The 57,671-nt window shown below is 70.2% G+C and carries 48 protein-coding genes and 2 tRNA genes (2 of these 50 only partly in view); 18 read left to right on the top strand and 32 right to left on the bottom strand.

Annotation, left to right across the window (positions count from 1 at the left end; translation table 11 throughout):
• From M6G08_RS08250 to M6G08_RS08220, 7 genes are all read right to left on the bottom strand, one after another.
• Window positions 1–1,037 carry the 5' portion of a methylaspartate mutase gene (locus M6G08_RS08250; protein WP_272586515.1) on the bottom strand. The gene continues 445 nt to the left of window position 1, outside the view, so 1,037 of the gene's 1,482 nt are visible here — the first part of the coding sequence; the start codon lies at window positions 1,035–1,037; the stop codon falls past the left edge of the window.
• Window positions 1,034–1,495 (bottom strand): cobalamin-dependent protein, encoded by a 462-nt coding sequence (locus tag M6G08_RS08245; RefSeq protein WP_272586514.1) that lies wholly within the window; start codon window positions 1,493–1,495, stop codon window positions 1,034–1,036. Before M6G08_RS08245 ends, M6G08_RS08250 begins: the two co-directional genes overlap by 4 nt.
• Before the next feature lie 52 nt (window positions 1,496–1,547).
• The gene (locus M6G08_RS08240; RefSeq protein WP_272586513.1) at window positions 1,548–2,759 is read right to left on the bottom strand and encodes a fatty acid desaturase; all 1,212 of its coding nucleotides are present in this window, start codon (window positions 2,757–2,759) and stop codon (window positions 1,548–1,550) included.
• An 8-nt stretch (window positions 2,760–2,767) separates the two neighbouring features.
• Window positions 2,768–3,025, bottom strand: a complete 258-nt coding sequence (locus M6G08_RS08235; protein WP_272586512.1) for a hypothetical protein — start codon at window positions 3,023–3,025, stop codon at window positions 2,768–2,770.
• A gap of 52 nt (window positions 3,026–3,077) precedes the next feature.
• Window positions 3,078–3,350: a 2Fe-2S iron-sulfur cluster-binding protein gene (locus tag M6G08_RS08230; RefSeq protein ID WP_256356397.1), complete on the bottom strand. Its 273-nt coding sequence runs from the start codon at window positions 3,348–3,350 to the stop codon at window positions 3,078–3,080.
• Between the two features lie 98 nt (window positions 3,351–3,448).
• Window positions 3,449–4,495: an NAD(P)/FAD-dependent oxidoreductase gene (locus M6G08_RS08225; protein ID WP_272586511.1), complete on the bottom strand. Its 1,047-nt coding sequence runs from the start codon at window positions 4,493–4,495 to the stop codon at window positions 3,449–3,451.
• Between the two features lie 97 nt (window positions 4,496–4,592).
• A complete protein-coding gene (locus M6G08_RS08220; protein ID WP_272586510.1) occupies window positions 4,593–5,324 on the bottom strand; it encodes a sulfotransferase-like domain-containing protein in 732 nt (243 codons plus the stop codon).
• A gap of 248 nt (window positions 5,325–5,572) precedes the next feature.
• Between M6G08_RS08220 and lysX the strand changes: the two genes are divergently transcribed.
• The 5 genes from lysX to M6G08_RS08195 are packed head-to-tail and all read left to right on the top strand — an operon-like array spanning window position 5,573 to window position 13,894.
• Window positions 5,573–6,451 carry a lysine biosynthesis protein LysX gene (gene lysX, locus M6G08_RS08215; RefSeq protein WP_272586509.1) on the top strand — a complete coding sequence of 293 codons (879 nt, stop codon included), beginning with the start codon at window positions 5,573–5,575 and terminating at the stop codon, window positions 6,449–6,451.
• A complete protein-coding gene (locus M6G08_RS08210) occupies window positions 6,448–7,572 on the top strand; it encodes a M20/M25/M40 family metallo-hydrolase (protein WP_272586508.1) in 1,125 nt (374 codons plus the stop codon). Before lysX ends, M6G08_RS08210 begins: the two co-directional genes overlap by 4 nt.
• Before the next feature lie 5 nt (window positions 7,573–7,577).
• Window positions 7,578–11,654: a non-ribosomal peptide synthetase gene (locus tag M6G08_RS08205; protein ID WP_272591287.1), complete on the top strand. Its 4,077-nt coding sequence runs from the start codon at window positions 7,578–7,580 to the stop codon at window positions 11,652–11,654.
• A gap of 10 nt (window positions 11,655–11,664) precedes the next feature.
• The gene (locus tag M6G08_RS08200) at window positions 11,665–12,819 is read left to right on the top strand and encodes an acyl-CoA dehydrogenase family protein (protein WP_272586507.1); all 1,155 of its coding nucleotides are present in this window, start codon (window positions 11,665–11,667) and stop codon (window positions 12,817–12,819) included.
• Window position 12,820: 1 nt separating this feature from the next.
• Complete coding sequence (locus M6G08_RS08195) at window positions 12,821–13,894, top strand: acyl-CoA dehydrogenase family protein (protein ID WP_272586506.1); 1,074 nt, start codon at window positions 12,821–12,823, stop codon at window positions 13,892–13,894.
• A gap of 4 nt (window positions 13,895–13,898) precedes the next feature.
• Here M6G08_RS08195 and M6G08_RS08190 read toward each other — a convergent pair whose 3' ends face one another.
• The 4 genes from M6G08_RS08190 to M6G08_RS08175 all read right to left on the bottom strand — a co-directional run bounded on the left by M6G08_RS08190 (window position 13,899) and on the right by M6G08_RS08175 (window position 19,311).
• A complete protein-coding gene (locus M6G08_RS08190; protein ID WP_272586505.1) occupies window positions 13,899–14,705 on the bottom strand; it encodes a response regulator in 807 nt (268 codons plus the stop codon).
• A gap of 156 nt (window positions 14,706–14,861) precedes the next feature.
• Window positions 14,862–15,038, bottom strand: a complete 177-nt coding sequence (locus M6G08_RS08185) for a hypothetical protein (RefSeq protein WP_272586504.1) — start codon at window positions 15,036–15,038, stop codon at window positions 14,862–14,864.
• Window positions 15,039–15,162: 124 nt separating this feature from the next.
• The gene (locus M6G08_RS08180) at window positions 15,163–18,192 is read right to left on the bottom strand and encodes an AfsR/SARP family transcriptional regulator (protein ID WP_272591286.1); all 3,030 of its coding nucleotides are present in this window, start codon (window positions 18,190–18,192) and stop codon (window positions 15,163–15,165) included.
• 150 nt (window positions 18,193–18,342) lie between these two features.
• Window positions 18,343–19,311: a phosphoribosylglycinamide synthetase gene (locus tag M6G08_RS08175; protein ID WP_272591285.1), complete on the bottom strand. Its 969-nt coding sequence runs from the start codon at window positions 19,309–19,311 to the stop codon at window positions 18,343–18,345.
• Between the two features lie 308 nt (window positions 19,312–19,619).
• Here M6G08_RS08175 and M6G08_RS08170 point away from each other — a divergent pair, with 308 nt between their 5' ends.
• Window positions 19,620–20,168, top strand: a complete 549-nt coding sequence (locus tag M6G08_RS08170; RefSeq protein ID WP_272586503.1) for a DUF1062 domain-containing protein — start codon at window positions 19,620–19,622, stop codon at window positions 20,166–20,168.
• A gap of 73 nt (window positions 20,169–20,241) precedes the next feature.
• Window positions 20,242–20,982 carry a VOC family protein gene (locus M6G08_RS08165; protein WP_272586502.1) on the top strand — a complete coding sequence of 247 codons (741 nt, stop codon included), beginning with the start codon at window positions 20,242–20,244 and terminating at the stop codon, window positions 20,980–20,982.
• Window positions 20,983–21,079: 97 nt separating this feature from the next.
• Here M6G08_RS08165 and M6G08_RS08160 read toward each other — a convergent pair whose 3' ends face one another.
• The 12 genes from M6G08_RS08160 to M6G08_RS08105 all read right to left on the bottom strand — a co-directional run bounded on the left by M6G08_RS08160 (window position 21,080) and on the right by M6G08_RS08105 (window position 37,874).
• On the bottom strand, window positions 21,080–21,433 hold the full coding sequence (locus tag M6G08_RS08160; protein ID WP_272591284.1) for a VOC family protein: 354 nt from the start codon (window positions 21,431–21,433) through the stop codon (window positions 21,080–21,082).
• 115 nt (window positions 21,434–21,548) lie between these two features.
• The gene (locus tag M6G08_RS08155) at window positions 21,549–24,047 is read right to left on the bottom strand and encodes an amino acid adenylation domain-containing protein (RefSeq protein ID WP_272586501.1); all 2,499 of its coding nucleotides are present in this window, start codon (window positions 24,045–24,047) and stop codon (window positions 21,549–21,551) included.
• Complete coding sequence (locus M6G08_RS08150) at window positions 24,044–24,784, bottom strand: hypothetical protein (RefSeq protein ID WP_272586500.1); 741 nt, start codon at window positions 24,782–24,784, stop codon at window positions 24,044–24,046. Before M6G08_RS08150 ends, M6G08_RS08155 begins: the two co-directional genes overlap by 4 nt.
• Window positions 24,777–25,514 (bottom strand): thioesterase II family protein, encoded by a 738-nt coding sequence (locus M6G08_RS08145; protein ID WP_272586499.1) that lies wholly within the window; start codon window positions 25,512–25,514, stop codon window positions 24,777–24,779. The genes M6G08_RS08150 and M6G08_RS08145 overlap by 8 nt, the downstream gene beginning before the upstream one ends.
• Window positions 25,511–26,752, bottom strand: coding sequence for a cytochrome P450 (locus tag M6G08_RS08140; protein ID WP_272586498.1), 1,242 nt, complete (start codon window positions 26,750–26,752; stop codon window positions 25,511–25,513). Before M6G08_RS08140 ends, M6G08_RS08145 begins: the two co-directional genes overlap by 4 nt.
• Window positions 26,749–28,506, bottom strand: coding sequence for a non-ribosomal peptide synthetase (locus M6G08_RS08135; protein ID WP_272586497.1), 1,758 nt, complete (start codon window positions 28,504–28,506; stop codon window positions 26,749–26,751). Before M6G08_RS08135 ends, M6G08_RS08140 begins: the two co-directional genes overlap by 4 nt.
• 1 nt (window position 28,507) lies before the next feature.
• The gene (locus M6G08_RS08130; protein ID WP_272586496.1) at window positions 28,508–28,714 is read right to left on the bottom strand and encodes an MbtH family protein; all 207 of its coding nucleotides are present in this window, start codon (window positions 28,712–28,714) and stop codon (window positions 28,508–28,510) included.
• A 37-nt stretch (window positions 28,715–28,751) separates the two neighbouring features.
• Entirely contained in the window at window positions 28,752–29,960 is a 1,209-nt protein-coding gene (locus M6G08_RS08125; RefSeq protein ID WP_272586495.1) for an MFS transporter, read from the bottom strand.
• 16 nt (window positions 29,961–29,976) lie between these two features.
• On the bottom strand, window positions 29,977–34,797 hold the full coding sequence (locus tag M6G08_RS08120; protein ID WP_272586494.1) for a non-ribosomal peptide synthetase: 4,821 nt from the start codon (window positions 34,795–34,797) through the stop codon (window positions 29,977–29,979).
• A gap of 105 nt (window positions 34,798–34,902) precedes the next feature.
• On the bottom strand, window positions 34,903–36,114 hold the full coding sequence (locus M6G08_RS08115; protein ID WP_272586493.1) for a cytochrome P450: 1,212 nt from the start codon (window positions 36,112–36,114) through the stop codon (window positions 34,903–34,905).
• A 4-nt stretch (window positions 36,115–36,118) separates the two neighbouring features.
• Window positions 36,119–36,814 (bottom strand): iron-containing redox enzyme family protein, encoded by a 696-nt coding sequence (locus M6G08_RS08110; protein ID WP_272586492.1) that lies wholly within the window; start codon window positions 36,812–36,814, stop codon window positions 36,119–36,121.
• 973 nt (window positions 36,815–37,787) lie between these two features.
• Window positions 37,788–37,874, bottom strand: a tRNA-Leu gene (locus M6G08_RS08105).
• Between the two features lie 484 nt (window positions 37,875–38,358).
• Between M6G08_RS08105 and fhaA the strand changes: the two genes are divergently transcribed.
• From fhaA to M6G08_RS08070, 7 genes are all read left to right on the top strand, one after another.
• On the top strand, window positions 38,359–39,237 hold the full coding sequence (fhaA, locus tag M6G08_RS08100; RefSeq protein ID WP_272586491.1) for an antibiotic biosynthesis regulator FhaA: 879 nt from the start codon (window positions 38,359–38,361) through the stop codon (window positions 39,235–39,237).
• 10 nt (window positions 39,238–39,247) lie between these two features.
• Entirely contained in the window at window positions 39,248–39,766 is a 519-nt protein-coding gene (gene fhaB, locus M6G08_RS08095) for an antibiotic biosynthesis regulator FhaB (RefSeq protein ID WP_272586490.1), read from the top strand.
• Between the two features lie 144 nt (window positions 39,767–39,910).
• The gene (locus tag M6G08_RS08090) at window positions 39,911–41,485 is read left to right on the top strand and encodes a Stp1/IreP family PP2C-type Ser/Thr phosphatase (protein ID WP_272591283.1); all 1,575 of its coding nucleotides are present in this window, start codon (window positions 39,911–39,913) and stop codon (window positions 41,483–41,485) included.
• Between the two features lie 27 nt (window positions 41,486–41,512).
• On the top strand, window positions 41,513–42,949 hold the full coding sequence (locus M6G08_RS08085; RefSeq protein ID WP_272586489.1) for an FtsW/RodA/SpoVE family cell cycle protein: 1,437 nt from the start codon (window positions 41,513–41,515) through the stop codon (window positions 42,947–42,949).
• Window positions 42,946–44,418, top strand: a complete 1,473-nt coding sequence (locus tag M6G08_RS08080) for a peptidoglycan D,D-transpeptidase FtsI family protein (RefSeq protein WP_272586488.1) — start codon at window positions 42,946–42,948, stop codon at window positions 44,416–44,418. Before M6G08_RS08085 ends, M6G08_RS08080 begins: the two co-directional genes overlap by 4 nt.
• Window positions 44,419–44,607: 189 nt before the next feature.
• On the top strand, window positions 44,608–46,617 hold the full coding sequence (pknB, locus tag M6G08_RS08075; protein WP_272586487.1) for a Stk1 family PASTA domain-containing Ser/Thr kinase: 2,010 nt from the start codon (window positions 44,608–44,610) through the stop codon (window positions 46,615–46,617).
• A 127-nt stretch (window positions 46,618–46,744) separates the two neighbouring features.
• Window positions 46,745–47,764, top strand: coding sequence for a restriction endonuclease (locus tag M6G08_RS08070; RefSeq protein ID WP_272586486.1), 1,020 nt, complete (start codon window positions 46,745–46,747; stop codon window positions 47,762–47,764).
• A gap of 101 nt (window positions 47,765–47,865) precedes the next feature.
• On the opposite strand, the gene M6G08_RS08065 is transcribed toward M6G08_RS08070, so the two are convergent.
• From M6G08_RS08065 to M6G08_RS08045, 5 genes are all read right to left on the bottom strand, one after another.
• Window positions 47,866–48,636, bottom strand: a complete 771-nt coding sequence (locus tag M6G08_RS08065) for a class E sortase (protein WP_272586485.1) — start codon at window positions 48,634–48,636, stop codon at window positions 47,866–47,868.
• Window positions 48,637–48,649: 13 nt separating this feature from the next.
• Window positions 48,650–49,696, bottom strand: coding sequence for a class E sortase (locus tag M6G08_RS08060; RefSeq protein WP_272586484.1), 1,047 nt, complete (start codon window positions 49,694–49,696; stop codon window positions 48,650–48,652).
• On the bottom strand, window positions 49,693–50,331 hold the full coding sequence (locus tag M6G08_RS08055; RefSeq protein WP_272586483.1) for an aminodeoxychorismate/anthranilate synthase component II: 639 nt from the start codon (window positions 50,329–50,331) through the stop codon (window positions 49,693–49,695). Before M6G08_RS08055 ends, M6G08_RS08060 begins: the two co-directional genes overlap by 4 nt.
• The gene (locus M6G08_RS08050) at window positions 50,328–50,489 is read right to left on the bottom strand and encodes a hypothetical protein (RefSeq protein WP_163015848.1); all 162 of its coding nucleotides are present in this window, start codon (window positions 50,487–50,489) and stop codon (window positions 50,328–50,330) included. Before M6G08_RS08050 ends, M6G08_RS08055 begins: the two co-directional genes overlap by 4 nt.
• Window positions 50,490–50,570: 81 nt before the next feature.
• Window positions 50,571–51,350 (bottom strand): DUF881 domain-containing protein, encoded by a 780-nt coding sequence (locus tag M6G08_RS08045; RefSeq protein ID WP_272586482.1) that lies wholly within the window; start codon window positions 51,348–51,350, stop codon window positions 50,571–50,573.
• Between the two features lie 121 nt (window positions 51,351–51,471).
• Here M6G08_RS08045 and crgA point away from each other — a divergent pair, with 121 nt between their 5' ends.
• Window positions 51,472–51,726 carry a cell division protein CrgA gene (gene crgA / locus M6G08_RS08040; protein ID WP_073726149.1) on the top strand — a complete coding sequence of 85 codons (255 nt, stop codon included), beginning with the start codon at window positions 51,472–51,474 and terminating at the stop codon, window positions 51,724–51,726.
• Window positions 51,727–51,994: 268 nt separating this feature from the next.
• Here crgA and M6G08_RS08035 read toward each other — a convergent pair whose 3' ends face one another.
• A complete protein-coding gene (locus tag M6G08_RS08035) occupies window positions 51,995–52,885 on the bottom strand; it encodes a rhomboid family intramembrane serine protease (protein ID WP_272586481.1) in 891 nt (296 codons plus the stop codon).
• A gap of 113 nt (window positions 52,886–52,998) precedes the next feature.
• A complete protein-coding gene (locus M6G08_RS08030; RefSeq protein ID WP_272586480.1) occupies window positions 52,999–53,532 on the bottom strand; it encodes a peptidylprolyl isomerase in 534 nt (177 codons plus the stop codon).
• A 385-nt stretch (window positions 53,533–53,917) separates the two neighbouring features.
• On the opposite strand from M6G08_RS08030, the gene M6G08_RS08025 reads away from it, so the two are divergent.
• The gene (locus tag M6G08_RS08025) at window positions 53,918–54,619 is read left to right on the top strand and encodes a DUF5324 family protein (RefSeq protein WP_272586479.1); all 702 of its coding nucleotides are present in this window, start codon (window positions 53,918–53,920) and stop codon (window positions 54,617–54,619) included.
• Between the two features lie 110 nt (window positions 54,620–54,729).
• Here M6G08_RS08025 and M6G08_RS08020 read toward each other — a convergent pair whose 3' ends face one another.
• Window positions 54,730–55,506 (bottom strand): isoprenyl transferase, encoded by a 777-nt coding sequence (locus M6G08_RS08020; protein ID WP_272586478.1) that lies wholly within the window; start codon window positions 55,504–55,506, stop codon window positions 54,730–54,732.
• 296 nt (window positions 55,507–55,802) lie between these two features.
• Window positions 55,803–55,875: transfer RNA gene (locus M6G08_RS08015), tRNA-Ala, on the bottom strand.
• Window positions 55,876–56,054: 179 nt separating this feature from the next.
• Between M6G08_RS08015 and M6G08_RS08010 the strand changes: the two genes are divergently transcribed.
• Complete coding sequence (locus M6G08_RS08010; protein WP_073726140.1) at window positions 56,055–56,603, top strand: helix-turn-helix domain-containing protein; 549 nt, start codon at window positions 56,055–56,057, stop codon at window positions 56,601–56,603.
• Window positions 56,604–56,694: 91 nt separating this feature from the next.
• Window positions 56,695–57,671, top strand: partial view of a serine/threonine-protein kinase gene (locus tag M6G08_RS08005; protein ID WP_272586477.1) — the 5' portion only. Its footprint extends 595 nt past the window's final position; only the first 977 of its 1,572 coding nucleotides appear in the window; it begins with the start codon at window positions 56,695–56,697; its stop codon lies off the right edge, out of view.

Here is a 57,671-nt window from a genome sequence, read left to right as displayed (position 1 = left end):
TCGATGGTGACGAAGTCCAGCAGCGGCGAGTTGGCCCGGTTCGCCAGTCGCAGACCGGCCACGTTGGCCGCGGTGTCGGGGATGCCGTACGCCTCCTGGTACGTCTTGGTGATCAGTTTGGAGGCCCCGCCGAGCCGGGCCGCCAGCGCCCCGTAGAGGATGAGGTCCTCGGCGTTGTCGCGCTCGCGGGGGAAGACGCCCATGAACTCGTGCAGCACCGCGTGGACCTGGACACCGGCGGGGAGGTAGCGCTCGGCGAGGACCGGAATGCTGCGCAGGGCCGCGACGTCCTGGACCAGGTGCCCGCCCTGCGGATAGGCCACGGAAACACAGCGGACACCGGCCCGGGTGGCGAGCACCGCCTCCAGCACGCTGACGGCGAGGCTGATCGACGGCGGCACGAGCACCGCGGTCAGAGTGCCGAACAGCTCCCGGTCGACGATCACCCCGTGGTCGGCCAGTTCGCCGCAGGCGCGGTCCACGTCCCGCCATGCCGTCAGGGACTCGGCCAGCGGCACGGCCTTGGAGTAGGGCAGGTTGTACGAGATGCCGCCGCCCTCGAAGGAGGTGATGCCGCAGGCGACGGAAACGTCGAAGAGGAGGCGGGCGTCGGGGGAACCGTGCCGGATCTCCAGTGGCGCGTCGACCAGTTCGTTCAGTTCACGACCGCGCTGCCAGCCGTGGGCGACCAGCGGGTAGCCGTTGAGGTCGGCCGGCCGCAGGTGCAGGGTGCGCCGGGCCTCGCCGAACCGCTTGAGCCGGGTGTGGGAGTCGATGGTCAGTGTCAGGATGTCGGGGCGGGCCTCCTCTTCCAGGGTCGTCAGAAGCCGCTTCATCTCCTCGTGCCCGCCCACGCCGCACCGCGGCTGCAGGGCCACCCGTCCCCGGTCCTTGCAGTCCTGGAGGACCTGGGCGGCGGTGGGCTTGCCGAGCGAGGCGATGTACGCGGCGGACTGGGACGGCGTGGGCAGTGATGTGGCGCAGGCCAGTGGGACGGTGGCGGAGCCGTCGGCGGACGGGACGGACGTGACGCTCATGACGCCGCCAGGTCGGTGAGCCTGGGACCGCGGCGGTCGAGCCGCAACCGGTCGAGCAGGCCGGGCAGTTCGGCCGCGTCGGCCAGGATGTGGTCCACTCCGGCGGCGTACAGGCGGTCGTGGGCCGAGCCGTCCTTGCGGCTGCCCACGGAGAGGTTGCCGCCGACGACGACCGGGCAGGCGATCCGGCCCGACCGCTTGGCCTGGTCGAGACCGCGCAGATCCTCGTGGACATGTCCGTTGAGACTGCCGATGACCACGGCCTCGGCTTGCGGGTGCTTCTCGCAGGCCTCGGCGAACTCCTCGACACTCGTGCAGGTGCCGAGATTGACGACGTGGTAGCCGAGGCCGCGCAGGGAGTGGGCGATGAGGTGGTTGGCGACCGCGTGGCTGTCGCTGGCCGCCACGCCGAGGACGACGGTGGGAGGTGCGGGGTGCTGGGTCGGCAGAGTACGCATCGAGCTTCCTGGTTCGGGGGCGGTCGTTGGTGGGGTGCCGGTGGCTGTGCGGTCAGTCGTCGAACGCGGCGAAGAGCTCCCGCTTGCTCACGGACCTCAGCCGGTCGACGTCGAACTCGCCGGGGTCGGCGGCGGCCAGTGAGTCGAAGACGTGGCTGATCGCGGGCACCAGGCCCCATACCTCGTGGTAGGGCGGCTGCCCCGGCGCGAGGCGGCCGGAGTCCTCCTGGCGGGCGAAAACGTAGTTCGGCCAGTCCTCGGCGCGCGGGTGGCGGTGGTGGAAGTCGTGGACCACGGTGTCGCCGGTCAGCACGAGGTAGCGGGACGGGGCGTGCACGAACAGCAACCGCAGGGTCCAGCGCGTCCACGCCAGGGCGCGGCGCCCGACGGGCAGCTGCGGCGCGGGGACCGGGTCGCCGAGAAAGATGGCGTTGGTCAGCGAGGCGAAGTACGCCCGGCTGCGCCGGTCCTCCAGGCCGGGCTCGGGGAAGGTGTGCTTGACGCACAGCCGCAGGGTGTTGCTGACCTGGAAGAGCGGGACGAGTGGCACGAACCACACGACGAGCAGCGCCGGCCAGGTGCCGGTCACCGCCGTGACCAGGGCGAGCGTGCCGTAGAGGGTGACGGCCGCCACCTTCTCGGTGCGCGCCGACTCGCTCCAGAAGGAGCGCACCCGGGAGACGGCGAATGCGAAGTGGAAGCGCGGGGAGAGCAGCTTGCCGAGGAGCCGGCGCCACATGTGGCGGCGGGTCATGCCCGGGTGCAGGCCCAGACTGACCAGGAAGGCCTGGACCGTGGGGTCCTTCAGGGTCATGTGCTCGAGCGCGTGGTGGTCGCTGACGTGCTCGCGGCTGTAGCGCTGGAAGTTCTGGATGACCAGGAGGCTGGACACGGCGTGGCCTATGGCCCGGTCCGGCCCGCGGCGGCGGTACATGTTCCGGTGCGAGCACTGGTGGTAGATCATCATCCGCAGGTTGCGCATTCCGTGCAGGGTCACCGCCCAGCCGGCCGCGAGCAGCAGCAGGAACGGCCCGCCCATGACGTAGGCCAGCGTGCTGAGCAGGACACCGGCGGCCATGGACGCGGTGGCGGTCACCAGATGGAAGGTGGGTGTCCAGCCCGGCGACCGCTGGCCGGGCAGCGCCTTGCCGGTGAGGACCGTCAGCGGGAACTGGAGGAATCCCGGCAGCACGGTCATGGACTCGCGCGGGTCACGGACCGCGGCGGCAGGGGCGGAGAAGCCTTGCTGGTCGAGCAGTGCCATCGGGGCTCCTAGAGGGAGGAGAGGGCGGAGAAGGGCGCGCTGTTCAGCCGGACGCCGACGGAGCAGGCCACGGGCGCGGACCGCTCGGGGGCCGGCAGGAGAGCACGGGCGTCCTGCTGGGTGAGGACGACCTCGATGTGGTCGGCCTCCTCGGGCCGCAGGCCGCTGTCGCGGATCGTGATGCGGAGCGAGACATGGCCGTCGGCGTCCACGCAGGACGTGACGGTGCCGTCCACGACGCCGGGGATCACGGTGTGCTGTCGCACGGTGTTCCTCCACGGTGGTGGTGGGGGCAGGCGGAGCCGTGCCGGCTTGCGCTCACTGCTGCACGACGCGAACGGTCGCAGCGCCCAGGAGGCGGCACTGGCAGGCGAGCCGGTGGTTCCCGTCGGCCCGGCCGAGGTCCTCGAGGAAGTCCCTCTCGTCGGGATCGGCCTCCCCGAGCGACGCGGAGCCGTCGAGGACCTCGATGACGCAGGCGCCGCACGCGCCTGAGCGGCACCCGAACGGGATCAGCTGTTCCGGCCTCTCGTACTCGATGTCGGTGAGGCAGGAGCCGTCGGGCAGCAGGATCTCCACCCTGTCGGGCATAAGGGTGAGTTTGTTGAGCGGCATTGCTGTGCAGCCCCCTTGAGGCGGGTCGGGCATCCCGGCGCGCGGGACACGATGCGGTGACCGAGGCGCCGGTGTCACGCGGCCGACGCGGACGGGACGGCCGCGCGGTCGCGTGCACCGGGGAACGTGTCGGAGGAGTGCTCGGGCGCGAGCCGTTCGCCGGGGCGCAGGGTCACGGCCGCGTGGTTCACAGCGGTGCCGGCCTCGCCGAAGCCGACGGTGATCAGCGGGACGCGGCCCGGGTAGGTGCACACGTCGCCGACCGCGTGGACGCCGGGCAGGTTGGTGCTCATGGACCGGTCGACCCGGATCCTGCGGTGCTCCAGGTCGATTCCCCACTCGGCGACGGGACCGAGGCCGGAGGTGAAGCCGAGGGCGGCGACCAGCGCCTGCGACGGCAGGGTGAACACCTCCTCGCCTCGTCGGATCTCGACCTGCTCGAGCCGTTGGGCACCGTGGCAGGCGACCACCTCGGCGTCGGTGACGACCCGGACGGCGGAGGCGTACAGCTGCCGGACGCTGTACTCGTGGGCGCGGAAGGTGCCCCGCCGGTGGACGAGGGTCGTGCTGCGGGCCAGCGGGGCCAGGGCCAGCGCCCAGTCCACGGCACTGTCGCCGCCGCCGACCACGACTACGTCCCGTCCCGCGTGCGCCTCCAGACGCGGGACGTGGTAGGCGACGCCCCTGCCCTCGTACGGCACCGAGCAGGGCAGCCTGCGAGGCGCGAACCTGCCCAGCCCGGCGGCGATCACCACGGCTCCGGCGTCCACTGTGCCGCCGTCGTCGGTGCTCAGGGTCCAGCCTCCGGTTCGGCGGGCGAGGCCGACCACCGTCCGGCCGAGCAGGTACCGCGTATCGAACGGGGCGGCCTGCTCCAGCAGGTTGTCGATCAGCTGCCGCCCCTTGACGGCGGGGTAACCGGCCACGTCGTACAGCAGCTTCTCCGGGTAGAGAGCGGACACCTGGCCGCCGGGCTCGTCGAGCGCGTCGACCACCGCGGCCGACAGGCCCCGGAATCCGGCGTAGTACGCGGCGTACAGCCCGGCGGGTCCCGCGCCCACGACTGCGACGTCCACCGCCGCCTCGGCGGGCCGGTCGACGGCGCTCACGACTGCTGGCATGTCACGCTCCTCCTGCCTCGATTGCCGCGTACCTGTCGATACGCGGTGTGGGGCGGGCGCTGCCCGCCCCACCAGCCGACGATCTCGGCCGGCGGGCTCACGGCTGGAGCGCGGCGGCGCGCAGTTTCTCGTAGTACGGCTGGTGGTGATCGCGGTAGGCGCGCAGCACAGGGTCCGCCTCGACCGCCTCCGCTCCGCCGCTCCTGACCCGCGTGAAGGCCGTCGTCTCGCTGGTCGACCTGTGCCACTTGCTGGTCGACTGCCATTCCGGCCGCATGCCCGGCGCCCAGCTCAGCGCGTCCGGACGGAAGTCGATGCCCACCGCCGCGCAGTAGGCCCGCACGGTGTCCTCCGGCCGGTCGAGCAGATCGTCGGAGTCGATCACGACTGGCGTGCTGCCGGTGGCGGCCTGCACGGCCGTGAAGATCTCGTACAGCCGGGCGAAGCCGATCTCGTCGCGACCGAGGCCCGGGTGGAGCGCATGGTGCGACGCGATGGCCTCGGCCGGGTCCCGGATGATGAAGGTGTGGGTCGCCGCCGAGAGGAAGGACCCGTCGGCGAGAAGCGCCGGGTAGTGGAAGTCCGTGGTGTCCTTGAAGAACACCGGCTTCCTGGCCGCCATGGCCCGCAACGCCGCGAGCACGTCCCGCTCGTTGTGCGCGACCGTGTCGTCGACCTCCACCTCACCGAAGTCGACGACCCGGGAGAACGGCTCGTGCACGACGGCACAGTCGCCCCGCTCGGCCATCATCCGCGCGAAGGCGGTTGAGCGGCAGCGTGGTGCGCTCCACAGAGCGAGCACCGGGATCCGCTCCGGTTGATGTACCACGTTTTCCCCCTCTTCCCTGCTGGCCGTAAACCATTGCGGCGGCGTTCGAATCAATTCGAGAGTGACACGATGGCGGCCCGGGCGAGGTAACCAGAATTCGCAAACCAAGGGACGAGAAGTCAACGAAACACGCCCCCGCGAATACTCTTGACGCGGACGCATACGGTGCCGGCGCACTCGTAGTTTTCTTTCCACGCGGTAAGCCGGTGTGCCGCCCTGTGAACCGGGGGCCCTAATACGGAGGTCATGTGTCAGCGGCATCAGAGCGCCCAAGTGGCCGCAAGATCGCCATACTCGCCAGCCGGGTCGGCGCGGACGAGAAGAGACTGTTCGACGCATTCGACCGGCGCGGTGTGCCCGTCGACCACGTCGACACGCGCCGACAGTGGTTCCTGGCCGGCCGGTGCGACGTGCCGTGGACTTGCGCGCTGAACCGCGAGATAGGCCAGGTCCGCGCGGCCTACGCCGCCCGCAGCCTCGCCGCGGCCGGAGTCGAGGTGGTCAACAGCGCGGAGGCGACCGAGGTGTGCGGGGACAAGTGGCGCACCACCATGGCCCTGGAGGCCTCTCGGGTGCCGACACCGCGCACCGCGCTCGGCCTCACTCCGCAGGCGGCGCTGGACGCCCTTGACTCCATCGGCTACCCGGCACTGATCAAACCGCTGGTCGGCTCGTGGGGCCGGCTGGTGGCCCGGCTGCCCGACCGCGCCAGTGCCGAAGGTGTGCTCGAGTACGTCGCCGCGCTGCCCGGACCGCAGTCGCATCTCGGGTACGTGCAGGAGCTCATCGACAAGCCGGACAGGGACATCAGGGTGATCGTGGTCGGTGGTCAGGTGCTGGGCGCCGTCTACCGGACCAGCGAGTCCCTGCGGACCAATGTGGCACTCGGCGGACAGGCCAGGCCGTGCGAGGTGACACCGGAGATCGCCAAACTCTCCCTCGACGCGGCCACGGCCGTCGGCGCCGAGATCGCCGGTGTCGATCTGATCGAGGACCAGGACGGTCGGCTGCTGGTCCTGGAGGTCAACCACCGGGTCGAGTTCACCGGTTTCCAATCCGCACTCGGCGATCGGGTCGATGTCGCGGACCTCGTCGTCGACCACCTACTGGAACGGGCGCAACGATGAACTGGGCGTTCACTTCGTCCGGCACCGTCACCGAGACGTACGCCGCCGGACTGCTGCGCAACATGCTGGAGATCCCCTCCTCCTCCTACCAGGAGCGCGCGCTGGCCGACTACTTGGCCGAGGCGATGTCGGCCCTGGGGTTCGAGGCCCACATCGACGGCGTGGGCAACGTGATCGGCACGATCGAGCGCGGTGCCGGCCCGACCCTGATGCTCCTCGGGCACATGGACACCGTCCCGGGCCATGTCCTGGTCCGTTCCGAGGACGGACGTCTCTATGGCCGAGGCGCGGTGGACGCGAAGGGACCGCTCGCGGCGATGATCTGCGCGGCGGCCGGGGCGGTGGACTTCCCCGGCCGGATCGTGGTGGTCGGCGTCGTCGAGGAGGAAACCCCGCAGTCCCGTGGAGCGATGGCGATCCGGGCCACGCACGACCGGCCGGACGCGCTGATCATCGGCGAACCGAGCGGCTGGTCCAGCGTGGTACTCGGCTACAAGGGCAAGCTCGACCTGCGCTACACCGTGAAGCGTCCCGCCACGCACCCGAGCAACCCGGCGCCCAAGGCGTCCGAACTGGCCGCCGCGTGCTGGCAGGCGCTGGTCGAGCTGCTCGGGCCGGACATGGACCACGGCGTGTTCGACCAGCCCGGCGCGACCCTGTGCCGGCTCAACGGCGACCTGACCACGGCGACGGCGGACCTCAGCGTCCGCACTCCACCGGAGTTCGACGTCGACGGGTTCGTGAGCGAGCTGCGTGCGCGTCTGTCGGCCGGTGATCTCGAGGTGCTGAACTCGGTCGCGGCCTGCCGAGTGGGGCGGGCCGACCCGGCTGTCCGCGCGCTGGTGTCCGGGATCCGGCGGCTGCACGCCCGACCGCGCCTGGTGGTGAAAACGGCCACCTCGGACATGAACACGCTCGCGGAGGCCTGGGACGTCCCGATGGCGACCTACGGACCGGGCGACAGCAGTCTCGATCACGCCGACGACGAGCACATCGTGCTCTCGGACTACCAGCGCGGCATCGACGTGCTGACCACCGCCATCTCGGAGCTGGCACACCTGCCCGTTCGCCCGGGCGGCCGGGTGGACGACGCACCACCGCGCGTGAGGAGTCTCAGGTGACAGACATGGCCCAGCGCCTCGCCGCGTTGCCCGTTCAGCGCCGCGCACGGTTCCTCGCCCGGCTCAGGGAGCATGCGAAGGCCGCGACGAGGCGTGGCCCGACGTCACGCGGTGACACGGGCCCGACGCCCCTGTCGTACGAGCAGGAGTCGCTCCGGTTCCTCCACCACCCGGCACCGGGCGTCCCCGGCACCCCGCTGTGCCTGCGTCTGCGGGGTGAGCTGAACGCGGAGGCGTTGCACTCTGCGCTGTCCGCGACCGTGGCGAGGCATGAGGCGCTGCGGACCTCGATCGCGCAGCGCGAGGGCGGCCCGATGCAGGTCGTCGTGGCCACGGTCCCGGTCGAGATGCCGGTCCTCGAAGCGGAGGGCGAGGACCACGGGCAGAGGCTGGCCGCGGCCCGGGCACTGGTCGAGCGACAGGTCGCGAGCCCGTTCGACGTGAACCGCACGCCGATGTGGCGCGCGATGCTGGTCAAGGTGGCCCCGGACGACCACCTGTTCCTCTTCGACGTGCCCGCCGTCGTCTGCGACGCCTCGTCGCGTGACCTGCTGCTGCGCGAACTCGCCGAAACCTACCGGTCGTCGCGCGAGGGTGGCGCACCGCGACTGCCCGACCTGCCCGTGCAGTACCCGGACTACGCCGTATGGCAGCGCGACCGCCTCGGCGGCGACCGGGGCCGACTCGCCGCGTACTGGCGCGACAAGCTCGCGGGTGCCGAGGTGCTGGAGTTCCCGGCCGACCGGCCCCGGGGCGAGACGCGGACCCGCGCGGGCGGCAGAGCCGGCTTCGCCCTCGGGCACGAGGCGCTGGAACGGGCGCAGGAGCTGGCCCGGCAGGAGGGCGCGAGTCCGTTCGACGTCCTCGTCGCCGCCTTCTTCACCCTGCTGCACCGCTACACCGGCCTGGACGACCTGGTGATCGGCTCGCCCGAGACGACCCGGCAGCACGACGAGGTGTCCTCGGTGATCGGACTCTTCACGGACCTGCGGGTGCTGCGCGCGGACCTCTCCGGTGACCCGACCTTCCGCGCGCTGGTCCAACGGATCGGGCGTGTGACGCGCGACGCGTCCGAGCACGGTGGTCTGCCGTTCGGCGAGCTGGTCGCCGCGGTCGACCCGGTCGTCGGTCCGTCGTGCTCACCGATCTTCCAGATCGTGTTCGGCGTGGAGCACGCGGCCCCCCCGGCGGGCCTATCCGACTTGTCCGTATCGCCCGAGGACGTCCGGACCGGCACCACCCCGTTCGACATGACCTGGACCCTGGTGGAGCAGCCGGACTCCGGCGCCGATCCACACCTCGCCATCGATTTCGACACGGACCTGTTCGACGCCGAGAGCATCGCCAGGTTCGCCCGGCACTACGACGGACTGCTGCACACCCTGACCGCGACCCCCGACGCTCCCCTGTCCGCCGTCGAGATGCTGAGCCCGGCGGACAAGGAGTTCCTGGCCCGCGCCGCCCAGGGCCCGGTGCGCCCGATACGCGAGTCCACCGTGGTGGCCGAGTTCGAGGCGCGTGTCCAGGAGGCCCCGGACAGCGTGGCGGTCGTCGTCGACGGCGTCGGCACCAGCTACGCCGACCTCAACGCCGGAGCGAACCGGCTCGCCGCCCTGCTGCGCCGGCACGGTGTCGAGCCGGGCGCACGGGTCGGCCTCTGTCTGGGCAGGAACGTGGACGTGCCGACCGCGATGCTCGCGGTGCTCAAGACCGGCGCGGCCTACGTGCCGCTCGACCCGGCGCATCCCCCCGGGCGGGTGGCGGAGATCGCCGCCGACGCGGACCTGGGGGTGGTGATCGCGCACGCCGGGGCCGACCGGGCCCTGAGCGAGGTCCACGTGCCCGTCCTGACGCTGGACGACGTCCGTGGGGCACTGGCGGCGCTGCCCGATCACAACCCCCCGCTCGCGGCGCGGTCCTCAGACGTCGCGTACGTCATCTACACCTCCGGCAGCACCGGCAAACCGAAGGGGGTACTCCTCGAGCACCGCGGCCTGGTCAACTTCGTCGACTCCACGCGGGAGCTGTTCGACCTGACACCGGCCGACCGGGTGCTCGGGTTCGCTTCGATCACCTTCGACGTCTCCGTGTTCGAGACGTTCTCGGCGCTGCTGACCGGAGCCCGTGTCTGCCTGGCCACCGACGAGGAACGGCTGTCCGTCGACCGGCTCCAGTCGCTGATGGAGCAGGCCGGCGTCACCGTCGTCGACCTGCCCCCGACCGTGATGCCGCTGCTGGAGCCGGAACGGTTCACCGACCTGCGGATCGCGTTCGTCGGCGGCGAGGCGTTCAGCGGTGAACTGGTCAACCGGTGGAACCCCGGCAGGCGGCTGTTCAACGGCTACGGGCCGACCGAGTGCACGGTGACGATGATCGTCGAGGAGTGCCCGGGTACCTGGGACGTCTCGCCTCCGATCGGCCTGCCCATGACCAACCATGTGGCGCACGTACTCGACCGCGATCTGCGCCAGGTGCCGATCGGCGTACCGGGCGAACTCGTCATCGGGGGCGGTGGTCTGGCGCGTGGCTACCTCAACCGGGACGAGCTGACCGCCCAGAAGTTCATCGCCGATCCCTTCGGCACCGCGCCCGGTGGGCGGCTGTACCGGACAGGGGACCTGGTGAAGCGGTTGGCGGACGGACGCCTGGTCTTCCTCGGCCGGATCGACCAACAGGTCAAGATTCGCGGGCTGCGGATCGAACTGGGTGAGGTGGAGTCGGCGCTGACCGGGTTCGACGGGATCGGCCCGGTCAGCGTGCGGGCGTGGACCGACGACAAGGGAGCCAAGCACCTGGTCGGTTATCTGACCGGGATCACCGAGCACCAGGCGCCGGCGGTTCGCGAGTATCTGGGCGCACACCTTCCGTCATACATGATCCCGTCGTACTTCGTGGTCCTCGACGAGCTTCCGCTCACCAGCAGCGGCAAGGTCGACTGGCGCAGGCTGCCCGCGCCGGACCTGAGCCGCGCGGGCGAGGAGCACAGCGACGAGTCGCTCACCGCGACGGAACGCGGGCTGCTGCGCGAGGTGCTCGCTCCCCTGCTGCGCGACGACCGGATCGGCGTGCGCGACGACTTCTTCCTCGCGGGCGGCAACAGTCTGCAGGCCGTTCAGCTGATGTCGGCGATCAACCGCAGGTTCGGAGTGGAGATCGCGCTCGGCGACTTCTTCGCCTCGCCCACCGTCGCGCACCTGGCCGCCACCATCGACGCCGTGCGCGCCGCACGAGGTGATGACGACGGCGATCCGCTCGACGCGTGGGAGAGCCTGTCCAGGCAGGAGGTCGCCCGGACCGCCGGGCCGGGAGAGGACCGGGCACCCGTGGTGATGCGTGCGTCGGGTCCGGCGCAGGCGATTCTGCTGCACCCGTCGGGCGGTGCGCTCTTCTGCTACGTGCCGCTGGTCAGGGCACTGCGCGAGGACGTCGGTGTGACCGGATTCGCCGCCGATCCACGCGACGCCTCTGTGGCCCCGCGGGACGGACTGGCGACGACCGCCTCCAGGATCGCGCGGTACCTGGTCGAGACCGGCCTGCCCCGGTCGTGCTGCCTGGCCGGCTGGTCCTACGGCGGTGTGCTCGCCTTCGAGGTCGCCCGGCAGATCGAGCAGAAGACCGGAGAACGGCCTCCGGTGGTTCTGCTGGACGCCGCCTACGACGAGGACTCCGTCCGCCTCGACGAGGAGACGGTGCGGCAACGGTTCGTGCACGACGTCGTGAGGCTGACGGGGCGCGACGGCCCTCGGGTGCGCGCGGTCCTCGACCCCGCCGCCGGCGTGGCCGACGTCGGAAGGACGCTGACCGGCTTCGGCATCGAACTCACCGAGGCCGAGCTGACCTCCCGGTTCGAGACGTACCGGTCCTGTGCCCTGTCCATGCAGGCATACCGCCCGCCGGGGCCGTACGGCGGACCGGTCACCGTGCTCACCGCGTCATCTCACATCGCCGTGGAAGAGCAGTGGCGGGCAGTGTGCACGGGTCCGTTCCGGGCCGAGAGCGTGCCTGGCGACCACTACACCCTTTTCACGGAAACGGCGTTGAGCCGGGTCGTCGCGGCGATCGAAGAGACGCTCGCCCTTTGAGGAGACGTACATGCGGTTCGGGTTCACTGAGGATCAACAGCGGTTCCGGGCGGACGTGCGGAAGGCGCTGCGCTCCGCCGAGGTGCGTGCCGCGGCGGCGGACGCCACCGGCGCGGACGGTGTCGAGCCGGACGCGCGTCCGCTCTACCGTCTGCTCGGAAAGCTGGGCCTGCTCGCCGTGCACTGGCCCGTCGAGTTCGGCGGAGAGGGCCGCCCCCTCACCGACGCCGCGATCGTCGCGGAGGAACTGGTGCGCGCGGGAGTGCCGGACACGTTCCACGTCAACACCATCCAGATCGTCGGCCAGTTCCTGCTGATGGCGGGCAGCGACGAGCAGAAGCGGCGGTACCTGCCCGCGCTGGCCCGCGGGGAGAGTTTCGCCTCAGTGCTCTACACCGAACCGGACGCCGGGTCGGACCTCGCCGCGCTGCGGACCATTGCCGAACCGGACGGCGGCGGCTACCGGATCACCGGCACGAAGGTGTTCAGCCTCAAGACCCGGTTCGTCGACCTCGCCCTGTGCGCGGCCCGTACGACGCCGGGTGCCGGGAAGTACCAGGGAATCAGTCTGTTCCTGGTCGACCTGGGCGCATCGGGTGTGACGGTGTCGGTTGTCCCCGGCGTCGGCGACGAGCACTTTCACCGGGTGGACCTCGACTCGGTCCCGGTCCCGGGTGACGGCCTCCTCGGTCCGCGCGACCAGGGGTGGCCGCTGCTCAACGAGGCTCTGGCCATCGAACGCACCGGTCTCGACTACTACCTCAAGGCGGAGCACTGGCTCGAGGCCGCGCTGGACGCACTGGTCGACGACGCCCCTGACTCCCCGCACGACGACCGCGTCGAGCAGATCGGCCGATGGCATGGCGCGCTCGCGGCGGACCACGTCCTCGCCTGGGAGGCACTTACCGGCCTCGCGTCGGACCAGGTCGATCACGTCTCGACGGCCGTCGCCAAGTACCACAGCAGCGAACTCGCCCAGAGCATCGCGGTGTGGGCCGCCAACATCCCCAGCCCCCAGCAGCGGGCGAACCGCACCAGGGCGGCTCTGACCCTGGACTCCGCCTACCGGGAGGCGCCGGGGCTCACACTGTCGGCAGGGACCTCCGAGGTGATGCTCCAGATCATGGCCGCCGCGTTCGACTCCATCGGACAGGAAGAGCACTGACATGGACCTCACCCCCGATCCGCTCAGCATCCAGGTGCGCAAGGCGTTGCGTACGGGCCTTTCCGGCGTCCCCGCCCGGATGGAGCTGCACGGCGCGCCGGTGGCCGACGGAGCCGTCGGCCCCACCAGGGCGGTGCTCGACGAACTGGACGCTGCCGATTTCGAACGGTCAGCCTCCGTCGGCGGCCTCGGCCTCGGTCTGACGGCCGGGGTGCTCGTCAGTGAGGAACTCGGCCGCGCGGCACGCGGCAACTCCTACCGGGCCGACGCGATGGCAGCCGACATGGGTGCTCCGGCGGGCGCGGCACTGGCCGGGCTGGAGACCCTGCCGGTCGGCAGTGGGATCACCGCGGCCCCGCGAGCGGGTGGCTGGGAGCTGACCGGCATGGTCACGGTCGACGCCGCGGAACCCGGGCCGGTTCTGGTGGCCACCAGGACGGGCGGCGAGCCGGTGCTCGTCGCCGTGGAGCACCGAGCGGCCGGCCGCACCACGGAGAGCGGGTGCTGGCCCCCGGTCGTACAGTTCGATGCCACACCGGTCACCGCGGCGAACGTGGTGGGGCCCCTGGACGACTCGCCCACCGGCCCCCTCACCCGGGCGCGGCTGCGGCAGGCCGCCTACCTCCTGGGCATCGCCGACGGCGCGCACCGGGTCGCGGTGCGTCACGCCGGTGTCCGGCGGCAGTTCGACACCACGCTGCGTGATCTGCCGGCGGTGTCGTTCCCGCTGGCGCGGGCCATGGTGGCGTTGCGCGCGACCAGGGCTGCGGTGTACCGGGGCGCCTGGTTGGTCGATTCGGAGCCGGACGCCGTCGGCACCGCGCCGGTCATGGCCCTGGCGATGGCCGCCGAGACCGCGCGCGACGTGGTGCGGCTGAGCATGCAGAGCTGCGGGGTGCGCGCGATGACGGCAGAACTCGGTCTGCACCGGTACTTCCGACTGGCCGCGGCCGAGTCCGCCCGGTATGGCGATCCCGCCGCGCTATGGCGGATCGTCGGCGCCGACCGCATCCGCGCGGCCCGGTACGCCGCGGCCGGCACGGAGCCTGGGGTCATGGCGCCGGGCCGGCCCTAGGGGGTCACCTCGCGGGCAGGCCCCCCGGCGACAGGACGCCCTGGTCACCGAGGGACTGTCCGGTCGTGTGGATGAGTCCGGTCCGGTAGACCAGTGAGACGAGCTCCGCGCGGTCGCGGACGCCGAGTTTGTTGCGCACCCGATAGAGATGCGTACGGACCGTGGCCTCGCCGATGATCAGCTCGCGGGCCACCTCCTCCGTGGACATTCCCCGCGCCATCATCCGGGTCACCTCCCGTTCCCGCGGGGTCAGCTCGATCACCTCCGGGCACGTCGCGGCTTCCTGAGGCTCCGGCTGCGCGCGGAACCAGGTGACCAGGCGCTGCGCAATGCTCGGCGCGAGTATGGTCTGCCCGGCGGCCGCCGCCCGGACCGCAGTGATCAACTCCTGAGGACTCGTGTCCTTGCCGAGCAGGCAGCTCGCGCCGGCGTGCAGCACGTCGCTCACCGTCTTGTCGGCGTCGGACGCGGTGAACACCACGACGGTGGGCGGCTCGTCCTCCTTGGCGAGTCTGCGGATCAACTCGAGGCCGGAGATGGTCTGGAGGTTCAGATCCGTGACCACGACGTCCGGCCGCGTGGTGCGCACGGAGACAATGGCCTCCATGCCGTTGTCGGTCGTACCGATCACTTCGATGTCCGGCACCGCATCGAGGAGGGTCTTGAGACCGTCCGCGATCACAGGCAACTGGTCACAGATGAGCACCCGAATGGTCATTGTGTTCCCCTCGATAAGGATGACGAAGAAAGCCTCGTTGTCCCGAACGGAATCGCGGCGCGCGACGGCGCGGGGCTCGCCCCGGAAGGGCATTTTTGTTCGGCCTCATCGACGTGACGAGCGGCAACGCGTGTGACGCGAGGGGAGACCGGACGCGGGTCCACCGCCCAATGCGGTGTCGATTCTCAGCAGCGGCTCTTCCGGGTGGCCGCGCTGGCGGGCCGCAACCGGTGGCCGCGGCCCAACGGCTCAGCCGTTGCCGTTGTTGTCACCCGACTCGGCGACGACCACGCCCGTCGACGAGGCGAAGGCGGCGGTCCGCTGCTGGGCCGTCTCCGGCGCGGCGGGGCTGGAAGAGGCCGTGAATCCACCCAGAAGTGCCCCGAGAGCGATGACGGAGGCGGCGGCGGCAGGGGCGAAGCGCATGAGCGAACTCCTTCGGAAGGCCGGCTGTTTCGACTGCGCTGATATTCCCGGTCCGTCTTCCCGGCCCGTTCCCCTCTGGACACCCGCTCGGTCCCCGTGTCGTCGGCCGCCCGACGTGCGGGAATCACCGTGCGGTCTCGGGCACGTTCATGAGCGAGAAGAGGTGGTCCGCCGCTGAGCGGTGCTCCCGGGCCGTCTGCGGGTGTCCCTGGGCCTCGGCGGTACGGGCGAGGCCCCACAGCGCGCACGCCTCGTCGTAGCGCAACTCCATGCGGCAGGCGATCTCGTGAGCCAGAAGCTGCTGAGCCTGCGCCGTGTCCAGGTCCCCCTGCGCGTGCCGCACGCGCCCGACCGAGAGGTGCACGGCGGCACGGTGGATGTCGTCGGTGCTGCTGGTGGCCTTGGCGAGTGCGTGGTCGGCGCTCTGCGCCGCCTCGTCCAGCTCTCCCATGCGCACCAACACGTCGGCCCTGCGGGCAAGTACGAGCGGCAGCACGGAGTGCATGCTCATACGCTGGCACCGTTCCAGCGCCGCGTCAGCGCAAGCCAGCGCCTCCTCGAAGCGGCCGAGGCGCTCGATCGCCTGGGACAGATTGCTCAGCGCGTCCACGGAGAGCTGTATCTCCTTGATCGAGTCGAAGATGGCCACCGCCCGCTCCGCCGACTCCGCCGCCTCCTCGAACCGTCCGAGCCGCACCTGGGCCAGGCTCAGGGTGCTCAGCGACGAGCCGTCGAGCCGGATGAAGCCGAGCTCCTGCGCACAGGCATTGGCCTCCTGGCAGAGCCGCAGGGCGCGTTCCAGTTCCCCCATGCTGGTGCAGGCCTGACCCAGCCGGGCCCGGCACTCCGCCTCGCTGTGCACATCCTCCATCTGCCGGGACAGGTCCACGGCTTCCTCCAGCCGGGCGACCGCGTCGCGCAACTGCCCCAGCCGCCACTTGCCCATGGCCAGATTCATCAGGTTCAGCCTGGTCAGCGGCCGGTCCCCGAGCTGTTGCGACGCCCTGACACCCATCTCCAGCGCCGCGTTCGCACTGACGTCGTAGCCGCGGATGCTGGAGTGAAAGCCCAGTTCGCGCGGGAGCCGCGCGGCGTGCCACAGGAGTCCCTCGTGGTACGCGGCGTCCACCGCCGCGAGCAGACTGTCGCGGTGCTGGTCGAGCCACTGGAGGGCCTTTTCCTTGTGGTCGAAGTCCTGGTGCGTCCCGCCCTCTTCGTCGCGGTCCCCGAAGCGGCGCCGTCCGGGGAACAGTCTGTCGCACGCGCGTTCCGCCGTGTCCAAGTAGTGGTCCAGCAGTCGCCGCACCGCCTGCCCGTCCGCCGGCGTCTTCTGCCCCTGCGCGACCCGTTGCACGAAGCTGCGCACCAGATCGTGCAGGGCGTACACCCCCGGTTCCCTGGCCTCCAGCAGCCTCACGTCGACCAGTTCTTCCAGCGCGTCCTCGGCCGTCAGGGCATCGGTGTCCAACAGTGCGGCGGCTTCTTCGGCGTCCAGATAGCGTCCGGGGTGGTGTCCCAGAAGCCGGAAGGCCGTTCGCTGGTCGTCGGGCATGGACTGGTACGACAGCAGCAACGCACCGGCGACCCCCCTGCCCTCACTGGTGAGTTCGTCCAGGCGCCGGTCGTGGTCCCGCAGCCGCTCGACGAGCCGCTCCACGGTCCAGTGCGGACGGTTCGCCAGCCGGGCGGCGGCGATCCTGACCGCCAGCGGAAGACCTCCGCACAGCCGTAGCAGCTCACGGGCCGCGTCCGGCTCCTTCTCGACGCGTTCGGCGCCGAGGGTGTTGCGAAGGATCTGGTGGCTGTCCGGCTCCGGCAGGGCACCCACGGAGAGCCATTCGGCTCCGTCCAGTCCAGTCAGTCGCGGGCGGCTGGTGATCAGGACCAGGCTGTCGGAGGAGGCGGGGATCAGCGCCCTCACCTGCTCGGACGCGGCGGCGTTGTCCAGGACCAGCAGCATGCGGCGGCCCCGCATGTAGGACTGCCACCGCGCGGCACGTCCCGCCGGCACCGTGGGTATCTCCTCGCTGGGGATGCCGGCGGCGGCGAGCAGGTCTCCTTGGGCGTGGAACGCGCTGACCGGCGTCTGGCCCGGTGTGAAGCCGTGCAGGTCGATGAAGAGACTGCCGTCCGGGTACTGCTCGGCCAGTTGATGGGTGGCGCGGATGGCCAGTGCCGTCTTGCCGCCTCCGCCCATGCCGTCGAGGGCCAGGACCGTCGGCGCCCCCTCCGGGGCACGTCTGGCCGCATCGCAGACCCACTGCAACTCGCCACTGCGGCCCGAGAAGTCGGGCACGTCGAACGGAAGCGCGTGCGGAGCCTCGGACACCTGGTCCGGGACACGGGACGTGGCGCGTTCCGGGCGGGTGAGCGACGGGTCCTGGCGCAGGATGCGTTCGTGCAGACCGGTCAGCTCCGCGCTCGGGTCGATGCCCAGTTCGTCCGAGAGGTGTCCTCGCGCTCGGGCGAACTCGTCCAGCGCGGCGGCCTGTTGGCCGGAGTGGTAGAGGGCCAGCATCAGCCGGCTGCGGAGCGACTCGCGCAGCGGATGCTCGTCGACGAGGGCCCGCAGCTCGCCCGTGATCCCGGCGGCCTCGCCCGCGTCGATGCCCAGATCGTAGAGCTGCTCGGCGGCGGTGAGCCGTTGCTCCTCCAGAGCCGTCGAGGCGGCGTCGACCACACGCCCGCCGGACCCGGCCAGCACCGGTCCCCGCCACAGCGCCAGCGCCTCACGCAACTGTGCGGCGGCCCGCTCCCTCTCCCCCGCGTCCAGTGATTCCCTGGCCTGTCGCAACAGCCTCTGGTGGCGCAGAAGATCGAGTTGTTCGGTGTCCACGACCGCGCGGTAGCCGGGCCCGTCGGTGACGACGATCTCGGGGCCGTGCGGAATGCGGCTGCGCAGTTTGGCAACCGTCTTGCGCACCTGGTGCTCGGCGCTGTCCGGCGGTTCTTCGTCCCACGCGGCCGCCATCAGACGGGAGACGGGCACGACGCGCCCGGCCTCCAGGAGCAGCATCACGAGAACGCGCCGTTGCAGAGCCCCGTTGATCGCTATGCGTTCGCTGCCGCTGCGGACTTCCAGCGACCCCAGAACGGCGAATTCTGGTTCTGGACTTGTCTCGTTTTCAATATTCTTGGATGTCGCGGCCCGCACCTTGCCCTCCCCCGTCAGCGATGAGATGGGACACACGTCAACGCGAGCGTAAATCATCTCGCCGATGACATGCACCGGGCATGTCCGAGCCACGTTCCGGACCCGAGTCATCGCCACGTTCAGAAGGAAAACACGACTACCCCGCGCGCGTCATCGGTTGGCCGGCCGGATGTCGGCCACAAGGTCCTGCCGCGCCCTGGCGACACGTTCGCGGGTGACCTCCGGCGTGTCCCCCTCGACGACCACATAGGCGCGCCGGGCGTGCGGGTCGCCGACGGGCGCGACCCGGTCGCCGACGGTATAGGGGAAGCGGGCTCCACGGACCCACGGGGTCACGGCGATGTCCTCCGTGCCGGTGTACGTCTCCAGCCGCCCCTCGGGCAGCAGGAAGAACCCGACCTCCGCGTACCGGGAAGCCTGGGGCACGACCGGGCGGCTGCCCAGGAGACCACTGAAGACCGCCGCCTCCAGGTCGAACCCGCGCGCGATCTCGAAGAGCAGGGGGATACGGTCGGCCCCCAGATGTGCTCGGCAGGACACGATTCGCGGCCCGTGGGGCAGCAACGCCACCTGCGTGTGGGCCGGGCCGGAACGGTACCCGCTCGCCGTCAGCCGCTCCTCGACCACCGCCCCGATGATCTTCTGCTCGTCGTCGGTCAGCGGCGCCGGGTGAAGGTATCCCGTCACGAGGAAGTGCGGGGGGCCGGTGGTGCGTTGAGCCGTCATTCCCAGGACGTGATGGACACCTTGCACGGTCAGCGTCTCCACGCTCACCCTGGGGGCCTCTGCGGGGACCCAGCCGTCGCCCTCGCCGACCCGTAGCCGCTCGTACACCGCCGGGGGGTTGGGCGACAGGCCCAGCCGCCACGCCTCCCGGGCCACCGGCAGGACGGAGTCTCCATGCCCGCAGTGCAGAACGGCGTCGATGCCATGGCTCTGCGCGGTGCGCGAGATGGTCTCGCGCAACCCGGTCTCATCGGCGAAGTCGGTGGTCAGCAGCTGCTCGGAGAACTCCTCGACGCGCGGCGCGAAGTCGGCCTCGAGCTGCGTCGGATCCCATACCGACCAGACGCGGAACCCCAGCTCGGCCCCCTTTCGGACGAGCTGGTGTCCCGGCATCACCAGGAGCAGTCTGAACTGCGGGCTTCTTGGCGAGTGTGCACACATACGAGCGACTGTGCCGTGCGGCCTTCCCGTCCTGTTCCCCTCTCCTTCCCCACCGGCCGGGGTGAGCGACGCGCGCGACCGCGGCGCGGAAAGGTCAACGCACCGCTTACCGACGGGTGATCCCGTCGCGGACGCGCGGAACGCCGGGCGTCCGTAGCGTCCGTCGTGCTTGCCGGCGCACGGCCGACGCAAGTCGCCCCGAGTCCGACCGATGACTCCCTTTTTCTGCTGCGGACTTCCGCTGGAACAGGTGTACTTCTGTGCTCAAAAACTGGGTGGTCAAGCCTGTCCGTCTTCCGCTTGTTCGCCGTCGTTGCCATGTGTGCCCGTCCAACAGTTTCCGGACGAGCGGGAAATTCCGCATCAACGCGAACCACAAACTCGTCGACGTCTGGCTCCTCGCGCTCTGCACGTCCTGCGGGGAGACCACGAAGCTGACGGTCATGGAACGGCTGAACGTGCGGTCCGTACGCCCGGAACTGCTGGACCGACTGCACGACAACGACGCCGGCCTGGCGGCCGAAATGCTCCAGGACCCAGTCATGCGGCGCCGCAATCGCATCGATCTCGACTGGGCCGACGCCTGGCGCCTCGACACCGACGGATCGGATCACCTGGACCGTGACGTGGTCGACGTCTCGGTCCGCTTCGCGGCGCGGATACCCGTACGACCGGCGCGGCTGATCGCCGAGGGCTGCGGCCTTTCGCGGGCCGAGGTCGAGAAACTCATCACGGATGGGAAGCTCGTCTCGGCCGTCCGGCTGAGCGGCAAGCTGTCCGGCGACTTCACCTTCACACTCAAGCGCTGAGCTCTCGTCGCCGGTCAACGGGCTGACGCGAAACGCTGGATGCCATCGCGGCGTGGTAGGTAGCATCGCCGACATGGCGCTGCGACCTGCCCACGTGATCATCAAGGCACTCGACCCCGCGGCGGTCGGCCGGTTCTGGGCGGAGGCGCTCGACTGGCACGCCTACCACCCGGGGGTGACCACCTACGTCGGACCCGCGGGCGGCCTGGTCTGGCCGCACCCGGAGGTCGTCGGCATCGATCTCGTTCCCGTCCCGGAAGCCAAGACGCCGGAGAAGAACCGTGTGCACCTCGATCTCGCCACCCGCGACGCGGCACATCAGGCGGAACTGGTCGCACGGCTGACGGCTCTCGGCGCGACGCCCGCCGACGTGGGTCAGGGCGATGTGCCCTGGACGGTCCTCGCCGACCCCGAGGGCAACGAATTCTGTGTGCGTGAACCCCGGGAGACCCACCAGGACACCGGACCGATCGCCGCGGTGGTGGTCGACTGCCTGGATCCCCGGGCCACGGCCCGGTTCTGGGGCGAGGCGATGGACTGGGCCTCGCACGAGGTCACCGACGAGCAGGCGGTGCTGCGCTCGGCCAAGGATGTCGGCCCGTACTTCACGTTCCTCCGCACGCCCGACGCGAAGAAAGTACCGGACCGCGTCCATCTTGACCTGCTGCCGTTCCACGGCGACGACAAGGAGGCGGAGGTGGCAAGGCTGCGAGCCCTCGGCGCCAACGACCTCGACGTCGGCCAGGGCGATGTCCCGTGGACGTGCCTGACAGACCCCGAGGATCACGAGTTCTGCGTACTCGCCCCGTCCTGACACGGATCGGAGCACCGCGCACCATCAGGCGTTCCCAGCCCCTGCCCCGGGTGGTCCGAGTCCCGCGACGGCCGGCCGTCGCGGGGCCGCGGGAGCGTTACCGGCGCCGCGGTCGGAGGACGCAGAACTCGTTGCCTTCGGGGTCGGCAAGCACGACCCACGACTGGTCGCCCTGGCCGATGTCCACCTGCCGTGCGCCGTGGGCCAGCAGGCGGGCCACCTCGGCCTCCTGGTCATCGGGCCTGAAGTCGAGATGCAGTCGGCTCTTGGCCTGTTTGCTCTCGGCGAGCCGGACGAATTCCACCCCCGGCAGACGGTCCGGCGCCGGGCGGATTCCGAATTCGTCATCGGTGGAGTGGACAACAACCCAGCCAAGCGCCTCCGCCCACCACTGACCCAAAACCTCCGGGTCCTGCGAGTGGACGATTACGTGCTCCCATTCCAAGGTCATCCGCCGAGCATAGGCGCGCCAGACGTCGACGACCATCGAGTCACTCTTTCGGGAATTTCGAGCGCGACAGTTGACCCTTCGGAGGCCGGAGGCCGTGTGAGGGGCGGTATGACGTCTACTGGTCCCCGTCGGCGAGCGCGGCCGCCAGGACGGGGCCGATCTGGTTCAGCGCCGAGGGACGCATCATCCGGAGATGCGTGGTGGCGATCTCGTGAGTCGTAATGCGGCCGCCGATGTGCGGGCGCCACTCGTCGGCCAGTGCGTTCGGGCCGGCCGTGTACAGCAGCAGATCGCCACCGAACCGGCCGGGGGTGAAGCGGACGCGCATCCGGCCGCTGTGCCTGACGGCGGCGGTCATCCGGGCGATCGTCTCCTCCGGCAGGCTGATGTCGCCGATCAGCTCCGCTACCGCTGCTTCGGGTTCGAGCTGGCCGTCGGCCCCGTCCCCCGTCTGCCTGCCGTCGGTCTCCCCGGCCACCGGCGACACGTCCAGAATGGCCAGCAGCTCCACCTGCTGCCCGTCCCGCTCGAGTTGTACCGCGATCGCGTGGGCGACCAGACCACCGAACGACCAGCCGAGCAACCGGTACGGTCCACGCGGTTGCACCGTACGGATGCGGCCCACGTAGTCCGCCGCCAACTGCTCGACGGTCTGCGGCATGACGGATTCGCCGCTCAAGCTCGGTGCCTGCAGTCCGTACAGCGGCGTCCCCGGATCGAGGTGGTGCAGCAGACCGGCGTAGGACCAACTCGTCCCGGTGGACGGATGCACGCAGAACAGCGGCGGCCGACTGCCGTGTCCCCGCAGCTCGAGCAGCACGTCACGGGCTCCGCCCTCGGTGGTGTGCCCCCCGATCAGCCGCGCGAGCGCGGCCGGTGTCGGTGCCTCGAACAACGCGCTGACCCCCAGCTCCGCTCCCAGCGCGGTCCGCACGCGGCTCACCAGAGTCGTCGCCATCAGCGAGTGCCCACCGAGGTCGAAGAACCCGTCGTCCGGGCCGACCTCGTCGACGCCGAGCACATCGGCGAACAACGTGCACAGCGCCGCCTCCGCCGGAGAGCGCGGGCGGCTTGCCGACGCGTCGAACGCCGGCGCGGGAAGCGCCCGCCGGTCGACCTTGCCGGTGGGCGACAGGGGGAACTCCGCGGCGACCATGACCACGGCCGGCACCGCGTGGGCGGGGAGATACCGGGAGACGAATTCCCTGGCATGCACCCCCAGTCGCGACGAGTGCGCCGAACCCGTCGATCTGTCCGGCGTGACATGCCCGACCAGGCACGGCTCGCCCCGGCCGTTCGTGCCGGCGACGACCACCGCGTCCGCCACGCCGGGGCACCGGGACAGCACCGACTCGACCTCGCCCAGTTCGATCCGGAACCCCCGGATCTTCACCTGGTCGTCCAGCCGCCCCGAGTACTCCAGACCCCAGCGCCCCCAGCGCACGAGGTCGCCGGTCCGGTACAGCCGCTCGCCGGCGGCACCGAACGGATCGGGTACAAACCGGTCGGCGGTCAGCCCGCCGCGACCCCAGTAGCCCCATCCCACGCCCACGCCGCCCACGTACAGCTCGCCCACCACTCCTGGCGCCACCAGGTTCATCCCGTCGTCCAGGACATAGCAGCGAACGCCGGGGAGAGGCCGTCCGACCAGCCCGGTCGTGGCCGTCCGGTCGCGGTCGAGGGCGGCGTGCGTGACATGCACGGTGGTCTCCGTGATGCCGTACATGTTCACCAGCTCGGGCTTGCCCGGATCGTGCCGCCCGTACCACTCCCCGAGCTTCGCCAGGTCGAGCGCCTCGCCGCCGAAGACCACGTAGCGCAGCGCCAGCCGAGCGGAGGTGACCGGGTCTTCGGCATCGGCTCGTGCGAGTTCGTAGAACGCCGACGGGGTCTGGTTGAGGACGGTGACCCGCCGCTCGGCCAGCAACCGCAGGAGGTCCGGCGCGGACCGGGCGACGGCGACCGGAACCACCACCAGCGTGCCGCCGTTCAGGAGCGCGCCCCACAGCTCCCAGACCGAGAAGTCGAACGCGTAGGAATGGAACAGCGTCCAGACGTCGTCCTCGCCGAAGTCGAACAGTACGCGGGCGGCGGCGAAGAGCGCCAGGACGTTGGCGTGGGCGACAACGACGCCCTTGGGCCGTCCCGTCGACCCGGAGGTGTAGATCATGTAGGCGGCGTCGCCGGGATCCCGCACGACCGGCGGAGCACTGTCAGGGGTGTCCGCCAGCCGGGCCGGCACGGCCGGATCGTCCAACAGGAGCACGGAGGCGCCGAGCCGGGGCGTCTTCGACGTGCCGACGACCACGACCGGGTCCGCGTCCCGCACCGTCCACGCGACGCGTTCCTCGGGATAGCTCGGGTCCAACGGCAGATAGGCCGCGCCGGTCTTCAGCACGGCGAGCAGCACCACCGGCAGGTCCACGGACCTCGGCAGGCACACCCCGACGAAGGTGCCGGGGCGGGCGCCGGAACCGGCCAGCAGGCGGGCCATCCGGTTCGCCCGGCCATCGAGCTCCCGATAGGACAGTGACAGGTCACCGCACACCACCGCCACGGCGTCCGGTCGTCGGCGCGCCTGCTCTTCGAACAGGTCGATCAGGTTCGCAGTCACGATGGAAGACGCTCCTTTTTCCTCGGCGCCGGATCGGAAGAACCAGTGAGCCGGACCCAGGTGGCCTCTGCCCGGCCGAACTCGGTTCCGTCAGGACCGAACAGCGCGCTGACCACCCGCGCGGTCCGTCCGACGGTCGCGATGCGCCGGGCCACGACGATCGTGGGCTTGCCGGACGGAGGGACAGCGCGGACGCGCGCGGACATCCTGCCGAGCACGTGCGGAGAGCCGGTCTGGTCGAGAGTCCAGCCGCCGGGACAGTCCAGCGCGGCCCACACGGTGTCGGGGTCCGGGTCATCAGGGGTCCAGATGCACGCGACAACACCCGGAAGACCGTCCACACCCCCAGGGGTCAGGTGCAGCGCGGCCGAGTCGGTCCTGGCGGTACCGCACACCAGGCACTCCGGGAACGGGTGCGCCACCGCACCCGCGAAGGACGCGCTCGCCCGTCGCGCAGCGGCGACGCTGACGAACGGCGCCACCGCCCGCTGACCGTGCTTCGCGGCGGAAACCGTCGCGACGAGCTCGTCCCCGTGCCGCACGAGGGCCCGCCCGCGATGCGCGTGGACGGTCAGCTCGGTGTCGAGCGGCAGGGCCGCGTGCAACTGGACCACAGCTGCCGGCCCGACCACGTCGGCAGCGGCCCTGGCGACCATCCCGCACGCGTATCCGCCGTTCGCGCTGCCGGGTGGGCCGTTGTGGGTCCGGGCGACCCGACAGGTCCGCACCTCAGTCATCAGCGGCCATTCCCTCGGCGAACTGGTGCAGCAGCGCGGCCGGCGCGCCGAGGAACGTGTGGTGCACGCCCGGCAGCACCACCCTGTGGACCTTCTCGGCGTACTGGTCCCACCCGCTCATGAGTTCGGGAGCGACCTCCTGGTCGTCCGTCCAGCCGATCGTGGTGATCGACGTGTCGAGGAGCACCGGCGCGGCCGGACGGTAGGCCTTGTTGGCCTCGACATCCGCTCTCAGCGTCTCCGTGACAAGGTCCAGAACCGTGTCGTCGAGCTCGCTGTCGCTCAGCGCGACCAGCTCCGCCCGCAGTTGCTCGTCCGTCATCGTCAAGTAGCTGCCATAGGGGCCTTCGTGGGGCGCGACCTGGGAGGAGAGAAACAGCCGTCGCGGCATCGGCAGGCCTTCGCGGCGCAGCGCGACGGCGATCTCGTAGACGATCAGCGCGGAACTGCAGTGCCCGAACAGTCCGAAGGGCCGGTCCATGGCGGGCAGAAGCGCCCCGACCACGTCCCTCGCGAGCTGTTCGTACGTCCCGAAGTGCGGCTCCCGCAGCCGGTTCTCCCGGCCCGGCAACTGCACCGGGCACAGTGCGGTGCCGTCCGCGGCGTCCGGCCACCGGGCGAACATGGAGGCACCCGCGCCCGAGTAGGGCAGGCAGAAGACCCGCGTCGGGGTGTCCGGCAGCGGCCGGGGCAGCCACCTGCGCATCGGAAGGGGCGATCCGCTCGTCATGGCCGTACTCCTCGTGCCGTCACCGGCAGACTGGTGTATCCCGCGATGAAGTTCGACCGCAGCCGTACGGGGTCGCCGACGACCCGGATGTCGGTGAAGCCGGTCAGCAGCTCCTGGAACATGACCCGCAGCGCGACCCTGGCGACGGAGTGACCGACGCAGTAGTGCGGGCCGACGCCGAAGGCGACATGCCTGTTGGGGCGCCTGCGGACGTCGAACGTGTCGGGCCGCGCGAACACGGCCTCGTCCCGGTTGGCCGATCCCAGCCATGCGACGACGGCATCGCCCGCGTGCACCGTGATGTCACGGATCCTGACGTCCCGCGTGGCGTACCGCATGAAGTGCTGCGCGGGCGAGGACCAGCGCAGCGCTTCCTCCACCCCGCTCACCAGCAGGTCCGGATGGGCCGCCCAGTCGGCCAGTGCGTCGGTCCCGGCGAGTTCGAGCAGTGCGGCACTCGGTGGCTGGGCGGTGGTCACGTTGGCGCCGAGCAACAGGCTGTAGCAGTTGGACACGATCTCACCCGGCGTGAGCCGCGCCCCGTCGACCTGCATGCCGAGGAGCACGCCGAGCAAGTCGTCGCCGGGGGCGGCCTGCCGCTCGGCGACCACGTCCTGGAAGTAGGCGAACAGCTCGCGATGCGCTCTCACGAGAGTCCGCTCCGGGCCGCCCGGGCCGACGAAGGCCGGGTCGTCCGGCGCGATGGACGCGCCCGTCAGCCGGGTCAGCTCGGGCCAGTCCGCGCGGGGAAGCCGCATCCACGAACCGATGACCGCCATCGGCATGGCCGCCGTGGCCGCGGCGAAGTCGAACACGCCGCCGTCCTTCATGGGGGCGAGCAGTTCCAGGATCAGGGACCGGATACGCGGCAGGTCCCGCTCCACCTCCCTGACCGACAGGGCGCGCTGCAGCGGCTCCCGAAGCCGCGCGTGCCGGGGCGGGTCGGTGACCGCCATCTGCCGGCCACCGGCCGGGTCGCCCTTGCCGAGAAGGGTGAGCAGCGATCCCTTCTCGGAGGTGAACGTGACGTGGTCCCGCAGCACGTGTCGCACGTCGTCGTACCGGGTCACGGACCAGAACCCGTCGTCGCCGACCGGGTGCCAGCTGATCGGCGCCTCCCGTCGCAGGGTCCGCCAGACGGCGTGCACGTCCGTGGTGGCGAACGTGTCCGACGCGAACAGGTCGATCCCCGGTGCGGCGTGCATCGGGCAGCGTCCCGCCTCCACGGCGACGGTCATCGCTGCGCTCCGCTCCGCAGCGCGGTCTCCAGCTGCTCGCCGAGCTCGCTCAGGGTCGGCTGCAGATAGAGGACGCGCGCCGGAATCGTGACGCCGAACTCCGCCCGCACCGCGCCGAGCAGTTCCGTGGCGTTCAGCGAATGGCCGCCGAGGTCGAAGAAGTCGTCGTCGGCGCCGATCGGCTCCACACCGAGCACGCCTTCCCACAGCCCGGCCAGACGGTGCTCCACGTCGGTCCGCGGCGCGACGAAGTCGTCGGGCACGCCGCGTGCCATCAGGTCCGGCATCGGCAACGCGCCACGGTCGATCTTCCCGTTGCCGGTCAGCGGCAGGGTGTCCCGCACCAGGACGGCCCACGGGATCATCGGCGCCGGAAGAGTCTCCCGCAGCTGTTCGCGCAGCCGCTCGCCCCAGTGCGGCGGGGGCACGTCCTCCGGTACGACGTAGGCCACGAGTCGTTTCGTGCCGTCGGCGGCGCTCCGTGCGACGACGGCGGTACGGCTGACCCCCGGCAGGCGGTGCAGCGCGGTCTCGACCGCGCCCGGCTCGACCCGGTGGCCGAGGATCTTGACCTGGTCGTCGACCCGGCCGACGAACTCGCAGACGCCGTCCGGCCGCAGCCGGACGAGGTCGCCGGTGCGGTACATCCTCGCCCCCGGCTCGGTCGCGAACGGGTCGGGCACGAACCGGTCGGCCGTGGCGCCCGGCTGACCGAGATAGCCGCGCGCGAGCCCGGCCCCCGACACGTACAACTCGCCGCAGGCGCCTGCCTCGACGGGCCGCAGGTCGGGGCCGAGGACCACCGTGCGCGTGTCGTTGACGGGCGTTCCGATGGGAATGGTGCCGGGACCGTCCCAGGCGGCGGCGGTCGTCGTCCAGGTGGTGGTGAACGTCGTGTTCTCGGTCGGGCCGTATCCGTTGGTGAACGTGATGTCCGGATGTGCCGCGAGCAGCCGCGCGACCGGGCCCGTCTGGATCACGTCGCCGCCCGCGACGAGGTGACGTACGCCGGCGAACGCGCCGATGTGGTGCGCGACCATCTCGTGGAACAGGCCGGCCGTCAGCCACAGCACGGTCACACCGTGCTCCCGTACGGCTTCCGCCACCGCGTCCAGGGTGAGCCGGCCGGGCGGCGCCATCACGAGGTGGCAGCCGTGGGTCAGCGCTGCCCAGATCTCGAAGGTGGAGGCGTCGAACGCCAGCGGGGCCGCCTGGAGGAACACATCGGCCGGGCCCACGGCCATCCAGTTCATGTCCGTGACCAGCCTGAGGACCGCGCGGTGCGGGACCATCACGCCCTTCGGCCGCCCGGTCGAGCCGGACGTGAAGCTGACGTAGGCGAGGTCGTCGGCGGTGGTGCTCGCCGGGGCGCCGCAGGACGGGCTCACGACCGATGGCGAGAGCGTGGTGAACCGGCCAGGCACGCTCGCGCACAACTTGTCGTCCGCCACGACGAACTCCACGCCGGCGTCCGTCAGCAGCTCCTCCCGCCGCTGCGGCGGATCGTCGGGGTCGATCCCGACGTAGGCCGCGCCGACCCGCAGGATCGCCAGCAGCGCCACGATCATCCCGGTGGAGCGTCGCATCAGGACACCGACGACGTCGCCTGGCCGGACGCCGGCCGTCGTCAGCGCGTCCGCCAGCCGGTCCCCCCGGCTGACCAGCTGATCGTAGGTGAGTGTCTCGCCGTCGCACGTGATCGCGGGAGCCGAAGGACTGCGCAGGGCATGCCGGACGACGCGTTCGTACAGCATCTTAATTCCCCTCCATTCGCCGTCGGACGCTCAGCGGCCTCATGTCGGTCCACACGAGGTCGATGTGGTCCAGGCACTTCTGTCGGGGCCCGCGAAATCCCTCGGCGGTCCACCCCGACGGAACTTCCCGATCGGCCGGAAGAACTGAGTACTGTTCCTCACCATTGAGTACGACGATGTAATCGACGTTGTCGTCGACGTCCACCATGATCGACCTCCGTATGTCGTCGGCAAATACTCGTTCGCTATTTCTGCCTGCCGCGGGTCGTCGTCACCAGCACGACCGCGGCCAGCGGCGCCAGGCCCGCCAGCAGCAGCCCCGCCCCGGCGCCGACGCGTGTCACGAACCAACCGGTCACCGGGCCGGCGAGCGCGATGCCCAGGTAGCCGATGGCGGAGAAGTATCCGAACGCCTCCGCCAGCCGCTCCGCCGGAGCCTGTTCGGAGACCAGCAGAATGACCGCGCTGTCGCCCGGTGCGAAGGCCAGTCCGGCGACCAGCAGGCAGGCGACGGAAACCCACAACTCGGGTGCCGCGGCGGCGCCTGCCATGACGGCGCCGTAGGCGGCCACCAGGACGCACGCCACCGTGCGTGTCGTCACCTTCCGCAACGGGTTCGTCGACGGCAGACCGGCGTAGACCGATCCACTGACCGCACTCGTGGCGAAGAGGCCCGCGAGCACCAGACCGCCGTTGGTCGCGGGCTCGCCGTGCTCGGTCATCAGGGCCGGCAGCGCCACGTCGAGCGCGCCGAGGTTGATCCCGATGCCCGCGTTGAGGACGAGCGGCGCCCACAGCAGCCCGAGCAACGCGCGTACCGAGGCATGGTGCCGTGTCGCGCTGCCCGGCTCCCTCCTCGGCAGCGTCCAGCTGAGCAGGGCGCCCGCGGCCGTCACCGCGGCCACGACGCCGACGCAGGCCTGCGGTCCGATCGCGGCAGCCACCACGGCTGCCAGCGCTGGGCCGCCGATCCAGGCCACCTGCACGGCGACCGCGTCGGCCGCGTAGGCCTGGGTGAGCTGGGAGGGGTGGAGGAAGTGGGGCAGGATCGACCGGTAGGCCCCGCCCACCCCGGAGCCCGCGCACGCGGCAAGGACGACGAACACCAGCAGCAGCCACAACGGAGCGCCCGCGGCCGCCGCGACCGAGGTGGCGACGAGCCCGGCAGTCGCGGCGAGCAGGGACCACCCGAGGGCGTGGGGCAGTACGGCCCGGTCCATCTGCCGCCCACGCCACGGAGCACACACCGCGTACGTCATCGCGCTCGCACCGCTGAGCAGGCCACTGCCCATGAACGACCCGGTCGCCTCGTGCGCCGTGAGCACCAGCGCGACCGGAAGCGCGGTCTGCGGCAGCCTGGCCAGGGACGCCGCGGCCAACCACCGGATCCAGACCTGGTGGTGCCGCAGCGGCTTGGCTCGCGCGTCCGCCGGCGGACTGGCAGTGACCTGCACGTCGTGCCTCCTCATCTCAGATCGGCATCGCGCCGCTGAGCAGCGCCTCGCGCTCACTGGGCAGCAGCACGTCGGCCGTGTCGAGCCGGGCAGCCGGATCGGCCACCGCGCTCCGCATCATCTGGACCAGACGCCGGGTCAGCGCGACGACCGTCTCCCGGTCGAAGACGTCGGTGGCGAACTCGACCAGACCGGCCATCCCTTCCGCAGTGCCGTCGGCTCCGCGCCGTTCGGTGAACGAGAACGACAGGTCGAACTTGGCGGTCTGCGCGTCGATCTGCCGCCTGGTCACCGTGACACCGGGGAGATCGAGCTCGGCCTCGCCCGCGCCCTGCAGCGTGAGGGTCACCTGGAAGAGCGGGTTGTGGCTCAACGAGCGGGTCGGCCTGAGCTCCTCGACCAGTCGTTCGAACGGCACGTCCTGGTTGGCGTACGCGGCGAGGTCGGTCTCGCGCACTCGCGCCAGCAGCTCAGTGAACGTCGGATTGCCACTGGTGTCGGTGCGCAGGACCAGCGTGTTGACGAAGAAGCCGACCAGGTCGTCGAGGGCGTCGTCGTTGCGACCGGCGATAGGGGCGCCGATCGGAATGTCGGTGCCCGCGCCGATCCGGGTGAGCAGGCCGGCCAGAGCCGTCTGCAGCGCCATGAACAGGCTGGCGCGTCCGGCGCCGGCGAAGCGCGCGAGAGCGGCGTGCAGGTCGGCGTCGAGCTCGAAATGCACGGTCTCGCCCCGATGGCCGCGCACGGCCGGGCGTGGCCGGTCCAGCGGCAGCTCGAGCCTCTCGGGCAGACCGGCCAGTTGCTCGGCCCAGAACGTCACCTCGTCGGTGGCGGCCCCGCCGTCCGCGCCGAGGAGCTCCCGCTGCCACAGCGTGTAATCCGCGTACTGGACCGGCAACGGCGTCCACTCCGGTGCGTTGCCGGCACGCCGGGCCGCGTACGCGGTGGACAGGTCCCGCAGCAGCGGCCCCATCGACCAGTGGTCGGTGGCGATGTGGTGCAGGCAGATCAGCAGCACATGCCGGTTCGAGCCGAGCCGGAAGAGCACCACCCGGATCGGCGGCGCGTCGGCGAGGTCGAACCGGCGGTCCACTTCGACCGCCATCGCGTCGCGGACCTCGGCCTCCGAGCAGTCCACCGTGGTCAGCACCGAGCTTCCGGAGTCGAGGAGGTGCTGCCACGGCTCGTCGCCGAAGACCGGGAACGCGGTCCGTAGGCTTTCGTGCCTGCCCATCACGTCACCGATCGCCGCGCGCAGTGCGGCCACGTCCACCCCACCGGTCAGCGAGAAGGCCGACGGGAGGTGGTAGGCCGAACCATGACCCGCCGACGTCTCCAGCTGTTCCACGAACCACAGCCGACGCTGGGCGAAGGACAACGGCACGCGCTGTGGGCGGGGCACGACTCGGGCGCTCGGCCTGGTCGACGCCGGGTCGTCGATGGCGTTGGCGATGCCCGCGACAGTCGGCCGTTCGAAGATCACTCGTACCGGCAGGTCGACGCCCAGCACCGCACGCACCCGGCTCGCCAGCCGGGCGACCTGCAAGGAGTGGCCGCCTAGCTCGAAGAAGTCGTCGTCGACCCCGACCTCGGCGATCTTCAGCACGTCGGCGACCAGCCGGCACAACAGCTCTTCCTGCGGCGTGCGCGGGGAGCGGCCGCCGACCGCCCACTGTGGCGACGGCAGCGCCGAGAGATCCACTTTGCCGTTGGCGTTCACCGGCATCCGATCCAGCACGACGTACGACGCGGGGACCATGAACGCGGGCAGGATGTCGGAGAGATACCGCCGCAACCGCGCCGGTACGAGCCGGGTGCCGTCCACCCCCACCGCGTACGCCACTAGGCGGACGTCCCCCGGCACCGGCTCGACCGCGGTCACGACCGCGCGTGCCACGTCGGGGTGCTTGACCAGAGTCGCCTCGACCTCCCCCGGCTCGACCCTGTACCCCCGGATCTTGACCTGGTGGTCGGCCCGGCCGACGAAGGCCAGGGTGCCGTCACCGGTCCACCGCGCCAGGTCGCCCGTGCGGTACATCCGCCCGCCGGTGCCCACGAACGGATCGGGCAGGAATCGCTCCGCGGTCAGTGCGGGCCTCGCCAGATAACCGCGGGCGATGCCCGCACCGGCGACGAAGATCTCGCCGATCACTCCCGGCGGGACCGGTCGCAAGTCCTTGTCCAGCAGGTAGATCCGCTGGTTCCACACCGGACGGCCGATGGGCACGGCCGCGGACGGCTCCCGGGCGGCCGCCCGCCCGGACTGGCCGAGCATGGTCGCGGCGTGCGTCTCGGTCGGACCGTAGTAGTTGAGCAGCCTGCGCTCGGTGGGACCGCTCAGCATCGCCCGGATGTCGTCGCTCAGCATCAGCGGCGATCCTGCCTGCGCGATGTCGGTGAACGCGGGCAGTTCGAGGCCCTCGGCGACGGCGGCCGAGCAGATGCTGTCGATCATCAGGGTCGGCGCGATGGCCATGGTCACCCGGTGCCGGTCCATCCAGTGCACCAGTCGTACGGGATCGGTGCGCACATCCGGTCCGGGGATCGCGATCGTGCCGCCGCTGACCAGGGCGGGCAGGGTTTCCTCCAGGGACACGTCGAAGCCCACGCTCGCCAGCTGCGCGACGACGCCGCCGGAGTCGCCAGTCTCGCGGTCCGCCTGCCAGCACACCATGTTGAGCAGACCGGCGGCCGGCATGACCACGCCCTTGGGCGTCCCGGTCGAGCCGGAGGTGTAGATCAGGTAGGCCGCGGCGGCGGGGTCGCCGGTGCGGCGCTCGTCCTCGGTGAGCGCCGTCGCCGGGTGCCGCTCGACCCGCGCCATGCCGTCAGGGGAGTCGACGACCAGCGCGCCGGGCACCCGGTGTGCGTGCTCGCGGTGGGTCACGACGACCACCGGCGCGGCGTCCTCGATCATGAAACTGAGCCGTTCGTCGGGGTGGTCCGGGTCCACCGGCAGGTAGACCGCACCGGCCTTGACCGTGGCCAGCAGCGCGACCAGGAGATCCACGGACCGCTCGAGGAGCACCGCGACCACGCGCTCCTGGCCCGCGCCACGGCTGATCAGTTCCCTGGCCAACCGGTTGGCCCTGGCGTGCGTCTCCGCGTACGTGACGCTGAGCGTGTCGGTGACCGCGGCGATCGCCGACGGTGTGCGCGCGGCCCGGTCCTCGAGCAACGTCACCAGGTCGGCGGCCGGAAGGGGCCGGCTGGAGTCGTTCCACTCGGTCAGCACCCGGCGCCGGCCGGCCGCGGACAGCAGTTCGCCCTGCGACACCGGCCGGTCCGGATCGGCGACGGCCTGGGCGAGGACCACGCGGAACTGCTCGGCCATGGCCTCGACGGTGCCCCGGTCGTACAGGTCGGAGGAGTACTCGATCACTCCGTCGACCCCGCCCGGCGTGCCGTCGGCAGATCGCCGTTCCCGGATCGAGAAGAACAGCTCGAACCGCGACACCCCGATGTCGACCGGGTCGAACCGGGAGTCGACGCCGGGCGCGTCGAGCGCGGGATCGACGTGCGTCTGCACCGCGAGCATCACCTGGAACAGCGGGTTCAGACCGAGCGAACGCACCGGGTTGACCGCCTCGACCACCCGCTCGAACGGCACGTCCTGCGCGTCGAACGCGGCGAGGTCGGTCGCCCGGACGCGCTCGACCAGCTCTCGGAAGGTCGGCTCGCCGGAGGTGTCGGTGCGCAGCACCAGCGTGTTGACGAAGAAGCCGACGAGGTCGTCGAGCGCCGTGTCGGTGCGCCCGGCGACAGGTGCGCCGATCGGCAGGTCGGTGCCCGCGCCGAGCCTGGTCAGCAGGGCACTGAGGCCCGCGTGCAGGAGCATGAACAGCGTCGCCTGGTGCTCGCGGCCGAGGTCGGTGAGCCTCTGGTGCAGTTCCGCGTCGAGGTGGAAGGGCACGCGGCCGCCGCGGTAGCTGGTGGTGGAACGGGGGCGGTCGGCGGGCAGGGCGATCTGCGCGGGCAGGTCTTCGAGCGCCGTCAGCCAGTAGTCCAGCTGCTCGGCCAGCATCCCGTCGTCGTCCCCGTCGGCGAGTTCCCGCTGCCACTGTGCGTAGTCGGCGTACCGCACGGGCAGGTCCGGCCACGTCGGAGTCTCCCCGGCCAGCCGGGAGCGGTAGGCGGCGGACAGGTCGCGCCGCAGCGGCTCGAATGACCAGCCGTCGACGGCGATGTGATGGAACGACAGCAGGAGCACGTGCTCCTGCGGCCCGAGGACGAACAGGGTCGCCCGAAGTGGCACGTCGACGGTCAGGTCGAAACCCACAGCCGCACGCCGCCGCACCGCCTCCGCCGCCTCGCCGGGCTCGACAGGAACCACCGGCATGACGGTCGCCAGATCAGGAACCTCCAGGACCTGCTGCACCGGCGTGCCCGACTCGGCCGGGAAGACGGTCCGGAGCGCTTCCTGCCGGGAGATCACTTCACGCACCGCGTGCCGGAGCGCGTCGTGGTCCAGCTCGCCCGACAGCCACAAGGCCACCGGGATGTTGTAACCGGCCCCACCGCCGGCAACCTGGTTCAGGAACCAGAGGCGTTGCTGCTCGAACGACAACGGGACCTGCGTGGGCCGTTCCTTCGGCGCGACGGGCGGACGAGTCGTCCGGTACGAGTCGAGCCTGTCCGTCAGCCCGATCGGAGTCGGCGCCGCGAAGAACTCCCGTGCGGTGACGTCGACCCCGAACGCGGCACGCAACCGGCCCAGAAGACGGGACGCCAGCAGCGACTCACCGCCCAGTTCGAAGAAGTCGTCGTCCGGAGCCACCGAAGGCCGACCGAGCAGCTCGGCGAATATCGACCGTACGAGATCCGTTCTCGGGTCCATTCCCGATCGCTCCGTCGCGGAGTCCTGATACACGGACATAGACGCCCCCTTGCGCGGCAACACGGCACTGCTTGAAAAGAGGTCGATTGAGCTGGGAAATCCCGGTCACTCGGAATGAAAAGCGAGCGGCAAATACTCGAGGCTGTTGGTGACGTAGGACGGCTTGCGCCGCGGCTCACCGACCTGCTCGATTCTGGCCACGCTGCGCAGTGTTTCTTCGAGAAATACCCCGATCATCACTCTGGCCAGCGGTGCGCCGATGCAGAAATGGCGTCCGCCACCGAAACTCACGTGCCGGTTGGGGGTCCGGTCCAGATGGAGCTCCATCGGCTGGTCGAACTCGTTCTCGTCCCGGTTGAGCGACGACAACCACACGCTCACCGCCTGGCCCGCCTTGATCTCGACGCCCCCGACGGACGTGTCGGTGACAGCGGTGCGCATGAGGTGACTCACCGGCGCGATCCAGCGCACGAGCTCCTCGATGGCCGTCTTGAGCGAGACCGCCCCGGAGCGCAGCACTTGCAGCTGCACCGGGTTGGCGAGCAGCGCGAGCAGCCCGCCGCTCAGCACCTGACGCGTCGTTTCCCCCGCCGCCACAGCCAGGTTGTCGCAGGTCAGGATGATCTCATCGTCGGTGATGTCCAGGCCGTCCGCCTGGGCGAGGACGAACGCCGACACCACGTCATTCGTCGGCCGCGCCCTGCGCTCCTCGATCACGTCGGCGTAGTAGGCGAGCACCTCGAGGTGCGCCTGCTGCGCGGCCGTCCCGTCCAGGTCGACGATGTTGCCCACGGCCGCCTCGGCGTAGCCGGCGATCCGCTCCACGTCCTCACCCTCGACACCGAGCAGGCCGGCGATGACCTGGAGCGGGTACGGCGCCGCGACGTCGTTGGCGAAGTCGTGGGGACCGGCGTCGACGACACCACGCAGCAAGGACCGCGACACCTCTGTCGCCCTGGCCCGGAACCCGGCGGCCGCCTTGGGCGTGAACAGCGCGGCGGCCGCTTTGCGCAGTACATCGTGCCGAGGCGGGTCGGAGAGCGTCATCATCACACCCGCACCCGGATACGGATCGGACAGATTGGGCCGCAGGAACGTCCCCCTGGCCGAGCTGAACCGCTTCCAGTCGCTCAGTACGTCAAGGCCCTCGGCGTAGGTCGTGACCGCCCAGAACGGTTCGTGATCCGGTTCGTCGTGCCAGGAGACCGGGCATTCTCTGCGCAGTCGCGCCCAGGCGCCGTGCGGATCGCCGTCGGAGTAGAGACGAGGATCGGTCAACCTGGTCATGACGGGGGCGGCGGCATCCACGGCGATCACTTCCTCAGGATCGTCCGGAAGGCGCGATCATCCCGGTCTCGACGGCCAGGCGGTCGAAGAAGGCCGTCCAGTGACGCCACATCTCCTCGGCGCAGTCGATGACCGCCTGCTCCTCGTCCGGAGCGAGCCCCGAGAACAGGGCGTCGGTCGCCTGGTCGACGTGGTCGGGCTCCTGCGCGACATGGATGTCGACCCACGCGTTGCGCTCCGTGCCGGACTCCCGCTTCACGGCCGCACCGATCGCCGAGACCATCAGCAGGTCCGTGACCTCGGTGGCGAAGATGCCGCCGAGCGCGGCACACCGGTCCGCCGAGCACTTCTCGTACCAGTCCACCAGCGCGGCGGTCTCCGCGAACGGCGCGGAACCGGTCACCGTCCGCCGGTCGTAGCCCGCCTTCTCCATGCTGTCGGCATAGATCACCTCGTGCGCCGCCGTGGCCGACCGGGCACCGGCCTCCTGCGAAAGAATGCGCGTGATCGCGCTCTTCGACTCGATGTCGGGCAGGACCGAGATGCAGCGCGCGAGGAAGGTCGGGAAGTAATGCAGCGGGTGCCACCACTGGCCGAGAAAGGTCCCGACGTGCTCGTGTGAAAGTTCGCGGCTGTGCACCTGCTTGAAGAACTCGTGGTCGACAAAGGCGCGGTGCGCCTCCGTCCCGACGAGCCGGTCGGATATCGATTCAACGATTGCGACTGCCATGATGTCCTTCTCCTTTCGCAGTAGGCCCGGCACCGTCCGAGATTCCGATAAGGTACGGAATGGAACGGCTCACTCAAGTGTTCTCTGACCACACGACTGTCGATGGCAAGTCCGCCCCCGGCAATTAGTGTTTCGGCACCTCCGCGCCCTTCCCAGAACTCTGCGAGGGTGAGTCCCCGCACCGAGCACCAGTATTAAGGGCACCGGTTGAGCGGACACAGAAACATCAGGCTTATCCGGTGTAGTCTCCACGACCACCCACTGTGCGCACGCAACGTCGGGACGGCGGCTTCGGCCGCACCGGTCTCGAACCGCTCGTCGCGCGCAGGCCAGGTAGCCCTTGCACCCATCCGGTCGAGGCCCTTCCGGTGGAGGCCCCCTGGTCGGCATATGCCTGACCGCCGCACGCAGCGGCGTCATCCTGCGCACCGCTGTCACGGACCTGCTGTACTTCGCGCTCTCCGACGAGGTGCGCCAGCGACTCGGTCTACGCCGCTGCCCCGATCACGACGGCGGCTTCGAGGCCGCCTACGCCGTCGTCCGCCGTCGCATCCACAGTGGGCGCGATCCGGAGGCCATCGTCGCGTCATGTGCCCCAGCCGGAAGACCATCACTGTCCCGCCGGAATCCGGCGCCGATCTCCGGCAGCCCCTCCAGTACGGCTCCGAAGTATCGCCGCCCGGACCCTCTTGCCGGCCTTCCAACTCGCCACCGCCGACCCACCCGTCGCCGCAAGACCAAGCCACTGGGCACCTGGACCCCCGAGGGCTACCTCACCCAGCCCTGAGACGTTCCTCACAAGCCCGCCAGTAGCCCGGGGAAGGGAAACCAGGCCGCAGCAGAACAGCCGAAGATCCTCGCGCCCCAAAAACTGACCGCGTGTTTCTCGCCACACACAGCGGAACGGGCGGCATCGTGATCACGATGCCGCCCGTTCCGTCGGTGCAACTGGAGCACTTTCTTCGGTGCTCCCTGGTGCGCGAGGGGGGAGTTGAACCCCCACGCCCTTGCGGGCACTGGAACCTGAATCCAGCGCGTCTGCCTATTCCGCCACCCGCGCATTGGGTGTGTCCTCGGGGCCTTTCCTTGCGGTCCGGCGCCTTCCGACACGAGAACATTAGCACGCTGTACGGGGTGGTTTCACATCCCTTTCCCGGCGGGGACGGGCGGGCAAGGGCAGGGGAACCGGGACGCCCGCCCTCCTTCGGGCACTCGTCCCGGCCGCCGGCCGTTCACGTATCAACCTCGTACCGGTCCGGCGCATCCGTCCAGGAGCCGGTCGGGGTCCACGGCCACGTGCGGGACACTGGTCTGCGGCCGCCTCTACGATCCTGGGCATGAGTACCGGGAGGCGTCGACACCGTCGACCGGGCCGACAGGGGGAACCAGCCGATCGACCGGCGCGTGGATACGATCAGTAAGCAGTACCAGGTGGACAGTGCGCGCGTGAGCGGTACGCACGCGGGAAGTACGCAGGAAAGCAGTACGCGACACAGCAGTACGCAAGGCAGCGGACAGGACGGCGTCGACGGAGGAGGTGCCCCATGGGAGTCCTGAAGAAGTTCGAGCAGCGTCTCGAAGGTCTGGTCAACGGCACCTTCGCGAAGGTGTTCAAGTCCGAGGTGCAGCCCGTGGAGATCGCGGGAGCACTCCAGCGCGAATGCGACAACAACGCGACCATCTGGAACCGGGACCGCACCGTCGTACCCAACGACTTCATCGTGGAGCTGAGCACGCCCGACTTCGAGCGCCTCAGCCCCTACTCCGGCCAGCTCGGCGACGAGCTGGCCGGCATGGTCCGCGACTACGCCAAGCAGCAGCGCTACACCTTCATGGGACCGATCAAGGTCCACCTGGAGAAGGCGGACGACCTCGACACCGGCCTGTACCGGGTGCGCAGCCGTACGCTCGCCTCCTCCAGCAGCCACCAGGGCGGCCCGGGACCCGCCGGCCCCGCCGCGCCCCCCGCCCCGACCGGACGCCCCGGCGCACCCGGCGGTTACGGCTATCCGCCGGCCGCCCCGCCCGCCGGCGCCCCGCCCATGCCGAGCGCGCCGCCACCCGGTGGCCGCCCCGGCGGCTACGGCTACCCGCAGCCCGCGGGCGGCCAGCAGCCCCCGGCCGCCCCCGCGGCCGGCGGACGCACCCGCCACTGGATCGAGATCAACGGCACCCGCCATCAGATCTCCCGCGCGACCCTCGTGCTCGGACGCAGCACCGAGGCCGACGTGCGGATCGACGACCCCGGCGTGAGCCGCCGGCACTGCGAGATCCGGACCGGAACGCCCTCGACGATCCAGGATCTCGGGTCCACCAACGGCATCGTGGTGGACGGGCAGCACACCACCCGCGCTACGCTCCGCGACGGCTCGCGGATCGTCGTGGGCAGCACCACCGTTATCTATAGGCAAGCCGAAGGGTGATCCGGGGGCAATGTCAGAGCTGACCCTCACGGTCATGCGGCTGGGTTTCCTGGCCGTACTGTGGCTGTTCGTGATCGTGGCCGTGCAGGTCATCCGCAGCGACCTGTTCGGCACGCGGGTCACCCAGCGCGGAGCGCGGCGCGGCGCCGACCGGCCGCAGCAGGCCGCCGCGCGCCAGGGCCAGGCACCACCGCCGCAGCGCCAGCAGTCCGGCGGCGGCCGGGGACGCCGCGGCGCCCCCACCAAGCTGGTCGTCACGGAGGGCACCCTCACCGGCACCACCGTTGCCCTCCAGGGCCAGACCATCACGCTCGGCCGGGCACACGACTCGACGATCGTGCTGGACGACGACTACGCCTCCAGCCGCCATGCCAGGATCTACCCGGACCAGAACGGCCAGTGGATCGTCGAGGACCTGGGCTCCACCAACGGCACCTACCTGGACCGGTCCCGGCTGACGACCCCCACACCGATTTCGCTGGGTGCGCCGATCCGCATCGGCAAGACCGTCATCGAGCTGCGGAAGTAGTGCTACACCAATGATTGAGCGCGAGCGGAGCGAGCACGCACCGGCGGCCGGCATCCCGGGCCCCGGCGCGCTCCCGACCGGAGGGTGGGCAGTGTGGCTCGACACGACCGGCTGTACCCGGAGCAGCCGACGGGCGAGGTGGGCATGAGTCTGTCACTGCGCTTCGCCGCCGGTTCCCACAAGGGCATGATCCGGGAGGGCAACGAGGACTCCGGCTACGCCGGTCCCCGCCTGCTCGCCATCGCCGACGGCATGGGCGGCCAGGCCGCCGGCGAGGTCGCCTCTTCCGAGGTGATCTCCACCATCGTCGCCCTCGACGACGACGTGCCCGGCTCCGACGTCCTCACCTCCCTCGGTCACGCCGTGCAGCGCGCCAACGACCAGCTGCGGCAGATGGTCGAGGAGGACCCCGCCCTGGAGGGCATGGGCACCACCCTCACCGCCCTGCTGTGGACCGGCCAGCGCCTCGGCCTCGTCCACGTCGGCGACTCCCGCGCCTACCTCCTGCGCGACGGCGTCCTCACCCAGATCACGCAGGACCACACCTGGGTGCAGCGCCTCGTCGACGAGGGCCGCATCACCGAGGAGGAGGCCGGCACCCACCCGCAGCGCTCCCTGCTGATGCGGGCGCTCGGCAGCGGCGACCACGTCGAACCCGACCTGTCCATCCGCGAGGTGCGGGCCGGCGACCGCTACCTCATCTGCTCCGACGGACTGTCCGGCGTCGTCTCCCACCAGACGATGGAGGACACCCTCGCCAGCTACCAGGGCCCCCAGGAGACCGTGCAGGAGCTGATCCAGCTCGCGCTGCGCGGCGGCGGCCCCGACAACATCACCGTCATCGTCGCCGACGTCCTCGACCTCGACACCGGCGACACCCTCGCCGGGCAGCTGTCCGACACCCCGGTCGTGGTCGGCGCCGTCGCCGAGAACCAGGCCCAGTTCGGCGACAACGGCATCATGCAGACCCCGGCCGGCCGCGCCGCCGGCCTCGGCCGCCAGGGCGGCGGCCGGCACGGCGGCGGCGAGTTCGGCCCGCCCGGCAGCGGCGACACCACCGGCTTCGTCCCCGCCGGCGACTTCGACGACTACGGCCCCGACGACTTCGTCAAACCCCGCAAGAACCGCAAGTGGCTCAAGCGATCCCTCTACACGGTGCTCGCCCTCGCCGTCATCGGCGGCGGCATGTACGGCGGCTGGCGCTGGACCCAGACCCAGTACTACGTCGGCACCAAGGACGACCACCTCGCGCTGTACCGGGGCATCAGCCAGGACCTCGCCTGGGTCTCGCTCTCCAAGGTCCAGAAGGACCACCCCGAGATCGAACTCAAGTACCTGCCGCCCTACCAGCAGAAACTGGTCGAGGCCACCATGCCCGAAGGCGACCTCGCCGACGCGCGCGCCAAGATCGAGGAACTGGCCGTCCAGGCCTCCGCCTGCAAGAAGCAGGCCGAGCGCCGCGCCGCGCAGAACGCGAAGAACGAGCAGGACGCCAAGAACGAGCAGAACGCGAAGACGGGCCAGGGCCAGGCCGGAGGCACCACGGGAACCACACCCGCCTCCTTCACGTCCAAGGCCTCACCGAGCCCGAGCACGTCGGGAACGCCGAAGGCACCCGAATCGTCCGAGCCCCCGTCCACGACCGCACCCACTCCTGGCCCCGGCCCGACCCTCTCGGAGGAAGAGCAGAAGGTCGTCTCGCTGTGCGGTAAGCAGTAGGCAAGCCGTGAGAGGCACCGTCACCCGATGAGCAGTACTTCCAACTCGCCGACGCACCACACGTCCACGATCGGCGCCATCGGCGCGCCGAGCCGGCGCAACACCGAGCTGGCGCTGCTCGTGTTCGCCGTCCTCATCCCGGTCTTCGCGTACGCCAACGTGGGACTGGCCATCAACGACGAGGTGCCCGCCGGCCTGCTGAGCTACGGCCTCGGCCTCGGCCTGCTGGCCGGCGTCGGCCACCTAGTCGTACGCAAGTTCGCGCCCTACGCGGACCCGCTGATGCTGCCCCTGGCCACCCTCCTCAACGGACTCGGACTCGTCGCGATCTGGCGCCTGGACCAGTCCGAACTCCTCCAGTCCATCGACCAGGCCGGCAACGCCGCACCCCGCCAGCTGATGTACACCGCGATGGGCATCGCCCTGTTCGTCGCCGTGCTGATCTTCCTCAAGGACCACCGCGTCCTGCAGCGCTACACCTACATCTCCATGGTCGGCGCCCTCATCCTGCTGCTGCTCCCGCTGGTGCCGGGCCTCGGCCGCGACGTCTTCGGCGCCCGGATCTGGATCCAGGTCGGCTCCTTCTCCATCCAGCCGGGCGAGTTCGCCAAGATCGTGCTGGCCGTGTTCTTCGCCGGCTACCTGATGGTCAAGCGCGACGCGCTCGCCCTCGCCAGCCGCCGCTTCATGGGCCTCTACCTGCCCCGCGGCCGCGACCTCGGCCCCATCCTGGTCGTCTGGATGGTCTCCATCCTCATCCTGGTCTTCGAGACCGACCTCGGCACCTCGCTGCTGTTCTTCGGCATGTTCGTGATCATGCTGTACGTCGCCACCGAGCGCACCAGCTGGATCGTCTTCGGCCTGCTGATGTCCGCCGTCGGCGCCGTCGGCGTCGCCAGCTTCGAACCCCACATCAAGCAGCGCGTCGACGCCTGGCTCGACCCGATGAAGGAGTACACGCTCTCCCGCGCCGGCCAGGGCGGCCACTCCGAACAGGCCATGCAGGCCCTGTGGGCCTTCGGCTCCGGCGGCACCCTCGGCTCCGGCTGGGGCCAGGGCCACTCCGACCTGATCCGGTTCGCCGCCAACTCCGACTTCATCCTCGCCACCTTCGGCGAGGAACTGGGCCTGGCCGGCCTCATGGCACTGCTCCTGCTCTACGCCCTCATCGTCGAGCGCGGCGTACGCACCGCCCTCGCCGCCCGCGACCCCTTCGGCAAGCTCCTCGCCATCGGCCTCTCCGGCGCCTTCGCCCTCCAGGTCTTCGTCGTCGCCGGCGGCGTCATGGGCCTCATCCCGCTCACCGGCATGACCATGCCCTTCCTGGCCTACGGAGGCTCCTCCGTCATCGCCAACTGGGCCCTGATCGGCATCCTGCTGCGCATCAGCGACACGGCTCGCAGACCCGCACCCGCGGCACCCGCGAACCCCGACGCCGAGATGACCCAGGTGGTCCGCCCGTGAACAAGCCACTGCGCCGCATCGCGCTCTTCTGCGGCCTCCTCGTCCTCACCCTGCTCATCCGCGACAACTGGCTCCAGTACGTCCAGGCCGACGAGCTCAAGGAAGACGAGCACAACCGCCGCGTCGCCATCGAGCGGTACGCCAGCCCCCGCGGCGACATCATCGTCAACGGCAAGGCCATCACCGGCCACGCCACCACCGACGGCGACTTCAAGTACAAGCGCACCTACAAGGACGGCGCCATGTGGGCGCCCGTCACCGGCTACGTCTCCCAGGCCTACGGCGCCACCCAGCTCGAAGCGATCAACGACGGCATCCTCACCGGCAACGACGACCGGCTCTTCTTCCGCAACACCCTCGACATGATCACCGGCAAGCAGCGCGAGGGCGGCAACGTCGTCACCACCCTCAACAGCGCCGCCCAGAAAGCCGCCTACGACGGACTGAAGAAGCAGGGCGGCAAGGGCGCCGTCGTCGCCATCGAACCGTCCACCGGCAAGATCCTCTCGATGGCCTCCTACCCCTCGTACGACCCCACCGCCATCGCGGGCAGCGACGGAGCCGCCGGCGAGGCCTGGAACCAGCTGCAGAAGAAGAACAACCCCGACGACCCGATGCTCAACCGCGCCCTGCGCGAGGTCTACCCGCCCGGCTCCACCTTCAAGGTGCTCACCGCGGCCGCCGCCCTGGAACACGGCCTGTACGACTCGGCCAACGAGAAGACCGACTCCCCGCTGCCCTGGACCATGCCCGGCACCACCACCGAACTGCCCAACGAGGGCGACCTCCCCTGCGAGGACGCCACCCTCCGCGAGGCACTGCGGGTGTCCTGCAACACCGTCTTCGGCAAGATCGGCTCCGACCTCGGCAACGACAAGATGCTGGAGACCGCCGAGAAGTTCGGCTTCAACGAGGAGCAGTTCGTCCCCGTCCGCTCCAGCGCCTCCGTCTTCTCCGACGACATGAACAAGTCGCAGACCGCGCTCTCCGCCATCGGCCAGTACAACACCGCCGCCACCCCGCTGCAGATGGCGATGGTCACCTCCGCCATCGCCAACAACGGCACCCTGATGAAGCCGTACATGGTCGACGAACTCCAGGCCCCCAACCTCGACACCGTCGAGAAGACCGACCCCGAGGAGATGAGCGAGCCGCTGTCCGCGGACAACGCCCAGATCCTCCAGTCCATGATGGAGACCGTCGTCGAGGACGGCACGGGAACCAACGCACGGATCGACGGCGTCACCGTGGGCGGCAAGACCGGCACCGCACAGCACGGCGTCGACAACAGCGAGAACCCCTACGCCTGGTTCATCTCCTACGCCAAGGCCGAGGACGGCAGCTCGCCCGTCGCCGTCGCCGTGGTGGTCGAGGACGAGAACGCCAACCGCGACGACATCTCCGGCGGCGGCCTCGCGGCTCCGATCGCCAAGAACGTGATGGAGGCCGTTCTGGAGAGCAAGAAGTGACCACACACTGAACAGGACGTGACTCCCGTCACGTCCCCTTCACATAGGCGCACGTTGCGATACCGGTCCTGTATCGGGTATCGGGCTTGGCCAGGTCACCCGCCGCGGGCCGGGTACGGTAGGCCGGACGGCAGCCACCGACCGTACAAGCATGCCGGTCGGGACCGACGGAGAGGGCTGGTAGTAACCATGGAAGAGCCGCGTCGCCTCGGCGGCCGGTACGAGCTGGGCCAGGTGCTCGGCCGTGGTGGCATGGCGGAGGTATACCTCGCGCACGACACCCGGCTCGGCCGCACCGTGGCGGTGAAGACGCTGCGCGCCGACCTCGCGCGCGACCCGTCCTTCCAGGCCCGCTTCCGCCGGGAGGCCCAGTCGGCCGCCTCGCTCAACCATCCCGCGATCGTGGCGGTCTACGACACGGGCGAGGACTACATCGACAACGTGTCGATCCCGTACATCGTCATGGAGTACGTCGACGGCTCCACCCTCCGCGAACTGCTCCACTCCGGCCGCAAGCTGCTGCCGGAGCGCACGCTGGAGATGACCATCGGCATCCTCCAGGCGCTGGAGTACTCGCACCGGGCCGGCATCGTCCACCGCGACATCAAGCCGGCCAACGTCATGCTCACCCGCAACGGCCAGGTCAAGGTCATGGACTTCGGCATCGCCCGCGCCATGGGCGACTCCGGCATGACCATGACCCAAACGGCCGCGGTCATCGGCACCGCCCAGTACCTCTCCCCGGAGCAGGCCAAGGGCGAACAGGTCGACGCCCGCTCCGACCTGTACTCCACCGGCTGCCTCCTCTACGAGCTGCTCACGGTCCGCCCGCCCTTCGTCGGAGACTCCCCGGTCGCCGTCGCCTACCAGCACGTGCGCGAGGAACCGCAGGCGCCCAGCGTCTTCGACCCCGAGATCACGCCCGAGATGGACGCCATCGTCCTCAAGGCCCTGGTCAAGGACCCGGACTACCGCTACCAGTCGGCCGACGAGATGCGCGCCGACATCGAGGCCTGCCTCGACGGCCAGCCCGTCGGCGCCACCGCCGCGATGGGCGCCATGGCCGCCGGCGGCTACGGCGCCTACCCCGACGACCAGCCGACGACCGCCCTGCGCTCCGACGCCGGCGCGGGCGCCACCACCATGCTGCCGCCCATGAACCCGGACGACGGCGGCTACGGCTACGACGACCGCCCCGACCGGCGCCGCCAGCAGCCCCGCAAGTCCAACGCCTCCACGATCTTCCTGGTCCTGGCCGGCGTCCTGGTCCTGGCCGGCGCCATCCTCATCGGCATGCAGCTCTTCGGCAACGACGCGGGGCCGGGCAACGACAAGGTCGACGTCCCCGCCTTCGTCGGCACCACCAAGGAAGACGCCACGCAACTCGCGACCAACGCCGACCTCGAACTGACCTTCAAGCAACAGCCCTGCGAGGACCAGCCCAAGGGGAACGTCTGCTCGCAGAACCCGCAGCAGGGCACTGAGGTCAAGAAGAAGTCCAGCGTCGAGCTCGTGGTCTCGACGGGCGCGCCGAAGGTCGCCGTGCCCAACGTCATCGACAAGAACATCGACGAGGCCAAGCAGCAGCTCGAGGACAAGGGCTTCGTCGTCGAGACCGAGCAGACCGAGTCCTCCCAGGACGAGGGCACCGTCCTCAGCCAGGACCCCGACCCGGGCAAGGAGCTCGAGAAGGGCTCCACGGTGACCCTGGAGGTCGCCAAGCCCGTGGAGAAGGCGACGGTGCCGGACGTGGTCAACCGGACCTGCGACGAGGCCAAGGCCCAGATGGAGAGCAGCGGCCTGGAAGGCGAGTGCGCCGACCAGCCGACCAACGACCCGAACCAGGTCGGCAAGGTCATCTCCACCACGCCGTCCAACGGCCAGCAGATCGACAAGGGCTCCAAGGTCACGATCCACATCGGCAAGGCCATCGAGAAGACCAAGGTGCCGGAGGTCCGCGGCAAGTCCCTCGCCGAGGCCCGGCAGATCCTGCAGCAGAACGGCTTCACCAACGTCCAGGTCCAGCCGGGCGCGCCCGGTGACGACAACGCGATGGTCGTCGCCATGAACCCGCAGCCCAACACCGAGGTCGACGACCCGGGCGCCACGCCGATCGTCCTCACCACCATCGGCGGCAACGGCGGCGGCAACGGCAACAACGGCGGCGGCATCATCGGCGGCCTCCGCGGCGACGACTGACCCGCCCGCGAGAACACCAACGGCAAGAGCCCGGGCCCCTCGGCGGAGGGACCGGGGCTCTGTCGTGTCTTCATATGTCATGACTCGTTTACTCAGGGTGACCACACAACCCGAGAGAGGAACGACCATGATCAGCGAAACGGCCCTGCTGGAATCAGCGGCCCTGCGCAGCAGCGTCCTCGGACGCACCGACGTACTAGACCGCGTCAAGGCACTGTCCCTGCTGCCGGACGGCATGCATGTGACTACGGCGATGGTGGCGACGTACTTCAACGCCACGGTGGAAGCAGTACGCGCCCTCGTCCACGATCACCGTGACGAGCTGGAGACGAGTGGATACCGAGTTCTGACAGGCCCAGAACTGAGTGACTTCAAGCAACGCAGTGGCATTCGGTCGCGCACGCGCTCCCTTGCCCTCTTCCCCCGCCGCGCCGTCCTCAACATCGCCATGCTGCTCCGCGACAGCGAAGTCGCACGTCAGGTGCGTGTCTACCTCCTGGACATGGAGCACCTGGCCCGCACACAGCCTGTGGAAAACCTGGCCCCCACCTCCGTCGAACTCGACGCCCGCATCGACCATCGCATCACCCGCATCCTCGGCAACACCGTCGTGCCGATGCTCAACACCCTGATCGAGACCTCCGGTGAACACCGTCGCGAGCTCATCGAACTCCGCGAGGACATCGAGAACGTCGAGCGCAAGCTGTGCTGGCACCACGCCCGCCTCGCCGCCCTGGAGGGAGACACCCTCGTCGACGAGGTCAGGAGCAAGCTCAAGGCCATGACCTGGCGAGCTTTCGAGCACCACGTCGCCGACCTGCTGCGACGCGACGGCTGCCTGGACGTCGTCGTACGGCAGGCCCGCACCGACAGGGGCATCGACATCACCGGACGGACCGCCGACGGCCGCACCGTCGCCGTCCAGTGCAAGAACAGGTCCGGCCGATGGACCGTACCGAGCGCGGACATGCAGAAGTTCGCCGGGGCTGCCCGCGCCATCGACCAGGTCGACATCGCACTCTTCGTCGCCACCTGCAACTTCAGCCACGAGTCGGAGGCGATCGCCAAACTCAGCGGAGTCGTCACCGTCAACCGGGAGGAACTGGAGGCGTGGAGCGCCGGAGTGCGACTCAAGGCACTCCGTTAGGGACCGCTCGCGAAGACGCGAAGAGGCCCGAAGCCGCAAGATGAAGTTGCGGCTTCGGGCCTTCGTCATGTTAGGGGACTGACCTCCCTCAAGGAGGTCAGTCAGCGCAACTCCTCCGGCGGAGTCCGCTCCCCGTCCACCTTCTCCGTACGCACCAGCTCCCCCCACACCACATACCGGTACCGGCTCGTGTACACGGGCGTGCACGTCGTCAGGGTGATGTAGTGGCCGGCCTTCTTCTTGCCGGACTCCTTCGGGACCGGGTCGAGGACCCTGACGTTGTACTTCGAGGTCTCGGGCAGAACCGCGTAGGTCTTGTAGACGTACCAGGTGTCCTTCGTCTCGAAGACGATCGGGTCGCCCTTCTCGATCTTGTCGATGTTGTGGAACTTCGCCCCGTGCCCGTCCCGGTGCGCCGCCAGCGAGAAGTTGCCCTCCTTGCCGGAGGTGGGGAGCGCGGACTTCACGGGGTCGGTGTAGTAGCCGGCCACGCCGTCGTTGAGGACCTTCATCGACGTGCCCTTCTCCACCAGGATGTCGCCGTCACCCATCGCCGGCACGTGCAGGAAGCCGATGCCCGCCTTGGTGTCCAGCGCACCCGGGCCGTCCGGACCGACCCGGTCCTGCGCCCAGTTCTCGCGGACCTCGTCCGCCTGCTTGTCCGCCGCGCGGTCCGCGACCACGTTCGTCCACCACAGGGAGTAGACGACGAACAGGCCCAGCACCAGGCCCGCCGTGATGAGGAGTTCACCGAAGACGCTCACGGTCCGGGCGACGATCCGCCCGGCGCCGCCGCGGCGGCGTGCCGCGGGCTCCGGTGGGCCGTCCGTGCCGGACTGCTCTTCGTGCTCGGTGTCGGTGGTCGCTGCCACTGGTCATCCGCCCTTAACTGACGAGCGCATCCGGCTTGCCCTTGCTGCGCGGCCGTTCCTCGACCATCTTGCCCCAGACGATCATCCGGTACTTGCTCGTGAACTCCGGCGTGCACGTGGTGAGGGTGATGTACCGGCCCGGTTCCTTGAAACCGGACTGCTTCGGGACCGGGTCCAGCACACTGACGTTGCTCGGCGACGTCACCGGCAGGATCGACGCCATCTTGTAGACGAAGTACTCGTCCTGCGTCTCCACGACGATCGGATCACCCGGGTCCAGCTTGTTGATGTACCGGAAGGGCTCACCGTGGGTGTTGCGGTGCCCGGCCAGACCGAAGTTTCCGGTCTTCGCGTCCGGCATCGCCGTCTTCAGCGCGCCCTCCGCATAGTGGCCGACCATGCCCCGGTCCAGGACCTTCTCGTCGTCGATGCCCTCCGCGATCGGCACCACGACGTCCAGCTTCGGAATGTGCAGCAGCGCGAAACCCTGCCCCGGTTCGAAGGTGCCCGGGTTGCGCTTGCCGTTCGCCCAGTCCTCCTGGAGATTGCTGGCCGCCTTGTCCGCCTGCGCCTGGGCGCGGACGTTCGTCCACCACAACTGGTACGTCACGAACAGCAGCATCAGCACGCCCGTCGTGATGAACAGCTCACCCATCACGCGGCTGGCGATCACCGCCGCCCCCGGCTTGCGGGCGCGGGCCTGCCGACGGGCCTCCACGCGCGACAGAGGGGCTTTCGGCGTCGCGTCGGCCTCAGGGGCCCGGGAAGGGCCCCGGGAGCCCCCACGGCGCCCGTGACGCCGTTTCGCGGCCTTCCTGCGGGCCGCGCGCCCACCCGTCACCGGAGGGGCGGTGGCCGACCGCTCCGGCGGCGGGTCCGGGACCCGCAGCGCCACCGTCTCGTCGTCGAGAGGCGCCCCGGCCCCCTCCCCGGCGGCGAAATCCTCGTACCACCCGTCGAAACCGCCCCCGAACGCACCGGAATCCCCGTACGGCTGCCCGTACGAGGATCCCTGGTCACCGGCCGTGCCGGAGTCGCGCTCGGGGCGCAGTGCGGTCACGCCGTGGCCCTGCCCACCACCGGGGCGAGCCCCGCCGACCTCGCCACCGCACCCTGGTCGCCGCACTCCGCCAGCCAGTTGGCCAGCATCCGGTGCCCGTGCTCGGTCAGCACCGACTCCGGATGGAACTGCACACCCTCCACCGGCAGCTCCCGGTGCCGCAGCCCCATGACGATCCCGTCCTGTGTCCGGGCCGTCACCTCCAGCTCCGCCGGCACCGTGCCCGGTTCCGCCGCCAGCGAGTGGTACCGCGTCGCCGTGAAGGGCGAGGGCAGGCCGGCGAACACTCCCTTGCCCTCGTGCTCCACCGGCGAGGTCTTGCCGTGCAGCAGCTCCGGCGCCCGGTCCACCACACCGCCGTACGCCACCTGCATCGACTGCATGCCCAGACAGACCCCGAAGACGGGGACACCGGTCGACGCGCAGTGCCGGACCATGTCGACGCAGACCCCCGCCTGCTCCGGCGTACCGGGCCCGGGAGACAGCAGCACACCGTCGAAACCGTCCTGGGCGTGCCCCGTCGACACCTCGTCGTTGCGCAGCACCTCGCACTCCGCACCGAGCTGATACAGGTACTGGACCAGGTTGAAGACGAAACTGTCGTAGTTGTCGACGACGAGGATGCGCGCGCTCACTGGTTGTCCACCGTCACATCGTTGAAGGGAAGCAGCGGTTCGGCCCATGGGAAGACGTACTGGAACAGGACGTAGACCACGGCCACGACCAGGACGAGCGAGAGCAGCGCCCTCACCCACGCGTTCCCCGGCAGATGCCGCCAGATCCAGCCGTACATGCCGTCCCTTCCGTCGCACCACGGCGCCGCACTCACGCCGCACCGCACCAGACTAACGGCGCGGACCCCTCCGGAAAGGCGTCAATCCACAGGCTGGGCATAGTGCAGGTCCGCCGTGCCCGAGTAGCCCGGCAGCGTCACCGTCCCGTCGTCCTCGACCTTCCAGCCGAGCCCGTAGACATTGACGTACACCATGTAGTTCTGGATCGCCGGGGACGCGGCCAGCGCCTTCTTCAGCTTCTCCGGATCGCCGACCGCCTGGACCTTGTACGGCGGCGAGTAGACGCGGCCCTGGAGGATCAGGGTGTTGCCCACGCAGCGCACCGCGCTGGTGGAGATCAGCCGCTGGTCCATGACCTTGATGCCCTCCGCGCCGCCCTTCCACAGCGCGTTCACGACCGCCTGGAGGTCCTGCTGGTGGATCACCAGGTAGTCGGGCTGCGGCTCCGGATAGCCGGGGAGCTTCGCGGTGGCGTCCGGCGGGGCGTCGTCGAGCGTGACGGATATCGCCTCACCCTTCAGCTCCCGCGTGCCCGCCTTCGCCTCCAGCTCCGCGCGTTTCTCGTCCTCCGCCTCCGTACGCCCGTCGTCGCGCTCGGCGAGCGATTCGATCTCCTCGCGCAGGGCCGCGTTGGACTCCTCCAGCTCACCGTTGTCCCGGCTGCGCTCGTGGATGAGATCGGACAACTTGAGCAAAGAGGCATCCGTACGGATATTGGTGCCCTTCGCGGTATCGAAGCTGGTGAAGAAAATGAGGCCCGCGAGCGCGAAGACGGCCGCCGTCAGGACCCGCACGGGCCGGAAACGGCGCCTGCGGGCGGGGCTGGATCCCGCCTGGGGGGAGTCGGCAGAATTGCTCAACGTACCCTTATCTCCTTCGGCGCCACGGAAGCACTACGCTAACGGACGCCCGGGGGAGCGCTCCAAGTCCCCGACCCCGTTCCCTGCGCGGCCACGCAGCGCATCGACAGGAGAGACCCTCGTGCCGAAGTCACGTATCCGCAAGAAGGCCGATTACACGCCGCCGCCGTCGAAGCAGGCGGCCAGCATCAAGCTGACGAGCCGCAGCTGGGTGGCTCCGGTCATGCTGGCCATGTTCGTCATCGGTCTCGCCTGGATCGTCGTCTTCTACGTCACCGACGGTTCACTGCCCATTGACTCCCTGGGCAACTGGAACATCGTGGTGGGCTTCGGTTTCATCGCCGCCGGATTCGGTGTCTCGACGCAGTGGAAGTAGCCCGGCGGCAGACCGCGGAACACCGCGGAACAGCTCTCCCCAGGGCTATCCACTGAGTTATCCACAGGCGCTGTCCACACGGTGGGGAAAAGAAAAGACGATCTGTGGATAACCCATCGGACATTGACGCCGGTGTGACGGAAGTACCGGCACCCGAAAGCACATTCGCCCCCTGCCTGACCTGCGGAAACACGGGTCAGTGACAGGGGGCACACCTGTTCCCGCACACTGTGCACAAGATCGGCCACCGTCTGTGGACAACCTGCGCTCAGGTGAGCTGTGCGGTTCTCAACAGGGCCAGTCCTACGACGGCCACCAGGACCAGCGCGCACGTGCCGTACTGCACGAGCGTCCGGCGCTCGCGCGGGGCATGGAGCATGGCGTAGCCGATCGCGGCGCCGGCGACGAGGCCGCCGACGTGGGCCTGCCAGGCGATGTTGGCCCAGGTGAAGGTGAAGACCAGGTTGATCACCAGGAGGATGACGATCGGCCGCATGTCGGCGTTGAGGCGGCGGACGAGTGCGGCGGTGGCGCCGAAGAGGCCGAAGATCGCGCCGGAGGCGCCGAGGGTGGCTTGGGTGGGTGAGGCCAGGAGGTAGGTGAGCGCGCTGCCGGCCAGGCCGGAGACGAGGTAGAGGGTGAGGTAGCGGGCCCTGCCGAGGGCCGCTTCCAGGGGGCCTCCGAGGAACCAGAGGCTGAGCATGTTGAAGCCGAGGTGCCAGATTTCCTCGTGGGTGAACATGGTCGTCACCAGGCGGTACCACTCGCCCTCCGCTACGCCCTCGTTCGGGATGTAGTAGGGGGCGGGGGGCCATTGGCCGATCAGGACCATGCCGCCCAGGAAGGACTCCGACAGGGCGTGTACGGCGATGAAGACCGCGACGTTGATCCCGATGAGGATCTTGGTGAGGAGGTGGGGGTCGGCGGCGACGGTGCCTCCGGCCAGCGTGCGCGGCCGGGACGCGGCCGGGGCCGGTCCGCCGCCGGTGCGGCCGCTCGCGCAGTCGGGGCAGTGGAAGCCGACGGAGGCGTTGACCATGCAGTCGGTGCAGATGGGGCGTTCGCAGCGGGTGCAGCGGATGCCGGTCTCGCGGTCCGGGTGGCGGTAGCAGCCCGGCAGGCTCTGGGCGTCCGGTGGGCCGGCTGCCGCGTGGTCCATGGCTTCCCCTCGGTCGTCCTGTGGGCGGTGTCCGTCGGTGTTGTGCGACGCACCGCCCCCGCTCATCTATACGGATGAGCGGGGCGTCAGGTTCCTTCCCGGCGTGGCCGGGGTCAGTCCTGGCGGGTCTCGATGACGACCGACTCGATGACGGCGTCGTTGACGGGGCGTTCGGTGCGGGGGTTGGTGGGGAGGGCGGCGATGGTGTCGACGACCTTCTGGCCGGCCGGGTCCGTCACCTCGCCGAAGATCGTGTGCTTGCGGTTGAGCCACGTGGTCGGGGCGACGGTGACGAAGAACTGGGAGCCGTTGGTGCCGGGGCCGGCGTTGGCCATGGCCAGCAGGTAGGGCTTGTTGAAGGAGAGGTCGGGGTGGAACTCGTCCTCGAACTGGTAGCCCGGGTCGCCGGTGCCGTTGCCGAGGGGGTCGCCGCCCTGGATCATGAAGCCGCTGATGACCCGGTGGAAGACCGTGCCGTCGTAGAGCCTGGCGGTGGTCTTCTCGCCGGTCTCGGGGTGGGTCCACTCCCGTTCACCCTTGGCGAGTTCGACGAAGTTCCTGACCGTCTTGGGGGCGTGGTTCGGCAGGAGCCGGATCTCGATGTCGCCGTGGTTGGTCTTCAGGGTGGCGTAGAGCTGCTCGGCCACGATGTGCCTTCCGTCGTGTTCTGGTGCCCGCCGATCCTTGCACGGTCGACGGTGGGTACGGCGTCGGGCCGAGGTTTCCTGCTCCGATTCGGCGATGGGGGTTGCGGGAATCCGGTCGGGTACTCCATCCGGTACTCCTGGGTCCCGAGCGCGGGGCGCCGATTCGTGGCATTGTCGTCGGCAGGCTCTTGTTGCCCGGTATTCATCCGTTATCGAGGTTGATCGGCGTTTGTCGGCAACTTCCTCACCACGTGCCCCGGACATCACGAAGACACCGCCCGTGACCCGGATGCCCGCTCTCACATGCCCGGCGGTGCGTCCGCAGGCATGATCCGTAAAAGGGTGGAAAGTCGAATTACCGTACGCCACCGAGGAGGAGGAACCCGTGACCCGCATCGACAGCGTGCGCGCCGCGACCGGTTCGGCGAAGGACAGCGTGCTGCACGCCGCGGAAGTGGTGGCGCCCTACGCCGACACGGCCAAGGACAGGGCCGCTCACTACGCACAGGAGGCGCGCGTACGGCTGGCGCCCAGGGTGTCGCAGGCCGCGTGCCAGGCGCGTCTTCAGTACGGCACGCATGTCGCGCCGCGGCTGGACCAGGCGCGTACGCATGTACCGCCGAAGGTGGACGCGGCCGCTCAGGAGGCCGCCGTTCGTACGCGCCTGGCCGCCCGGCAGGCGGCCGAGTACTCCAGGCCGGTGATCGATCAGGCGGTGGCCGCGGCCGTGCCCGTGCGGGACGAGGCCGCCGCGCGGGGTGCCGCGGCGTTGGCCGCGCTGCGGGGTCAGGTGACGGCGAAGGAGATCCGGAAGCTGTCGCGCAGGCACCAGCGCCGGGCTCGGGCCGGGCGTATCGCCAAGGTGCTGGCGGTGGCGGGCGTCGTCGCCGGCGGGGCCTTCGCCGCGTGGAAGTGGTGGGACAAGCAGGCCAATCCGGACTGGCTGGTGGAGCCGCCGGAGGCGACGGAGGTCGCCGAGTCGGGGCGTCTGACGTCCGTGGACGGCACCGGTGGGGCGATTCTGGACCCTGAGGTGCAGGCCAAGCAGGCGCGGGACGACGCGGCGGAGGGCGAGGAGCCCCGCTGACGTTCGCCGGGCGGCTTCGGGACGGATCGGTATCGCCGCGGGGCGGGAGGCTTCAGGGCCTCCCGCCCCGCGGCGGTGTTTCACGTGAAACGGCGGCTCGGAGCGGCGGCTCAGCGGCCGTAGCGGCGTTCGCGCAGGGAGTAGGAGCGCAGCGCGCGCAGGAAGTCGATCTCACGGAAGTCCGGCCAGTAGGTCTCGCAGAAGTGGACCTCGGCGTAGGCGGACTGCCAGAGGAGGAAGCCGGAGAGGCGCTGCTCGCCGGAGGTGCGGATGATGAGGTCGGACTCGGACCGTGTCTTGGAGTACAGGTGCTTGGAGATGTGCTCCATGGTGAAGGTCTCGATGAACTCGTCGATGTCCCCGCCCTGTGAGCTGTGCTCGGTCAGTGCGGATCGTACGGCGTCGACGATCTCCCGGCGGCCTCCGTAGCCGACGGCGACGTCGACCTTGGTGCCGCCCTTGCGGCCCTGCGTGGCGGCGGTGGCGGTCTTGAGGCGGCCGGCGGATTCGGCGGGCAGCAGGTCGAGGGCGCCGACCGCTTCGACGGGCCAGGGGTTGCCGGGTGCGGCGAGCCGTTCGACGACCTCGGCGATGATGTCGATGAGTGGGGTGAGCTGCTCTTCGGGCCGGTGGAGGTTGTCGTCGGAGAGCATGAACAGGGTGACGTGTTCGATCTTGGCGGAGTCGCACCAGCGCAGGAAGTCCAGGACTTTCGCGGCGCCGGCGCGGTAGCCCTCTCGCGGGTCGTCGATGCCCGACATCTTGGCCCAGCGGCGGTTGCCGTCGAGCATGATGCCGATGTGCTGGGGGCGTGGGCGTCCCTCCAGTTCTTTGACCAGCCGCTTCATATAGAGCGCGTCGAGAGCGGCTCGTACCTTCGCCCGCATGGTCTACCCCTTCCACATCGTCGGCAGCGACCGGACGGCTGCGACGGCGATGAGTCACGTGGCACCGCCCCGCAGGGGTGTGGCGCTGGTGCCCTGTGGGGTGACGATATCAAGAGCAGACAGTGCGGCCGTTGTGCTCGGCGGGCCTGCTGCCGGGGGCCTGTTGCCGTCCGTGGGCCGGTGTTGTGAGGGCGCGGGGGGCTGCGGGGGAGCGTCGTGGAGCCGCCGGGCACCGTTGTACACGAAGAGGTCCCCCGGTCTGGCGTTCTCGCAGACCGGGGGACCTCTTTCACTTGTGGAGCCTAGGGGAGTCGAACCCCTGACATCTGCCATGCAAAGACAGCGCTCTACCAACTGAGCTAAGGCCCCTGGAGCGGCTTCCGGCCGGGTGGATCGCGTACCGGCGGGTGCCGTGGACAAGAGTACCGGGTCGCCCCCCGTATCTCACAAATGATTGGGACTCCCGGGGAACGACCACGCTCCGTAAGATGCTCGGCGTGGTTCGCTGGAGCGAACTGCGGTTCTTGGGGAAGCGATGGGGAGACGCAATGGACGCCGCACAGCAGGAAGCCACCGCAAGAGCGCGGGAACTGCAGCGGAACTGGTACGGGGAGCCGTTGGGGGCGCTCTTCCGTAGGCTCATCGACGATCTTGGCCTCAACCAGGCTCGTCTCGCGGGGGTGCTGGGGCTGTCCGCGCCGATGCTTTCACAGCTGATGAGCGGTCAGCGGGCGAAGATCGGCAATCCTGCGGTGGTCCAGCGGGTGCAGTTGCTGCAGGATCTGGCGGGGCAGGTCGCGGACGGCAGCGTGAGCGCGGCCGAGGCGACGGAGCGCATGGACGAGATCAAGAAGTCGCAGGGGGGCTCGGTGCTCAGCAACACCACGCAGACGACCAGCAGTTCCGGGGCACCCACGGTCAAGCGGGTGGTCCGGGAGATCCAGTCGCTGCTGCGCTCGGTGTCGGCGGCCGGGGACATCATCGAGGCGGCGGACGCGCTCTCCCCGACCCACCCGGAGCTGGCGGAGTTCCTGCGGGTGTACGGCGCCGGCCGCACCTCGGACGCGGTCGCGCACTACCAGTCCCACCAGAACTGAGCCCGGGTCCGGCCGCCGCCGGGGGTGCGGCGGCCGGGCCGTGGCAGGGGGTGGGGCGCGACAGGTCCAGGTGAGGAGCGGGCGCACGGCCATGGGTGAGGTCTTCGCGGGGCGCTACGAGCTGGTCGATCCGGTCGGCCGGGGCGGGGTGGGCGCGGTCTGGCGTGCCTGGGACCACCGGCGCCGGCGCTATGTGGCCGCCAAGGTGCTCCAGCAGCGGGACGCGCACGCGCTGCTGCGGTTCGTCCGCGAGCAGGCGCTGCGGATCGACCATCCCCATGTGCTCGCGCCCGCGAGCTGGGCCGCCGACGACGACCAGGTCCTGTTCACCATGGACCTGGTGGCGGGCGGTTCGCTGGTCCACCTGGTCGGGGACTACGGGCCGCTGCCGCCGGCCTATGTGTGCACCCTGCTCGACCAGCTCCTGTCGGGTCTGGCCGCGGTGCACGCGGAGGGCGTCGTGCACCGGGACATCAAGCCCGCCAACCTGTTGATGGAGGCGACCGGGACGGGCCGGCCGCGGCTGCGGCTGTCCGACTTCGGCATCGCGATGCGGCTGGGCGAGCCCCGGCTGACGGAGACCAACCTCGTGGTGGGGACGCCGGGTTACCTCGCGCCGGAGCAGATGATGGGCGCGGAACCGGACTTCCCGGCCGACCTGTTCGCCGTGGGCCTGGTCGCGCTGTACCTGCTGGAGGGGGCCAAGCCGGACGTCAAGGCGCTGGTGCGGTACTTCGCCGAGCACGGGACGCCGCCCGCGCCGCAGGGGGTGCCCGAGCCGCTGTGGCAGGTCGTGGCGGCGCTGGTGCAGCCCGACCCCGCGGCGCGGTTCCGTACGGCGACGGGGGCGCGCAAGGCGCTGGCCGCGGCGGCGGAGCTGCTGGCGGAGCCCGGCCCCGATGACGAGCTGATCGAGATCTTCGACCAAGTCGGCCCGCTGCCCGAGGGGTTCGCCGCTGACGGCCCCCTCGAACGGGCCTCGGGCCTGGACCCCACACCGACGCCTTCCGGCAGCCCGGGCGCCCGGTCCGCCGCGAGCCCCGCACCGGCGTCCCCGTCCGACACACC

Source organism: Streptomyces sp. M92, assembly GCF_028473745.1.
GTDB lineage: Bacteria > Actinomycetota > Actinomycetes > Streptomycetales > Streptomycetaceae > Streptomyces.
This window is presented reverse-complemented; position numbering and strand designations above follow the sequence as displayed.

Coding starts and splice junctions, on each gene's coding strand:
- M6G08_RS08245 (WP_272586514.1), bottom strand. CDS start 1,495: ATGCGTACTCTGCCGACCCAGCACCCCGCACCTCCCACCGTCGTCCTC.
- M6G08_RS08240 (WP_272586513.1), bottom strand. CDS start 2,759: ATGGCACTGCTCGACCAGCAAGGCTTCTCCGCCCCTGCCGCCGCGGTC.
- M6G08_RS08230 (WP_256356397.1), bottom strand. CDS start 3,350: ATGCCCGACAGGGTGGAGATCCTGCTGCCCGACGGCTCCTGCCTCACC.
- M6G08_RS08225 (WP_272586511.1), bottom strand. CDS start 4,495: ATGCCAGCAGTCGTGAGCGCCGTCGACCGGCCCGCCGAGGCGGCGGTG.
- M6G08_RS08210 (WP_272586508.1), top strand. CDS start 6,448: ATGAACTGGGCGTTCACTTCGTCCGGCACCGTCACCGAGACGTACGCC.
- M6G08_RS08205 (WP_272591287.1), top strand. CDS start 7,578: ATGGCCCAGCGCCTCGCCGCGTTGCCCGTTCAGCGCCGCGCACGGTTC.
- M6G08_RS08200 (WP_272586507.1), top strand. CDS start 11,665: ATGCGGTTCGGGTTCACTGAGGATCAACAGCGGTTCCGGGCGGACGTG.
- M6G08_RS08195 (WP_272586506.1), top strand. CDS start 12,821: ATGGACCTCACCCCCGATCCGCTCAGCATCCAGGTGCGCAAGGCGTTG.
- M6G08_RS08190 (WP_272586505.1), bottom strand. CDS start 14,705: ATGCCCTTCCGGGGCGAGCCCCGCGCCGTCGCGCGCCGCGATTCCGTT.
- M6G08_RS08185 (WP_272586504.1), bottom strand. CDS start 15,038: ATGCGCTTCGCCCCTGCCGCCGCCGCCTCCGTCATCGCTCTCGGGGCA.
- M6G08_RS08175 (WP_272591285.1), bottom strand. CDS start 19,311: ATGCCGGGACACCAGCTCGTCCGAAAGGGGGCCGAGCTGGGGTTCCGC.
- M6G08_RS08165 (WP_272586502.1), top strand. CDS start 20,242: ATGGCGCTGCGACCTGCCCACGTGATCATCAAGGCACTCGACCCCGCG.
- M6G08_RS08160 (WP_272591284.1), bottom strand. CDS start 21,433: ATGACCTTGGAATGGGAGCACGTAATCGTCCACTCGCAGGACCCGGAG.
- M6G08_RS08150 (WP_272586500.1), bottom strand. CDS start 24,784: ATGACTGAGGTGCGGACCTGTCGGGTCGCCCGGACCCACAACGGCCCA.
- M6G08_RS08145 (WP_272586499.1), bottom strand. CDS start 25,514: ATGACGAGCGGATCGCCCCTTCCGATGCGCAGGTGGCTGCCCCGGCCG.
- M6G08_RS08140 (WP_272586498.1), bottom strand. CDS start 26,752: ATGACCGTCGCCGTGGAGGCGGGACGCTGCCCGATGCACGCCGCACCG.
- M6G08_RS08135 (WP_272586497.1), bottom strand. CDS start 28,506: ATGCTGTACGAACGCGTCGTCCGGCATGCCCTGCGCAGTCCTTCGGCT.
- M6G08_RS08130 (WP_272586496.1), bottom strand. CDS start 28,714: ATGGTGGACGTCGACGACAACGTCGATTACATCGTCGTACTCAATGGT.
- M6G08_RS08120 (WP_272586494.1), bottom strand. CDS start 34,797: ATGGACCCGAGAACGGATCTCGTACGGTCGATATTCGCCGAGCTGCTC.
- M6G08_RS08110 (WP_272586492.1), bottom strand. CDS start 36,814: ATGGCAGTCGCAATCGTTGAATCGATATCCGACCGGCTCGTCGGGACG.
- fhaA (WP_272586491.1), top strand. CDS start 38,359: ATGGGAGTCCTGAAGAAGTTCGAGCAGCGTCTCGAAGGTCTGGTCAAC.
- fhaB (WP_272586490.1), top strand. CDS start 39,248: ATGTCAGAGCTGACCCTCACGGTCATGCGGCTGGGTTTCCTGGCCGTA.
- M6G08_RS08090 (WP_272591283.1), top strand. CDS start 39,911: ATGAGTCTGTCACTGCGCTTCGCCGCCGGTTCCCACAAGGGCATGATC.
- M6G08_RS08085 (WP_272586489.1), top strand. CDS start 41,513: ATGAGCAGTACTTCCAACTCGCCGACGCACCACACGTCCACGATCGGC.
- pknB (WP_272586487.1), top strand. CDS start 44,608: ATGGAAGAGCCGCGTCGCCTCGGCGGCCGGTACGAGCTGGGCCAGGTG.
- M6G08_RS08070 (WP_272586486.1), top strand. CDS start 46,745: ATGATCAGCGAAACGGCCCTGCTGGAATCAGCGGCCCTGCGCAGCAGC.
- M6G08_RS08050 (WP_163015848.1), bottom strand. CDS start 50,489: ATGTACGGCTGGATCTGGCGGCATCTGCCGGGGAACGCGTGGGTGAGG.
- M6G08_RS08035 (WP_272586481.1), bottom strand. CDS start 52,885: ATGGACCACGCGGCAGCCGGCCCACCGGACGCCCAGAGCCTGCCGGGC.
- M6G08_RS08020 (WP_272586478.1), bottom strand. CDS start 55,506: ATGCGGGCGAAGGTACGAGCCGCTCTCGACGCGCTCTATATGAAGCGG.
- M6G08_RS08010 (WP_073726140.1), top strand. CDS start 56,055: ATGGACGCCGCACAGCAGGAAGCCACCGCAAGAGCGCGGGAACTGCAG.